Here is a 44,670-nt window from a genome sequence, read left to right as displayed (position 1 = left end):
AGCCCGAATCATTTTTGCCCTGTGAAACTGCTGGTCCAATACGGGGCGCCTACGTTCAGCAGCGAAGTTATTTTCATCAGGCAAGTATGGGGCCGCTGGCGCCGGTTCGGAAGGGCATTATCCTGTCGGCAGCGATGCTGGTCTGGTGATGATGAGCCGGAATAATCGATTCGAATCGCAAAATCGAACGTCTCCAGCGTGATTCTTTCGGCAAGCGCGATCGGCTCGGGGTCGCCATGGAGAGGCGAAATTAGCATCCAGGTTGCTTATTCTGTCCGTTCAAGCTCTTTGCACGAATTCCATGAACTCCCTCATTTTGTGGCGGGCTTCGCTTCGACGTCACTGGTTTGCCGCTTCATTTGCGTTTGCCGCCGTCATCGCGATCGCGGCGGCGGTGATCCTGTACGCACCGCGGCAATACCGGTCGGTTTCCAAGCTGTTGCTGCGCGTCGGATACGAAAGCGGATCGCTGGACCCGACCATGAAGGTCGTCGGTGACCCCAATGCGCCCCTGAATACGCGTCAGGACGAGATCGAAACGGCACTGGATGTGATGCACAGCCGCACGATCATGAACGACGTCGTCCAGCGGCTGGGGACGGATCTGATTCTCGAAGAACACGTTCCCCCATCAGGAAATGCCCCCGAGGACTCCCAGAGCCCGGTGGCGGCGTGGATCGGGGCACTGAAAACCTGGGCCAGCAACATCGACCCGATCGGAGACCGGGAGCGGGCCATCCGGGAACTGGAGCAATCCATCGACATTTCCGCATCAGAACGATCCAGTCTGGTGACGGTGCAGTTCAAATCCAAGAATCCCCAGGTCGCCCAGACGATCGTCTCGGCATGGGTGGACGCCTACCTGGACCACCACGCGCAGGTCAATCGCACGCGCGGCACGTATGCGTTCTTCGTGGCGCAGGATGCGGAGCTGAAAAAGCAGCTCGACGAGGTCCACGGCAAGATCCGTGACGCAAAGAACGCCGCCGGGTTCGCCACCCTGGACGGTCACCAGAAACTGCTGGAATCGCAATTGGAAAAGGTCTCCGGCGAACTGTTCAAGGTCGAAGCGGACTTGGTCGAATCGTCGATGCGCGCCGAAGCCTACGCCGATCTGTTGACCACCACCGTCCAACCCACCGTCAAGGAGGAAACCACGGGGATCGAACGCAGTTCACACGATGAAATGCGGAGCACGTTGTTCCAATTGGAGGTGCTCGAAAACGAGTACGCGGCCAAATACAAACCCGGGCACCCTAAGCTGACGTCCATTCGTGAACAGTTGGAACAGGCGCGGAAGATTGTCGAAGCCCAGGAGTCCGATCGCACCGAATCGCGCGAATTGATCAATCCGACCCACCAACAATTGTTCGCCAACCAGGTCGTCGACCTCGCCACCGAGAAATCGCTCCGCGAGCGGCAAAAGAAACTCCGCGAGCAGCAACGTTACTTGATCGGTGAAATCAACTCGATCAACGAACACGAGCAACAGCTTTCCAGACTGCAACGCAACGCACTGGTGCTGGAAGAGCGATACAAGGTGCATTCGGTGATGTTGGAACAGGCCAGGCTGAACGAGGAATTGGAAGCCAACCGGATCACCAGCATCAACGTTTCCCAACCGGCGACGTTGGAGGAGCGACCGGTTTCGCCGAACAAGCCGCTTTGTGCGTTGGCCGGGCTAGTCGCCGCATTCGCTTTGGCGATGGGCGTTCCGGTCCTGCTGGATGTCCGTTCTTACTTGCCGACCGATGATTCTTCCCGATCGGTCGACGTCGATTCGGCGGATGAATCATGGGACGAATCATCGCCTGAAACTGCCGAGGAGCCGGATCGCGTCCGAACATCGGTCCCGATTCGGATCGACAAGGCCGTCGTCTCACATGAAGCCCAACCTGAATCTTCCGCGGCGACGCGTCCACGCTGATCCCGTCTCTTTCGGATTCTCATGTTTCGCTCTGACGCCACTTTGCGACGCCTGACGACCTTCGGGATCTGTGCGTTACCGATTCTGACGTTCACCCTTCCATCGCGCTGGGAAGCGGTCACGATCGCATCGCTTGATCCACTGGCGTTGGTCAAACTGGTGATCTTGCTGGTCGTCTTCTTCGGCGGCACGGCGGTGATCCTGGCCCGGATCGGGGACCGCGACTCCCGCGCGGTCCTGCGTCCCCTGGTCCCGTTCTACGTATTTTTTGCCTGGACGATTTTCAGCCTGCTGTGGACGCCGCGACCGGGCATCTCGATCGGCCAGGCGGGCGGATTGGCAAGCTTGCTGGTGCTCGCCTCGCTGGTTGCATTGCTGACCCGCGACCGGGATCGGATCGAATCGATGATGCGGTTGCTGGTGCGGATGTTGTTTGCGTGCAGCGTGTTTGTGCTGTTGGTGCATTTGGCTTTTCCAGACCTGTCCGGTTTGAACCGTCGTCTGATGATGGGCGGCAATACGGGCGTCGTTCACCCCACGGCGGCAGGCGCCAACGCGTCCCTGGGATTGCTCGCCTGTGTCCTGTGCCTGTTTGTCGGCAAGTACACGTGGTCGCTGCGGGCGGCCATCCTGGGCGGTTTGATTCATGGTGCGGTGTTGTACTTCGCCAACAGCCGAATGGCGTTGTTGATGGCCGCCGTGACGGTCGGGTTGGTGTTGTTCGTGTACGCCGGAAACGTGGTCCGCGCCGCGGCGATCAGCGTATTCTCGCTGGCGCTGATCACCCTCGTGCTGATCGACCCGTCGTTCGCATCCGTCCTGGATCCCAGAAGCTCGACGGTCCAATACCTGACCCGCGGCCAGTCCGCCCGCCAAATCAGCCAAGTCTCCGGCCGCGAAGAGATGTGGACCAAGGTGTGGAAAGAATTCACCAAATCCAAATGGATCGGACACGGATACTTCATCACCAGCGAAACCGGCGAACTGGAAGTCTGGTCAATGAAGACCAACCATCCGGCTCACAACATCCAACTTCAGATTCTGGTCTCAACGGGCGTGATCGGCATGGCGCTATTTAGCGCCGCGATTGCAAATCTGTTCTTCCATCTCGTTCGATTGACGCGTGGCGGCCCACACCAGAAAGCCTTCGCCGCCTCACTCGCGGTATTCGCCCTCTGGTACCTCGGCTGGTCGTTGTTGTGCACGTCGTTCATGGGCCCCGTGCGATCCGAATCGGTCCTGTTTTTCGCTTTGATCGGGATCGGATTGGGGACGTTAAAGGGCGGTCTGTCACGACATCGTCCGGTAGCGGTCGGCGGTGTCGGCGGAACGCGATGAGGAACTAGAATGCCCCCTTCGACCGTAACATTTGCTCCGCGACGCTGGCGGTGTCCTGCGACGCAGCCTTATCGCCCTGGGCATACTTCAGAAGAAACGGGCGGACGAATCGCGTGTCTCCGATCACCAATTCTTCCTCCTGGTGGACTTGAATCTCTTCGGCGGCGCGGTGGTCATACACCATCAAATAGTCCAAAAGATTCAGCACGCGAATGCCTTGTCCATCACGATCGTAGATGCAAAGGTAGGCGTATCCGTTTTCGCGGAGGTGCGCCGTCTTGATATCTCGGCCCAGCGTGTAGGGGACGATTTGCAGGATTCCACGTTGGACCGCATCGACGAACCGCTGGCTGGGGATGCCGTCCCGCATCAGGTTGATCGCGCCGGTCGTCGTGAAGAGGGCTCGTGGATAGTTGAGTTCCTGGTGATCGGTGACGGCTCCGTACAGCAATTCGTACATCTCCAGATCGCGAAACTCTGGCGCCACTTGCAACTTGTCGATGTAGAACAGCAGTCGATAGACCGCCCCGGATTGATCTCGGATCGCGTTGACCCAGCCTTGTTTCCCGTCTTTCGACTCGCCCTCGGCGTAGAGCGCGGCCAAGAGCGGATCGGGAAGAATCATCCGTCGGACTGCGTCGCGGCGATTTTCGGCCTTCACATAACTGAGTGAAGGTGTCTTCAAAACCGGTTTGTCAGACATGACCTGGTCAACGAAAGCGAGTTCACGGGAGCCCTGGAGACCAATCTATCGTCATCTCAACTTTCGGGCAATTCTTTGAAACAAATCTCGATCAGCTCCGCTTGAAAGGGTGTTAGCAAACAATTCACCGCACCATTTCAATCACGGGATTCGGATCGATGTTACGAAAATTCGCGTTTTGCCTCGCTTTGGCTTGTCTGTCCAGTATCGCAAACGCCGGTGTCACGGCGTTCGACGACGGCCCCGTCCGACTTGTCATCATCGACGGCACGTCGGCCAACGATGTGTGTGAAATCAAATTCACCGACGATGAGCACGACGATGCCATTGAAGCTGGCCAGGTCGAAGTCGAATTGAACGGTCAAGAGTACGAATTCGAAGCGGTCGCCGGGCAGCACACCCAACTGTTCGTCCTGTTTCGCGGCTGGAACGGTAGCGACACGCTGGTCGCAAAAGACGCCGCACTCGATTTCCCCGAGTTCTTCTACATCTACTTTGACGGCGGCAATCACCACGACGATTTCGACAACCAGACGGACATCGACAGCACCGCACGCGGCGGTGACGGTGAAGACGTCTTGATCGGCGGCGGCGGCGACGACGATCTTGCCGGCGGCGATGACTTTGACATCTTGATGGGAGGCGACGGAAATGACGACATGCGAGACTACGGCGACGGCATCCAGGATCACATGTACGGCGGCTCCGGCGCCGACTACTTCGGCCGAATCGTTTACAGCTGGAACGGATCACGCCGCTACACCCTGATCAGCGGAAACCGGTTCATGGATTACGAATCCTACGAAGGCGACAGCTACGACTTCCAGTGGCAGTGACCTGGAGGCCGCTACCCGCGAACTTGATGCTTGCAGAGCACTCGGATTTCACCACAGCTTGATCTTCGGGTAGCCGATGCGTTCGGAGAGTCGCCGTGTTCTCCGAACTCGGCACGTACGAAAAAGCGGAGCTCTGCTCCGCGCCGACCTCGGAGAGGACGGCGACTGCCCAGCCAAATCGAAAACGGAGCTGCGGCGGAATACTAGGCTTTGTCCCTAAACCCGTAGCGGAAGCCGCCAAGGCTTTCGTCTCGCAGCGGTTCACACGGGAAACGCCGAAATTCTTGGCGAATTCCGCTACCACATACACCCCTGCCGGGTTTAGGGACAAAGCCTAGCCCGCCCCGACAGGATCGATTCCCCACTGGCCGTTTTGATTCCTTTGCAAGAACCGCTCGACACGGGGCAGTTTTTCGGGACCGCGAAAGTGCAGGAAATGTGCCAGTTCGGCTCGGAAGTTTGGCACCTGGTCATGCTGGTTCCAACGCCAGGATAACGGGGTCGGCGTGACGCCGGTTCGCTTGACCATCACACAAAAGTAGACCTGGTCGGCGAATCGCGTCTGTTCGACATCGCGGCCGAGCGATCGGATCGAGTCGGCGATCCTCCGCAGGTAGTCTCTCGAAGCCAGGATCACGCCGCTGTTGTACATGTCGGCGACGACAAAATCGTCCGCGATCTTCTCGTGAATGCGGCGCAGGAATCGTGGTGAAACCCAACCGGACGGCTTCATCGCGATGTCCGCAAACGGGACCTCGAACAGACTGGGAGCCCCGCGTCGGACCAGGATGTCGCTGTCTAGGATCGCGATCCGATCATAGTCCGAATCGCACAGCTCGAGGATCGCTTCCCAGTAGGCGAACACCGGTCGACGGTATGTGTTGCACTGGTCCATGACACGAAAGTCCGCCCCATGAGCGTCTGCGTAGCGGCGCATTCGCTCAATCGTGTGCGTTGCGGCTTCATCCTCGCCGATGCTGACGGTCAACAGTAGATCGCGGGACACGGGATTCCAGACCAATGAGAGCACAACATGGAACGATCACGAAACCGTTCTCACCTTCAATTTAGAGTATATTCTCGGATCGATGTTTTCATCTCAAGACGTTTGACGTGGAGTTGCAGGTGGCCAAGCAGACGAACCTGAATCCCAAACGACAATACTCGTGGCGTGAAGTGCGTCGACAATTTCGGCTCGCTCCCAACGTCGCGCACCTGGCGCCGATGCTGTTCGCGTCGCATCCGCGTTGCGTGCGCCGCGCGATCGCGGGGCATCGTCGAATTCTGGATCGCAATCCCAAACGCGCTCACGACGATTTGGAAATCAACGAGGTTCGCGTCCTCTGTTCCGCCGCATCGTATTTTGGTTGCTCGCCGAATCAAATCGCATTGACCGACAGCACGACGATGGGCCTGGGATTGGTCCTGACGTCATTGAATATCAGTGCCGGCGATCAGATTTTGCAAAGCGAACACGGTCATTACTCTTCCGACGCGGCGATCGGGTACGCGGTTGATCGGTACGATGCCGTCCGCGTCAAGAAGACGCTTTATGACCCCGACAATCCGGCCGAAGCACGCCAAGATGAAATGGTCCATCAATTGATGTCCGGAATCACCGATGCAACGCGAGTCGTGGTGGTCACCTGGGTGCACTCGTCATCCGGCGTCAAACTGCCGTTGCAGCGGATCGCCGAGAATATTCGGCAACTCAATGAGAAACGTCCCGCCGAGCGAAAGATTTTGCTGGTCGTCGATGGAGTCCACGCATTGGGGGTGGAAGAGTTTGAATTGCAGGAGGGGTGTTGTGACTTTTTCATCGCCGGATGCCACAAAACGCTGTGCGGGCCACGGGGGACGGGCATCATCTGGGGAAGTGCCGCGGGTTGGAAACAAATGCGGCCCACGATTCCGCCCTTCGGTCGTGATCGCATCGAGTGCTGGCGTCAAGGCAAAGCGGACATCGGGGCGATCGGTCGACGGATGACGCCGGGCGGTTACCACAGCTATGAACACCGCTGGGCGCTCGCCGATGCGTTTCACTTTCAGCTGGAAATCGGGAAACAACGGATCCGCCGCCGAATCCATCGCCTGGCACGGTATTGCAAAAAGCGTTTGGCCGCCATGCCACACGTGCGTTTGTTGACCCCGATGTCACAGGACCTTTCCTCAGGGATTGTCTGTTTCAATGTCGATGGTTGGGATCCCGACGACCTAGAAACAGAATTGGCACGCAACGGCGTGATCGCCAGTGCGAACCCGTACAAAATTCCTTGCATGCGATTTTCCTTCGGCCTGTACACCAGCCGCCGCGACATCCGAAAGGGACTGTCCGTCATCGCAGCGTGCTGTCAATGATTAGGGCGGAGAGACTGCGTTGACGATTCAAGACATCGACGTCACTTACCGGCCGAATCTGGACGAGATCCTGCATGGGTTCGAAATCCATGAACCCCCGTCAGGCGGCGGATCGGATTCCAACAGCATTCGACTCGACGGATGGGCGTTGGCTCGCCGGGGCAAGGTTCGCCGATTGCAATTGATGCATGGCGGTGTGCCGTGGAAATCGATTCCGGTGACGCTACACAGCAGTGTCGCGGCGAAACGACACGCGGACGTTCGGGGCAGTTCGACGTGCGGATTTCGCGGCAGTTTCGGCACCCTGGGCCTGCCGCCGCAATTTCGCATCGACGTGTTTGCGGTGTTGCAAAACGGCAATCGTCTGCACTGTGCCGTCATCACGGGGACGCGTCACCGCGTGCCGACCAATTACAGCCCGCGACTGTGTCCGCTGACAATCACGTCGTTGGCCAGAACGGGGACGACGCGGATGATGCAGACCCTGCACCAGCATCCGTCGATCGTGCTGGACAACCAATATCCCTTCGAAGCCCGCCCGGCCGGGTATTGGTTTCACATGCTGAAGGTTCTCGCCGAGCCCTCCTCGGGAAAGAACACCTTCGAAGCGGACCTGACGACGTTACCACCGTGCCCCTTTCACAGCGAAGTCACCGCGAATCGGCCGCCGCTTCGAAACTGGTTTGAAACGACCTATGTCCATCGCACCGCGGAGTTTGCCCAACAAAATATCGACCAGCTATACCAGCAGATCGCGTTGACCCAGGGGAAAGCCGACGTCCGGTACTTTGCGGAAAAATCACTCCCCTGCCACCTGCAATGGATCGCCCGCGAGCTGTACCGGGACGCCCGAGAGATCATCTTGGTCCGCGATTTTCGCGACATGGTTTGCTCGATGATTTCATTCAATCACAAGCGCGGCTTCGCGACGTTCGGTCGCGAGAACGTCGAAAGCGACGCGGATTTCATCCGGATGAAGCGGCACGATGCCCAGCGTTTGATGGCGGTCGCACGGGCGCGACACCCGCAAAGCTTGTTGGTGCGGTACGAAGATCTGGTGCTGGACACCGAGACCACGTTGACGCGAATCTTTCAATACTTACAGATCGATGACGCTCCGACGTTGGTGGCGGACATCATCGATCAACACCGCCGCGAGTCCGGTGACCTGGACTTTCATCGCACGACCGCCGACGAAGGCGCCTCGGTAGGCCGATGGCAAACCGATCTTCCGCCGAAATTGCGGGTGCTGTGTAATGAAGTGTTTGGCGAATTATTGACCGAAGCCGGATACGACGTCTGAATCCGATCGCCGGAATCATGACTGGGCCAAATGATCTTCAATGGCGCCGATCAAGTGTGACGCGCGGTGTTGGTAAAGGTGCCCCTGGTAAACGATCTGTTGGGCCCGATCGACTTTTGGTTGTCTGTCGGCCGCTGAATCGATCGCTTCTTCAAACTGTTCGCCGAAGCCGTCGATGTCGTCAAACAGATAGATCGAATCGCCGAAGATCTGCTCGACCTCCTCGCGGCGGTTGCTGATCAATGCCGGCCGCCCGAGCGAGGCGACTTCATAGACCCGTGGACTGGCCGAACGAGCCGGTTGATCGCCGGCGTCTCGAAACAGATTCAGGACCAACTTGCTTTGGTTATAAAGACTCCACTTTTGTTCGGCGGAAACCGTCCCGGGGATCAATCGCACGAACTCCAAATCCTGTAACCCGTCGCACCTGGAGGGAAAATGACCGAAGATGTCGAAGCGATGCTCATTGATCTCGCAATACATGGCGATCTGGCGGAGCATTTCCCAGCGGTCTTCGAAAACGGTGCCGACGAAGACCAAGTCTCGCACCCACGGATCATCGTCCAGCGGCGGTGGCAGCACGGTTGCCGTCGGCAGATACTTTGCCTGGCCGTTGACGCAGGACAACTCATTTGAAAACCGCATGTTGTAGCCATCGTGCATACCGATCGGCTCGTACGGATCGTCGGTCGCGATCAGGACGGTCGGCATTCCGTGGTGTGTCAATGATTCGACGACCCAGCTGCGTGAATCGCGAAAATACATCCCGCTGATAAACACGATCGCCTGGACGCCGTTGCGAATGTCCATCGCTTTGCCGATCAGATCACTGCCCAACAGATTCGGGCTCAGCAGTTCCAGAATCGAAAAGGTCGGATAGGGCAAGACGTTCGCACCGATCTCGGTCAATCCTTCCAGATAACCTTCCCACACGTCGCGGGTCGAAAACGGCGCCGCATCGGCGACCAGCATGATCGTTCCGTCCTGGAAATTGATCTTGTCGCCGTCAGTCATTGCCACCAAAGTATCCTGCGTAAAGTGAAAACTCTTCGTTGGAACGGGCGATCTCCAGATACGTGAACTCGGCGCCCAGCAAACTCTGCACCTCGCGCTGCCTGGCGCGGCGGATTCGACCGATCCGACGCCGGTTCTCGCGCAATCGATCGGCCAAGCGATTGATCCGCGCGGTGAACTCGGTCGTGCTGAGCGCCGAACGTTCGCCCGGAATGGTCCGCACCCGTTCGCGTTTGTGCTGCAGTTCGGATCGACGAACACGGATCCGGGCGGAGTGCAATCGGGTCGTCCCCAATCGGTCCGACAATTCCACCAGGGGTTGGATCTCGCGTCGCAGCGCCCGTCGTCGCTTTTTCTTACTCATGGTGCACGCTCGTGGAGGGATGATTCGACCGACGTGGATATCTTACATCAAAGTCGCTTGTCGGTTGGTATTGGGGGCGTCAAAAATCGATCGCGGCATTGTCGAATTGCCTTGGCGGCGTCCGCTACGGGGCGATCTGATCGGGGGCGTGTTTTTGGAGCAGCCGCTCGGCGGTTCGGATTGCGCGGAGCTGTGCCTTATTTGGCTGATCGATTTGCTTCAGCGATTCGGTTAACTCGACCGCGTGCCGGACCAATTCGGACGCCGCACCTTCGTCTCCACTTTGGCGTCGCAACGCTGCCAGTTCCAGCGAGATCCGAATCGAAGCCAAGTCCACCGTAGGATCCTCGGGGGCCAGCTCGCCCAGTTGATTGTAGAACTGCAGGGCGGCCACGAAGTGTAGGATCGCCGCTTCATGATTCTTGATCTGCTGGGCCAACGATCCGGCCGTCTCGTGATGAGACGCAAACACTTTTAGCCGGCCATCACTGGGCGGATCCGCGGCGGCCTGGGACCAACTTTGCAAACCGATTTCACAGTGATAGAGCGCCTCCTCGCGTTTTCCCAACCGCATCAGGATTTGCGAGTAGCGGGTGTGCAATCCGCCCCGCGCGTTCCAATGGCTCTGACGATGGGGGTAATCGCGGACGACGTCATCCATCAGTTTCGTCGCGGCGCGAAAATGAACCGCGGCCGCCTCGTCGTCGTTCTCCGCCTCGCATATCTGCCCCAGCGTTCGGTGGGTCGCCGCCAAGTCGCGTCGGATCGAAAACGTCTGTTTGGGCGACGGATAATTGACCACCGTCGAAGGGTGAAACCGATAACCGTCGGGACGCACTTGTTGTAATTGAAGCCGCTGTTGCAATAGATCCTCATGAATTTGTCTGGCTTGCTCCAGTTTGTCTTGCCGTACATACATGTCGGCCAACTGATGACGATTCCAAATCAACGACAACTTGACCACGCCGGATGCGGAAGTGTCTGCCTTTAAGTCCTCCAACAGCTTGATCGTCCGAAAATACTCTTGTTCGGCACGCTCATAATCGCCGCGGGACACGCACATCCGCGCACAAAGATTGTGTGATTTCACCAGCGAAAAACGGCGCTCGGGTTCGATAGGGGCCGCCGCCGCGTCGATTTCGATGGCACGCCGGATCGCAGTTTCAAACGCGTCCCAGTCGGACTGCCCCTGGGTCGACATTTCCAGCAGCATCCGTGCCTCACTGCGAAAGCATTCGGCAAGCTCTTCGCTCGTGTCGGCCTGTTTTGTCCCGGCCAGCGCGGTTTCAAACTGATCGGCCGACGAGCGAAACGCGTGCAGTGCGTCGGCCGGTTGCTCCAGCGCGTCGTACAGGTATCCCATCCGCGTCTTAATGCGGGCGTTTTCGATCAGACTGTCCGCGTCGTCGCCGTTGGTGTCGACCAGTTGTTCGTACAGGTTCAACGCTTCGTTCAACAATTCGCGTTGGATGCCGACAAACTCGGGCTCCTCGCGTTCGATCACACGACTGAGCATGACCTCGACCGCCTGGATCGTCTTTTCAAAGTTTGCGGTGCGACGTTTCAGGTGCCTGAGCGCCGCCTTTTCGTTTCGATCGGCATGGAAGTACAAGCTCGTGATCACGACCAGACTGACCGAGACCAGCAAGACGATTGCCATTGCCAACGAGGAAACGAGCGGATAGCGGGCACACAAACGCAGGCCCCGCTCCAACCGCGTGACCGGACGCGCGTGGATCGGTTTCCTGTCGAGCCAAAGCTCCAGATCGGTTGCCAACTCTTTGGCACTCTGGTAGCGCCGCGCGGGCGATTTCTGAAGACACTTCAGACAGATCGTTTCCAAGTCGCGCGGGATATCCGGCTTTAACGATCGGGGGCTCGGCGGATCGACATAAATGACCTTTTGAATCACCGCCTGGCGGTCACCACGAAACGGCAACTCGGAGGTCAACATTTGGAACAGAATCACACCCAGGGAATAAATATCGCTGCGGGAATCGGCGGAGTGCGAATCGCCGCGGGCCTGCTCGGGCGGCATGTACGTGGGGGTGCCCAAAACACTGCCCTCGGCCGAAAGCGTCGTGTGCGCCAGTTCCCGCTTGGCCAAGCCGAAATCGGTCACGTGGGGCTCCCCCGCGTGGTCGACCAAAATATTGGACGGTTTCAGGTCGCGGTGTATGACGCCGCGACAATGAGCGTAGTGGATCGCATCGGCCAGCTTGGCACAGATTTCCGCCGTTTGTTTGATCGCAAGCGATGACGCGGCGATCGATTTGGATAGCGTCACGCCCTCGATCAACTCGCTGGCAATCAGCGCGCGATCTCCATAAAAAATGACCTCGTGAATGGTGACGATGTTCGGGTGCTGAAACTGAGCCGCTGCACGCGCCTCCCGTTCGACCATCTTGCGATTGAATCGATAACTGACGTCATCGCGAGGGATCTTGAGCGCGACGAACCGATCCAAGACGGTGTCATAGGCCTTCCAAACCTGGCCGTAACCGCCGACACCGAGCAATTGCAGCAGGCGGAATTTTCCGATCGAACTGGGCCGGCCGGCCGACTCCATCGAATCCGGCGTGCCGGCCGATGGCGTCTCCAGATTGTCCGTCAGGGTGGCGCCGGCCGGGTTCTGGCTCGAAATCGAAAACTCATCTGTTTCAGGGCCATCCGCCTCGGCGCCGGCGATTGCTTGGGTCTGGTCCGGATCCCTCCGCCGCTCCGATTCCATCTGTCGCTCCGCCTGCAACAACATTTCGATCTCGCGGCGGACGTCGTCGGGAACATTGGACGATTCCAACAAGTCCTCCTGGCCTTTGCGGTCCAGCCGGATCGCCTCGTTGAACAGTTCAGCAATCGTCTCGTTGCGTTGCTCTGGCGTCATCGTTTTCCATCCAAGGTCGACGTTGCAAATCAGCAGGTGACAGTCGCCGGCAAATCACGCGTTCGCTACAAATCCTCTTTTGGCCCATTGTATCCAATTGGATGACGCATGGCGCGTTGCCGAATCCGCGAACGTCCGGCCCATCGCCACGTCCGGCCCATCGCCATGCGATTGTGGCGACGTCCACTACTTTCGGTTGGCGACCAGTTGGTCCAGCCGTGGGCCGATCGCGTCGAGGGGCAACACGGTGTCGACGGCTCCGGCATCGACGGCCGCGCGCGGCATTCCGAACACGACACACGAGGCTTCATCTTGGGCGATGGTCACCCCCCCGGCCTCGTGCACCTTTTTCAATCCCCGGACCCCGTCGTCGCCCATCCCGGTCAGAATCACGCCTGCAGCGTCACCGCCGAACGCATCGGCGACCGTTTCAAATAGGTGCGTGCCGGCGGGGCGAAATCCCGCAATCGGCGGCGCATCGGAGAGTCGAATTCGCGTCCGGGTGACGCCCAGGTGCAGGTCTTGGGGGGCGAAATAGACCGTCGCCGCCCGCAGCGTCTCGTTGTCGGTTGCGATCTTGACCTTCAGCGCGATCACTTCATCCAGCCAGCTTGCGAAACCGTTCATGAACCCGGCGGCGATGTGTTGGACGACCAGGATCGGGACGGCGATGTCGGTCGGCAGGGCGCCGAGAACCTTGACCAACGCCGGCGGTCCACCGGTCGATGCGGCGATCGCAATCACGCGGATCTGATGCGGTTGGCTCAGGCAATCCGGGGGCGAAACCGCATTGACTTGGTCGCTCTGATGCGACATCAAATGCCGCCGGCGGCGGATGACAAACACACCCGCCATCGCCTTGACCGCTCGGACGACCTCCTTCGCGCGGGCTTCATATTCCGGTGACGATGGCCCGACCGGCTTGAGCAACAAATTCACCGCCCCCAAACGCAACGTTTCCATCGCCGTTTCTACTTCGCCGGCCCGGCTGGCTGCGGACACAATCACGATCGGCGTGGGATGTTCGATCATGATTTCCCGCGTCGCGGCAAACCCGTCCATCACCGGCATGTCCAAATCCATGGTGACAACATCGGGGTTCAGTTTTTTGACCTGCGCGACAGCTTCCAGTCCATTGCGGGCAAATCCGACGACCTCCAGGTCCGGGTCGGCTCCCAGGATGTTCGCCAGAACATCACGCGCCGTCGGCGAGTCGTCGACGATTAAGACCCTCGGCATGCTGTGCGGTTTCCTAAATGAGTTGGGCGACGGTTTCCAGCAGGTTTCGCTGCTCGAAATTACCTTTTTCGATGTACGCGTTGGCGCCCACTTGAACGCCCCGCTGTTTGTCGGCATCGGATCCGCGGGCGGTGACCAACACGACGGGCAAATCCGCTGATGCCTCGTGGCCACGCAGTGCGGCGGTCAAGTCGAATCCGTTCATCCGCGGCATGTCGATGTCGGTGACAAGAATGTCGAACGCGCGTTCCTGGATCAACTCCCACGCCTGCTGGCCATCGGCGGCCGTTGTGACTTCATAACCGGCCGATTCCAGGATATTGCGCAACAACACCCGCGTGGTCACCGAATCTTCGGCCAGCAACAACGTGCGGCCGGCCGTGTCGGGACCGGCCGTCGCGCGGCCGGTTGACTTGGCGGGTGTGCGAGATGTCGGCTCCTTGTCGACCTTCATTCCCAACGCCGTCCGGACCACGCCGGCCGCATTGATGACCAACGCGATCTTGCCCGTCGGCAGCAACGTACAACCGGAGAAATGTCGCAGGCGCCGGACGCGAGAGCCGAGGTTTTTGACCAACACCTCCTGCTCGGCCAACACTTCGTCGACGACGACGGCCACCGATTGGTCTCCCACGTTCAACACGATCGCCAGCCCCTTGGCCGATTTGCCCGCCAACAATCCCTTCGATGGCAATCGCAACGTCTGGGCCAAGGACGCGACCACCATCGGTGCCTCGCCCAACAGCAACGAATCTCGGCCCGCAGAGGATTTCAGGTCGTCGCGGCCGAATCGAACCAGACGCTGAATCGCGGAGGTGGGAATCGCATACGTCTGGTCGGCGACCACGACCATCATCGATCGGATCGTCGTCAGGGTCAGCGGCACGTTTAGCGTGAATCGGGTTCCCCGCCCCGGCGTGAAGGTCACGTCGACCGAACCGTGCAACGATTCGACCTGGCTTTGAACCACGTCCAGCCCGACGCCGCGGCCGGAGATGTCGGTGATCAGTTTGGCGGTGGAGAATCCGGGGGCAAAGATCAATCGCGCCTGTTCGCGGGGATCGTCGGGGATCTCGATGTCTCGCTTTCGCGCGATATCACAGATGCGGCGCAAGTCCAATCCGCCGCCATCATCTTCCACCCGCACTTGGACCAGCCCGCCCCGCAACTCCGCCGAAACCGTAACCGTCGCCCGCTCCGGTTTTCCCAACTCCTTGCGGCGGCCGGGAACTTCGACGCCGTGATCGGCAGAGTTTCGCACCAGATGCAGCAACGGGTCCTTCAAGCCCTCCAATACCGAACGGTCGACTTCGACGTCCGCGCCGACGATCTTCAATTCGATCTTCTTGTTGCCACCGGTCGCGATGTCACGCACCGCGCGTTGCAGTCCGCCGCAGGCATCCGAAAACGGCAACATCCGCACGTTGTAGACTTCATCATCCAGCAACCCACAGGTTTGCTGGAGCATCCGGTTGTCGGAATCCATGGCGCTGGCCAGCGCATCGAGTCGTGACGACAGAGCGGTCAAGCGGCTGGCGGTTTGCTCGATCACCGCCGCGATCCGACGCGGGTTGGCGGCGTCGCGCTCGTCCGAGGCACGCTGGCCCAAATCTCGCATCGCCTGTTCGTTCTCGCGCCATGTTCCTCGCAGTTCCGCCGCCAGATCGCGTACCGCCGCGGCGTCCTTGGCGCGAAACGCCAATCGGCCGCGGGCGACCAGCAATTCGCCGCTGTGCGAAAGCAACGCGTCCAGCTTCTGTGCCGGAACGCGAATCGAAGCCCCCGGATCGGTTTTCACTCGTTTCGCGGCCGGACTTTCCGCCACACGTTTCGGTGCCGGTTGATGCCTGCCGGAGTGCTCTGACGCGGTCGCTCCGGGTTCCTTCGATGTCGACTCACTCGGCGACTCTCCCTCGTTATTGTCCATCGCGACCGTTGCCGGAGCTTCGGTTGGCGTCGCAACTGGACGTGTCGCGAAGACGTCCGCGTCGGCTTGGGAGGGAGTCGCCGCGGCGGACCGGGCCTTGGACAGGAACGCGTCGATCCGTGACGTCTGGGATTCCAATTGTTCCAGATCCAATTCGCCGCCATCGCGGAGCTGATTTCCGGTCTCGCGGATCACGTCGACGGCTTCCAGCATGGCGGTGGCCGTCTGCGTCGTGAAGCAGCACGCTCCCGAGCGGATCGATTCCAATTCGTCTTCCAGCCGATGACACAGGGCCTGGACCGGACCGAGTTTGACGACTCCGGCGGCGCCCTTGAGACTGTGCGCCGAACGAAACAGATTGCCGAGCAACGTTTCGCGCTGCTGGTCGTCGGTGACGTTTTCCATCGCGATCGCGTCCTTGGTCAGACTCGCGCAACGGTCTTCCAACTCCTCCAGAAAGACGGGAAGCAGCGCCTCGTTGATCGGCGGCATCTTGGGCGTCGCATTGGCGGCCGGCTGCGCTGCCGCGGTGTCGGCGTCGGCGTCGGCGTCGGCGACGGTGTCGGTGTCGGCGACGGCGGGATTTTCGTCGAACTCAAAGTCGTCTTCATCGTCCTGTCCATCGGCACTGGCGTTTTCGGCGTCACCCGGTTGGCCGGGCGAAAAGGCCGGCGGGTCGCCGGCGACGATTTGTTCGGCCAATCGTTCCAATTGCGGCAACATCTGGGTCAACGGCGCGTCGTCGAGTTTTTGTTCGGCTCGAATCCGCATGCCGATTTCTTCGATCGCGTCGACGGCTTTCAGCAACACCGATGTCATTTCCGGGCACAGCGATTGATCGGAATCGCGATAGTGTTCGAAGATGTCTTCCAAACGGTGGCAGGCGACGTGGATCGGGTTGATGTGCACGACGGCCGAAGCGCCCTTGAGACTGTGGGCGGCGCGAAAGATCGACGTCCATGCCTCGGCCCGCTCATGGTCGGAGAGCTTGTTTTCGAGCGCCAACAGATCGCGGCCGAGCGTGTTGACGTGCACATGCAGCTCATCCAGAAAGGTCGCCATCAGCTGCTCAGCGAGTTGCTCGCGATTCATCGAACCAAGTTCACGTTGGGGTTAGCGGTCGGTTAACGATGCCAGTTCGTTGCTCAATCCGGCCAGGTTTTGAGCGGCGTCTTCGATGTGGCGGATCGCTTCGACACTTTGTTTGGTCACCGTATCGATGTTACGAATGCCGTGATTCAACTGGGTCACCGCGGCGGCCTGTTGGTTGGCGGTGGCGGAGATCTGGGATGCCGTTTGCGCGGACTCGGCCAACGTCGTCGCCAGGGAATTGATCGTGCCGCCGGCCTGGGCGATGACGTCGTTGGCTTCATGGACGGTCCTGGTTCCCTGTTCGGTGGACATGACCGCGGCATTGGTCGCTTGCTGGATTTCGCTCAGGATCACGCGCACCTGGGCGGTCGCCCGTTTGGATTCCTGGGCCAGCGACTTGACCTCGGCGGCGACGACGGCAAATCCTTTGCCGTGTTCACCGGCTCGAGACGCTTCGACGGAGGCGTTGAGGGCCAGCACGTTGGTTTGTTCGGCGATCTCGCTGACCGTTGCCGTGATTTCGCCGATCGCGTTGGCGCGTTCGGCCAACGACAACATGCTGTCGGCGATCGATTCGACCTGCTGTTGCACCTTGTCCATCGCCTGGACCGAATCCTCGATCGCGCGAAGCCCGACGTTTCCGATTTCGTCGGTGTGGCGAGCCGATTTCGCGACCTCATCGGCACGCAATGCGGCCTGGGCCGCTGATTGTGCGATCTGGTCGGCCGTCGCGACCACCTCGGCCACCGTCGCCGCCTGTTCCTGGGTGCCGGTGGATTGCTGGCTGGTCGTGGCAAGGATCTGCTGGGTCGCCACGGCCAGCCGATGCACCGCGTCCTGGATGGCTTGGAACAACTGCATCCGCTCGACTTCGGCGCTTTTCCGGGCCGTGATGTCCTGAACCAGTCCGATGAAGACGATCTCGCCGTTGCGTTTCAGTTCCGAGACGCGAAGTGAAATGGCAAACGTCGATCCGTCTTTGCGAACCGCCTCGAGTTCACGATCATGGCCGATGATGCGAGCCTCGCCGGTCTCCAGGTAGCGACGCAGGTAATCGTCGTGCTGTTCACGGTGGGGCGAAGGCGTCAACATCGAGACGTTGTTGCCGATCACTTCGTCGGCGCGATAGCCGAACAACGTTTCGGCGGCCAGATTGAACGAGGTGACGATGCCTGCGGAGTTGATCGTCACCAAACCATCGGCCGCCGCGTTGAAGAGCGCTTTGGTTCGCGCCTGTTGATCGGACGCTTCGCGGATCATCGTGTTCAGTTTTTCAGTCATCGAGCGAAACGATGCTTCCAACTTGCCCGCTTCTCCGACGCCGTAAGACATCGGAATTTCGGTGTCCAGGTTGCCTTCGGCGATCTTGTCCGCAGAATCCAACAGGGTGGAGAGGGACGAGGTCAGTTTTCTGGCGACAAAGAAGACCACCAACAGGGCGATGACACAGACGACTGAGCCGATCACTACGTACGTCGTCGCCAGCTCATTGACGCTGGCCAGCGACGTCTCGCTGTACTCGCTCAAGGCAACAAACCAAAACCGGTTTGGGTCTTCCGGGGCGCTGTAGAACATGCGTCGATACGTGGCAACCATGCCGCGGTTGTCGGGGCGATCGGCGGCATCGACCGATTCGGCGTAGGTGTCAAATTGCCGGTCATAGCGCCCCGCAGCATCGCGACGTAGAAGAAGCTCCGCACGGACGGGACGCACGTCGGCAAACACGTTCGGGCTGAACAACGGCAGTTCGTCGACGTCGCTGCGATACAACAATTGCATCGACTCATCGGCAAGCTCCACCTGCAAATCATCCTTCTGGCGTTCGACATCGCTGATCGACGGGTTGAACGCCACGGCACGCTGAAACAATTGACGCCCATCGACGGCGATCACAAACACGCCCTTGAGTGTCTGGGAATCGCGTCCGGTGCCGGTACCAAAAAACGGCGTGCAAAAATACACCGCGACGTTGCCCATCCGGTCCTGCATCATGGGGGAAATATGGACTTGCCCGTCGGTCAACTCGGCCGTCGAAAGAAAGTACGGTTCGCTGCCGATCCAGTCCAGGTTCTCGGTCCGCAACACCGTCGACGCGCCCTGCTTTTCGACGGCCATCACCCCCGCACCCTCGGCGTCATACACCGCGCATCCGATCCGTTCGGGATAAAACGGCATTTGCGCCGACACGATCTGGCCCAATCGGGCAATCCAAAGCTCCGTCGTGGAACCCTGCTGGACCGGATCTTGGCCCGGATTGAGTGCGTTGTCCCAGCAACGAACGATTCCGGGGATCGGCGGGAACGTGGGAATCGTTAACGTGTCGGCACGGGTTTGGGCGACGACACTCATGACCTGATTGGCGACCGCGTCGGTTTCCGCCTGCATCTTGTCCAGCGTCATGTCGGTCACCACGTCACGGCTGCGATCGAACGCGATGCGCCCCATCGCCGCCATCGAGATGACGATCGCGATGGCCGTTAACGCAGTGAATTGCCACCGCAGTGAAATCGATTGGATTCGCTGGGACAGGTTCATGCGGTGACCTTCAGGTCGAAACTGGATGCTCAATCACGGTTGATCGTTCTGGTCGATATAGATCCGATCGCAGCGCAGCAGTGCGTCGCCGTCGAAGATCATGATCGCGTCGGCGGTGCACCCGACCAGCAGGTCGACGACGCTGCCCAACCCGCCACTGGGTTGGCGGATGTCTTGCTTGCGGATCGTGGTCACGTGTTGCAGATCGTTGACCAAAATCGCGCACTCGGGTTTTTCGGTTCCCAAGACCAACACCTGGGCGTCGCGCCGGGTTTCGCCCGACAGTCCCAGGAAACATCCCAGATCGATGATGGCGGTGATCTCGCCGCGCAGATTGGTCAGACCCACGAAAAAGTCATCGGTCTCGGGGATCGGCGTGATCGATTGCGGTTGCATCAGCGCCAACACGAACCGCGTCTCGATCGCAGCTTCTTCGCTGCCGAGCCGAAACCGCACGACCTCGATCAACTCGCTCGTGTCGATCGCCCGATCGGGAATCCGTGCCAGCTGCCGAGCCCGCTCCGCCATCAAGGCTTTGATCTGCGTTTCATTCAAGTTTTCGGCACTGCGGAGCGATTCCTGGGCGCGGGCCAGACGCGTTTTGACCCCGGCCCAGTCGAAGGTTTCCTTGCGTGTTCCGTCGCTCATCATCATGGATCTGGCCTCAACATGAATCTGGCCTCAACTCGATGCGTGAGAGTTGTGACTGGGCGGCCACCGCGATCTCGGAAACCGTTTCACCATTGGACAGGGGCAAAACATCGTCCGGATCTCCGTGGGCGCACAATTCACAGACCCGACGGAAGTGTTTGCGTGCCGAGTCATATTGTCCTCGCCGCAGTTGGATCGACGCAAACAGAAAATGACTCATCACCGAAGATCGATTCAGAAAAATCGCCTTTCGGATCGATTCCAGGGCCATCAGCGGCTGGTCGGCATCGGAAAGCAACACGCCGTACAAGTAGTGCAATTCCTCCACCAACGGATGACGCACGGTCGCCGCGCGACAGATCTCCGTGGCGCGACGCGGGTCGATCGCCGCGACGGCTTTGATTCGTACCAGACAGGCTTCGGAATGATCGACCAAATCCTCCGTCAGACGATCGGCCCGCGCGAAGTCGCCGGCATCTGACGCCGCAACCGCCGCGGCGATCTTCCCGGCAGCCGTCACCGGAACCGTCTCGCCCGGCATGTGCCTTCTCAAGGGTCGGGCCGATTGCGGCGGCATCGATGCGACTGCCGACACCGTCACGTGCGGTGCGATCCTGGGACGCTTGTCACCGGCATTCGACTCCTCGGTCGTCGCATCTCCGCTCCGCGGAACATGCGCCGCGCCGCGGACCGGTTGAAGCGGCTGTGGTTGGACCTTTAAATGACGGCGATAGAACACGCCCTGATCGCTGGACACGACTTCAAAGTCCGCGTGCCCGGCAAGCTGGGGATCTCCCGAAGCCGTGATCAGCCATCCGCCGGGCGCCAGGCACTGATACAACCGACGACTGATCTCGCCGACGGTCTCAGACCCGAAATAGATCAACACATTGCGACAGAGGATCAGATCCATGTCGCGGGTTCCACTGGCGGGCGACGGATACGTGTTGGCCGCCAAATTCAAACGCTGAAATCGTACACGTCGTGTGATGCGTTCGTTCAAGCGGTAGTGATCTCCGGAAACGCTTGCGAACGATCGCACCACATCGGAGGCTTGCCCGCGAAACGACCAGGGGCGAAACTCGGCCCGGCGAGCCTTCTCCAGCGCCGTGTTGGAAAGATCGGTGGCCAAGATGGTGGAAGCCGGTGAAACATGTTCCTGCGTGAACACGATCGCCAACGAATACGCCTCTTCACCCGACGCACAGCCGGCCGACCACGCCCGAATCGGTTCCAGTGGGCCGCGACGCAATCGCAACTCGGGCAGTACCCTGTGACGGATGAACTCGAAATGCCGAGGCTCGCGAAAGAAATACGTTTCCCCGACTGTCAGCTGATCGATACAGTCCGAAAGCAAATTCGAATGCTTGGCCAAGGACAATCGAAACTCCGCGTACCGGTCGACCCCGGCACGCTTCATCAGCTGCCGCACGGTGTTCATGGTGTACCGAAGTTGATCCTCACGGAACTTGATCCCGGTGTGTTTTGTCAACCAGTTCAACAGGTTGCGAAACTCGGGATCCTTTTCCGCCGCGTCCATCAGTCCTGCTTCTCACTTGTCGGCGACGACGTCACGATGGATGCCAGCACCACACGGTCCTCGGCATCCAACAGGTCCGACGGGGTGAGCAATTGGACAAAGCCCAACGTGGTTTTGACCAGTTTTCCGTTCGGCCCGGATGACTCGTCCTCGTCATCGGTCCCATCCGACTGCAGCGTCGCCAGATCGACCGCGCGATCGGCGTGCAACGCATAACGCAAGCCGTCGTCGCGGATGATCACCAAATGATCCGTGTGGCGAACCGGCATGACGGACAGCCGCAGGCACCTTCGCGTATCCAGAACCGGAACCACCTCGCCGCGCAGATTGATGATCCCCATCACGGTTTCCGGGACCCGGGGCAGGGAGAGCGGTGTGACCGCGCGGACGACTTCGACGACTAGATCCGCGGCGATGCCCAGCGGGCGCTCGTCGATTTCGAATACAAGGATGTTCTTCGCCACGATGACCTCGCCTCGGGCACACCGGTCCCAGAACCGAAGGAGCGGAAGGATGTGATTCCTATTCTAGCGAGAACCGCCGCGGATTGCCCGGAGCGGGCGCGGGGCCGCCGTTCCAGCGAATCGATCGATCCGAGGCGCAACTCAGCAGGGCGCAGGCAAGAACCGTGAGCCGTCGCCGCTATTCTTGCGGATTCAATCGAAACCGAACTTTCGTCGCGCTATCGTTCTTCATCTCCAACACCTCCGCGACCGCGCCTTCGAGCTCGATGCGGTCGCCCTGGGTCAGGATCTTTTGGTGAAAGTCCATCAGCATGCCGCTGATCGTGTCGGCCTCTTCGGATTCATTCAGCGGGATTGCCAATCGACGTCGCGCTTCATCGATCGGCGTCGTGCCGTTGACCAGGAACTGATCCTTGCCCTCAGGCACGATGTTCGGATCGGCATTGTCGAATTCGTCATCGACTTCACCGACGATGCGTTCCAATACGTTTTCTAACGTGACGATGCCGGTGATCGTGCCATATTCGTCGATCACAAACGCCAGCAGTTGATGCGTCGCTTGGAAATGCCGCAGCACCTTGCTGATCGGCATCGTCTCGTGAACCTTTTTAGGAGGACGAATGATGCTCCGGACGTCAAATTCCTCATCCGCCTCCGGGACGGTCAACAGGTCCTTGATGTGCACGACCCCCAAAACCTTGTCCAGCGATCGATCACAGACCGGATAACGCGTGTGCATGGTGGTCCGCACTAGTTCACGAAGTACCGAAATCGGCTCGTTGATGTCGAAAAAGACAACGTCACCTCGTGGCAACATCACCCGCCGAACGATCAAGTCGTCGAACTCAAACACGGCGTTGATCAAACGGTGCTCGCTGCGTGTCAGATTTCCGTGCACATGCGCCTCGGTCAGCAACGCGCGGATTTCCTCTTCCGTGCTGACCGATCCGTGGTCCGAGGCACCCCGAATCCCCACCAGCTGCAATAGAAACGTGGTGACGAAGTTCAGAACCGTCAAAAACGGGTACAGCACGACGTAAGAAACCTTCAACGGAATCGCACACCACAACAAAACCTGTTCGGGGCGACGGATCGCGAAGATCTTGGGGAATTGCTCGCCGGTGACCAGGTGCAGCCCCGTGATCACCGAAAATGCAACCGCAAATCCGATCACCTTAATCGCCGCTTCATCGGTCACCCCCACCCATCCCAGCAGCGGTTCGACCAACTTGGAAAAGGCGGGCTCGCCGACCCATCCGAGCGCCAGCGAGGCCATCGTGATGCCCAGCTGACAGGCCGACAGCGATTCGTCCAACCGCTCGGCAAGCCACCGCGCGGTCGTGGCAAACAGCTTCCCCTCGCGGGCCAGTTGGTCGATCCGCGACACACGCACTTTGACCAACGCGAACTCGGCGGCCACGAAGAATCCATTCAACACGATCAGAAAAACCGCGATCGCAAGGAACAGCCACGTCCGGCCGCTGCCACCCGCCTCCGCGTCCCCCACGTGGGAACCCACCTCGCCATACAACGCCAATCCATAGAAAAAGAAACCGAGTGATCCGATCATGCGATTTGACGAGTGGAAAAGGGAAGGGGGAGACGAGACGCAGCGGCGGGTTCCAAGCCCCGGCATTATACGCTTCGCCTGGGCTGCGCAACATCGCCGTCGCGTGCATCCCCAATTCTCGACCGAATCGATTCCCCGATCGACCCCAGACGAACATGCGCCGCTCGGGCAGGGACGCTCCGCCGGCATCCGCCGGTTTGCGGGAACGCGAGCGGCCGCGGTTCGAGTAGCCTGCTGCGGAGATCGGGTAAGAAGATTTTAGGGGGGAAGAAAATAATGAACCGCACCATCCATTCCATTTCGCCATTCCCCCTACCTTAAAAATTCCCCTCCCTGCCATCCCAGCGGGGACAGACCCCGGGACGTTTGGGACAGACTCGAGACCGCTGACTCTAGACCGCTGACTCTAGACCGCTGACTCTAGACCGCTGACTCTAGACCGCTGCCCCCAGGCAGATTTGGGATCCTTCGGCCAAAGGCCGTGCACACCCATAGCCTTGGGCATCGCCCAAGGTCCAGATGCAGATCGAGATCAATTGGCCAACGGCCATTCACAAATTGACGATCGGGGTGCACGTCGCTGGGAGGCGAAAACACGCCTGCTTAGAAAAATGGCAATTCAGAGTTTTCTGCTTATGCACTAAGCACGATCCGCAGGCACTGTCCAAGTTGAGCCGTTTCTGGTTTTTTTCTGAAGTTTTTAATCCTTTTCCAGGTAACAGCTTGCGCTAGTCAGGTGGGGATCTTCCGGATCATTGGCCCAACACTTGCCAACGTCTTGCCACCGATGTGGATGCCACACCATTAAGCCCGCTTTCGACTCTTGAGCATCGTGAAAGATGGCCCAGGTAGGAGTTCTCGGCGGCTTGGTCGCTGGCCAATCGAGCGAGTGAACGTTTCGGCGTCGCCGGGACCACTCAACCTATTTCCCAATTTCGAGAAGGTTTGGAATCGAATGTCTAAGTTAATGCGAGCACCATTGCTCACAGGTTTGGTTTTTGCGGGGGCATTATGTATGGGAGCGGTCTTCACCCCGGAGGTGATGGCCCAAGCCGAAGAGGCGGTTGCGGAAAGCGCCTATTCGTCGGAAGAGTACATCGCATCGGACGGCTACGCCGTGTTTGCGGTCAACAACTTGTGGATTTGCATTTCCGCGGCCCTGGTGTTCATCATGCACCTCGGCTTTACGACGTTGGAAGCCGGTCTGACGCAGAAGAAGAACGCGGTCAACATCATCTTCAAAAACGTCTGGATCGTCTGCACGGGTCTGTTGCTGTACGCGATGTGGGGTTTCAACGCGATGTACCCCGGCGACTTCAACGGCTACTTCGCGATGGGCAGCTGGTTCGGCGCGTCGCTCAATGACGTGTCGATGACGACGGCCGATTACAACGCCGGTTACACCTGGTGGGGTGACTTCATCTTCCAAGCGATGTTCGCCGCCACCGCCGCGACGATCGTTTCCGGTGCCGTCGCCGAACGCGTCAAGTTGCCGACGTTCATGTTGTTCTCGACCCTGTTGGTCGGTTTCGCCTACCCGATCATCGGCAGCTGGAAGTGGGGCGGCGGCTGGTTGGATCAAATGGGATTCTATGACTTCGCCGGATCCAGCATCGTGCACGCGTTCGGCGGCTTCGCGGCTTTGGCCTGCGTGTTGCTGCTCGGCCCGCGTACCGGCAAGTACACCGAAAGCGGCATCAAGCCGATCGTCGGTCACAGCATGCCGTTGGCCGTCATCGGCGTGTTCCTGCTGTGGTTGGGATGGTTCGGATTCAACGGCGGATCGGCTCTGTCGGCTGACCCCAAAGCCGTCTCGTATGTTTTCGCAACGACCAGTCTTGCCGCCGCAGCCGGTGCCGTTTCGTCGATCATCGGATCGTACGTGTTGTTGAAGAAACCGGACGTGTCGATGGCTCTCAACGGGATCCTGGCCGGTTTGGTCGGAATCACCGCCGGAGCGGACACGGTCGGCGAAGAATCTTCGATCGTGATCGGTGCGATCGCCGGACTGTTGGTCGTCGTCGCGATCCTCGGATTCGACAAGATCAAGATCGACGATCCGGTCGGGGCAATTTCGGTTCACGGCGTGTGCGGCATCTGGGGCACGATCGCCGTCGGCATTTTCTCCATGGACGCCAGCCACAGCTTTGTCACCCAACTGATCGGCACCTTGGCCATCGGCGGTTTCGCGTTCGCATTCTCCGCGATCGTCTTCGGAATCCTGAAGGTCACCCTGGGTGTCCGAGTCAGTCTGGAAGAGGAAACGCTTGGATTGGACATCAGTGAACACGGCATGGCGGCCTACAACGGTTTCGAAACCGCTTGAAACTGAAATGTGACGACATCGTCGTGAACGATTGAACCTTCTCGGCTCTTGCCTGGGCCAGAAGATCCCAGTAACCCGGGCGTGTTTTACATGCCCGGGTCTGGGTATTTTTGGAGCACCGATGGACCGCCCAGCGGTCAAGCATGCGTGGCTTGTCCGCCGCGGTTCTCTTCTCTTTTCGCGCCGGTGCCGCGTCAAATCCGGCGGCGACGCAGGACGATGCCGGCGACGGCGAATGAAAGTGCCAGGGCGGCCGTCGGCTCGGGGATCGCCGTCACCGTCCCGCGGGCCACCATCGTGCCCGTGATCGCCAGATCCCCGCCGGCGAGAGTTTCGGTATCGCTGATGCCCATGCTGAAGAACAGGTCGTACAGATCGCCGCTCTTCGTCGCCGTTAACGTTCCCGTTCCGCTGCCGCTGATTTCGGTTCCAGCCAGTGTGACATTGACAGGGGAAACCGTCCCACCGGTCAACAGGATCAGGTGTTCTGTCCCAGAAAACGCCCCTCCGTTGACGGCGCTTGAGGCGGGAGTCGTATCCGCGGTTGCGGTCGTCCCCACCGCATTCAAGGTCATTGTTTCGGTCGGATCGTTGGGATTGCCCGTGGGCACGTTCTCCATCGTCCAATCGCTGCTGATCAGATCGCCCCCGGTCAAATTCAACGACGAGATCACGCCGGTTTCAAAATCGATCTCGATCTCGGCATTGATCGTTCCCGACAACTCGGTCACCGACGAACCGATTGGAAACCCGCCGGCCGACAACGCCAAATCGAGTGTGTTGACCGTCGGGGTCGATGGATCGAGTGTCAAGATCGTCCTGACCGTCGCCCCATGCAGCGGCGATCCCTGCATCATCACCATCAACAACAAGCCGGCCACAAATGTAAGTTTTTTCATCGATGTCTTCCCTCGGTAGGACCAATTAATGGTGGCCCAGTATAAACGCCGCCAATTGCCCGAGGCAGCTTTTCCCCAAAAATCACTCCCTCACAGCGGCGGCAACACAACCTCCACGCGGGGTGGTCGATGTTTCGTTCACTTTCCCGCCGACTCCAATCACAACGCCTTGAAATTGAGCTTGCGCCGCTTCGCTTAGTCCGCCAACGCCCACACATGCACGGCGCCGTCGTAGGATCCACAAGCCAGATGGCTGCCATCGGGCGACTGGTTGACCGAGAGAATCGTCTCTTGCGGCCCGTAACGCTGGTCGACTTGCGCCAATCCGGGAACGCTCCACGTCCGGATCACCCGTTCCCGTCCGGCGGACAATCAACCGCATGTTTCGTACCGTTGACGCGTTAACCAGAGTTTGCCAGGCGCCGCAAGCGAGTTTCCAAAACCGCCTGTCCACTCGATCGCAATCTGTGCGGGTTTGCACATCCAACGCGACGATTCATCACACTCCAGTTCGCCGCGCATCAGATTTGGCGCGCTGGTGAATTCTCGCGATCCGGCATGATCGACAGCCGAACACCGCTGCGGCGGTCGATTCGGCTTCGGTTCGACGGCAAACGTCTGCTCGTCCACAAACACGCACGCCGTCCCGCATCGATCCTGGCGTGGAATTTGCATACCGGGATGCGATGAAACGACGGTGCAATGCACATCGATCGCAACTCGCATCGCGTTTCCCATCCCCAGGTAACCGACAACTTGATGCTGGCACACGAACAAGAGACGAGCGTTGTGGGAGCGATTGGCAACCCGAATCTGCCGACCAGTTGGTTTTCGATCGAGGGCAGCCCGCATCCGTTGGGCGTGATTTGGCTGGAAGAGGAACGGGCGTTTAATTTCGCGCTCTATTCCAATCATGCGACCGGCGTCTCGCTGCTGTTGTTTACACCCGATCAGCTGGCCCAACCCTGTCGACGAATCGATCTGAACCATCTGACCAACAAATCCGGCCGGATTTGGCATTGCCGCGTGCCGGAGTCGGATCTTGGCGGCGCGATCTATTACGGCTATCAGGTCCAAGGGCCTCAGGGAGGACGGAAGTTTGATCTTCACGCCTTCGATGATCAGAAACTGTTGATCGATCCGTACGCGACGGAGATCCATTTTCCCGACAGCTTTGATCGTTCGGCGGCGATTCGGCCGGGTTCGAATATCGGCAAGGCGCCGTTGGGCGTCCTGCCCAGCGTCAAAGAACAGGAAGCCTGTCCCCGGAAAGCCGACCGCGTTCGATTCCATGAACACGACTTGGTGATCTATGAATTGCATGTCCGTGGATTCACGCGAAACCCCAACAGCGGCGTCGATTCCCAGCGACGAGGGACTTATTTGGGCGCGATCGACAAAATTCCCTACCTGGTCGAATTGGGAATCACGGCCGTCGAATTAATGCCGGTCTTTCAATTTGATCCCCAAGAAAACAATTTCTGGGGCTACATGCCGCTGAATTTTTTCGCGCCCCATTCTCAATACGCCACACATCAGCGGAACGCCGCTCGCGAGTTTCGGCAAATGGTCAGCGCGTTTCATCAAGCGGGCATCGAAGTCTTGTTGGATGTCGTGTTCAACCACACGACCGAGGGTGACGAGCACGGTCCCTGTTACAGTTTCAAAGGGATCGACAACAGCAGTTATTACATCACCACCGGCGACCCCGAACATCCCTTTGCCAACTTTTCGGGGACGGGCAACACGTTGCACACCAAGAACCGCCATTGCGTGCGAATGATCTTGGACAGCATGCGCAGTTGGGTCCACCACTACCACGTCGACGGATTCCGGTTTGACCTGGCGTCGGTCTTCAACCGACGCGGTGACGGATCGGTTTCGTCCAGCCAGTCGCGATTGGTGGCCGCCATCCGCGCCGACCCGGTGTTGGGGAAGGTGCGTCTGATCGCCGAACCCTGGGACGCCGCCGGCTTGAATCAACTCGGGCAAGGGTTTCCCGGAAAACGCTGGATGCAGTGGAACGGACGGTTTCGCGATGATGTCCGCCGCTTCGTGAAAGGTGATCCGGGGTTGTTGCCGGAGATGGTCCGGCGGATGTACGGCAGCGACGATCTGTTTCCCGATTCGCTGCACGAAGCCTGTCATCCCTACCAAAGCGTCAACTACATCAATTCACACGACGGATTCACCTTGTACGACCAAGTGTCGTACAACCAACGTCACAACTGGGTCAACGGGGAACAGAATCGCGACGGGCACCGCGACAACCATAGTTGGAATTGTGGTGTCGAAGGCGATGCGGGGGCGGACGAGGAAATCGTCAAGCTGCGAATTCAGCAAGCAAAGAATTTCTGTTGCCTGTTGATGCTTGCCAACGGCACCCCGATGTTTCGCGCCGGCGATGAGTTTTTGCAAACGCAATATGGCAACAACAACCCCTTTAACCAAGACAACAAGTTCAGCTGGCTGGACTGGGACCGGCTCCAAGAGCACGACGCGTTCCATCGTTTCTTTCGCATGATGATCGCGTTTCGCAAGTCGCACCCGACGATCGCACGCAGTCGTTTTTGGCGCGACGATGTGCGTTGGTACGGCACGGGAGCGGAAGTCGATTGGTCGTATGAGGCCCGACAATTCGCCTACTTCCTGAACGGGGCATCCCAACGTGACAACAATCTTTACGTGATGGTCAACGCCGATTGGAGGCCGCACACGTTCTCGATCCAGCACTACGAGTCGTTCGCTTGGGAAGTCGCCGTCAATACCGCCGCAACATCACCCGAGGACATCTGCGACAGCGGGCAAGGTCCGCGCGTCCGGTCACGACAATTCCCCGTCGCCGCACGATCGGTCGTCGTTCTCCGTTCGTGCCGAGCGACCGATGCGGTCATCGAGAAACCCGAGACCGCCGGGCCGCCGAACAAACCGCGATGACGGCAACTGGTACGTCTCGTATGCGCTTTGGGTAAACGGTTGTGGACGACGCGAGGTGTCTTCACAGCCGGCAATTCGAAGGAACTCGTCCCCTCGTCTACTACCCGAAAACCCAGCTGCGATGGAAAACTAGTCGTCGGCCAACAGCCAGTTGTAATTCCAAATCGGATTGCCGCAATCGACGCAGGTTTCGCCGTTGTCCAACACGCCCCCTTTGCAACTGGCACAGTCCGAGATGCCCGGCAGCAAGAACGCTTGATGGTCACGCTGTTTGGCCGCCTGGGCCGTCGCACCGAACGCGACGGCGACCACGATTCGAACCGCCGACGGCATCAACTGATACAGCACCAAGGGGCATTTGCGGGCCTCGGGATACACGCGTTCAAGACAACTGGCGAAATAACGACGCCGGCTGTCATCGTCTTGCTGGGCGTATTCGTTGACCCGTTGGCTGATCGGGCCGTTGGCGAAACTGCCACCCAAACGCAGTTCCCCCAGCCAATTGCGTATCCAGATCGGATCGGCGTTCAGCCCCGCACTGCCGGCGAACTCGGCCGCTTCGATGATCTGCCAAATATCGATCTCGGCCTTGGCGTTGTATTCGCTTTGGTCCAACGAAATCGGAATGCTCATCGAGTCCATCCCGAAGTACCGCTCGACGTCCAAGTGAATCCGGTGGAACACCAGGTCGCGGACCGTGTTCAGTCCGACCGACAGACTTTCGACAATCCCGATCCCCTGGCCCGGACCGAACACCTGATCAAGAACGGCGGCGGCTTGAGAATGCCTGGATGAATGATGTGTGCTGGCCATGTTCACAAATCCCCCTCTCGTGATCCGTTCAGTATACCGGTCGCCCCGCGGTCGGCGCCGCGATTTGCAAAACAAATCTGCCGCCACCGCAGCCCGCCACGCAGGACACCCGTGCAGTGACTGCACATCGCTGCAAACGGCAAGCCAAACGGCGAGCAATGGATCGATGTGACGCAGCCCGGACGTCACCCTGGCGGCAACCAAGCAGGGGGAACAGCGTCAACGTCGGATCATTTCGGTTCGGCCGTTACGGTTTGTCGATCACGGCGTGGGCGGGTCGGTCGCCGACGACGAAGTATCCCAGCGGGGTGTCGTTTTTGTCGGTGATCAACCAGACCGCGCCGGGGCGTGTTTGCAGCGGCTTTCGCCAGCCGGATTCCAGCGTCCCAAATGACTTGGGGGTTCCCCGGCGATCCATCCAAAACAGTTTCACCGGTTGGTCGCGACGGTTGGTAAACACGACGTCGAATCGATTGCCGTCCGGCTGGGACGGGGGGGCGTCCGATTCGGTTGCCGCGTGCCACCGTAACTTCGGCAGCGCCGCGTCACTCGGTGGCACATACGCCGCGAACTTTGTGGGCGCCGATGCACGCATCCGCGCGATTCGCGCAGCATGCTCGGGCTCCGTCGCCAAGTTGTCCCACTCGTAACGATCGTTTTGGGTATCGTACAACTCGTGATCCCCGTTGTCGTATTGAACCAAGCGCCATCTCCGCTCGCTCAGTCCATAGTTTCCCGGTCGATTCAAACAGGTGATCGAGACGTGCGGCCACTCCGCTGCGGCGTTTTCCAATAGCGGCACCAGCGAGGGACCATCGTTGGACTCCTTGGGTGGCAACCCGGCCAATTCGGCGAGCGTCGGATACAGCGACAGCAGGTTGACCGGCGCATCGCAGATCGTGTTGGCGTCGGTTCCGCCCGTCAGCCCAGGCGTCCCCTGGGGAACGCGGATCATCAGCGGGACGCGCGTGCAGACGCGCCACGCCGTGTACTTTTGCCAATGCTGTTTTTCGCCCAAATGCCAGCCGTGGTCACTCCATAACACCACAATCGTGTTGTCCCGGTTCGGTCCACGCTCAAGTGCATCGATCACGCGGCCGACCATTGCATCGGCAAAGGCGATCGAGGCGAGGTAACCTTGGACGGCCTGTTTCCATTGGCCGTGATTCAAGATGTGCTCGAAGTAGCGGTTCGGCCCACGCCGTTTTCCTGCCGGGGGCAAATCATCCAGGTCGTCTTCGCGATAGCCCGGCGGCAACTGAATGTCGTCGAGCGGAAATTGATCAAAGTACTTCTTGGGGACGAACCACGGCTCGTGAGGACGATAGATGCCGCATGCCAGAAAAAACGGCTTGTCGTGTTGTTTGCCCAGTTGCTCGCCGATCCACTGTGACACCAAATAGTCGCCGCCGAATTCCTGGTCCGTGACATCCAACGGCCCCCAGTCGGTTTCGCGGTATTGCCAAGGACCACCAACCGGCAGACTGACGGGACGCTTTTCCGGATACAGCGTTCGCGGAAACGGATCTTCGGTTTCCTTGGGCGGGTAATATTGATCCCAGGATTGCTGATCGATGAAATAGTGCAGTAACTTGCCCGATCCGGCGGACCAATATCCATGCCGCGAGAAGTATTTGGGCAGCAGTTCGGCATCGGGCAACAACGTGCGCATCTTTTGGCCGTTGTCGTACAGTCCTGAAATGTAGGGCGAAACCCCTGTCATGATCGCGGTCCGCGACGGGTTGCACGCCGGCGCCGGACAATGGGCATTGGTAAACAACACGCCGCTTTCGGCTAGCCGATCCAGATTCGGTGTCGCCGCTTGTGGATGTCCCCCCATGCAGCCGATCCAGTCATTCAGATCGTCGACGGCGATGAACAAAACGTTGGGCGCCGCGGCCTTGACCGGGACCGGTCCCCCGAGAAGCGAAACAGAAACCAGACAGAGGGTATGGATCAGCAAGCGATGCGGCATGACGTGGTGTTTCCAATCGGTCAGTGATCGTCCCACAGTTCTTTCAGCAACGTCGCCATCCTGGGATCGTGCATTTCAAGCTCGCTGCGGTCGAACGGGTAAAAATCATTGCGTCCAAAATACGCCTCCGATGTCTCCGCAAAGTACTCGCGGTCGTTCGTCATCGCGTAGGCCCGCTCCGTTTTGCCGTTGCCGCGTTCAACGGCGTCGTAACGGCCGCTGTGCTTGGCAACCTCAAACGTCGCGCGGATTTCCGCGTTGTCGAACCCGAGTACCTGGTCGTGATAGGCGTGCGCGAGTTCGTGGATCACCAGCACGGGCATCCGCTCAACTTCGTGTTCGAATTTCGGGATATTCGTGAACTCGACACAGCGGTGCAGTTTGGGGTGCCGCCCCTGTCTGGCCAACCAGTCCGCCCCCGGGTGATACTCGCCGGTCGGACCAAACCCGTCGTACTTTGGTGAGAACCAAATCGGCACGTCGATCAACCGAGACACCGCGGATTCCGGCAGCAATCGTTTGACCGTCCGCAGTTGTTCGCCCAACAATTCGAGCGCACGCTCAGTTGCCTCGGGGTGCGATTTCACGAGTGCTTCGCTGACGCGGACCGGCCAGCCTTCGACGGCGCGTGACAAGTATCCGGGAACCGCGGCGCGAGGATCGTCGCTACGAATCCGCTGGGCTTCCCGCTTCTGGGCTTCCCGCTTCTGGGCTTCCCGCTTCTGGGCTTCCCGCATCGGCGATTGATCCGACGCACGATCTTCGGTGACCTGTGCCCGCTGGTCGGATGCGTTCTGTCCCCGAAGGCAATGGGGAAGGAGGATGAAGCCGACCATCAAGCCCAGGACTCTCGGCGGCAGGTTGCAGCATCCGGCCTTCATCAAACACCCTCTTGCGTTGGTACGTTGCGGTCCAGGCCAACTGTATTCCGCAGGTCCGATTCGCGCAAGCCCCATCGCATCAATTCGTCTTGCATTTACTTGGGGGGCTGACGCCCCGAAAGCCTTGGCGGCTTCCGCGAGGGGAGGAATCGAATGCTTGATCGCGACAACGAACTATTTCACCGCCTTCATGTCGGCGCGGAAACTGTTGCTCGGCTGAGGCGGTTTGCCGGTCACCTTTCCCCGTTGCTTTGCCGGCAGATGGTCCACGTTCTCGGCGACATCGTGCCACAGCGCGATCAGCTCCTTCGCCTTTTCTGGATAGTTGGTGCTCAGATCGTTCAGCTCCGAGCGGTCGTTGCGGATGTCATACAATTCCCACTTGCCGCCGTTGGCCGAGACGATCTTCCAATCGCCTTGCCGGATCGCGCGGTTCTTGGAAAACATGAAGTACATCCAAGGGTGCGGTGTCCGCTGTTGCCCCTGCAAAATGGGCAGCAGCGACCTCCCTTGCATCGGCGTGATCCGGCGGCCTTCGAATTCGGTCGGGTACGTTGCGCCGGCGATGTCGACCAGCGTCGGCATGAAATCGATCAGGTGGCCGGGCTGGTCGGTCAACGATCCCGGCTCGGTTTTCAATCCGGCCGGCCAGTGCACGATCAGCGGAGACGAGATCCCGCCTTCGTGTTGATTCTGTTTGTACCAGCGGAACGGGGTGTTCCCCACGTGGGCCCATCCGGTGTCGTAGCACCAGTACGAATCTGGGTCCCAGGGACGCAGCTGCTTGCCGCGCGTCCGCTCGAACGGACAGGCCCCGTTGTCGCTGCAAAACATGAACAGCGTGTTTTCGAATTCTCCGGCGGCTTTCAGGTGATCGACCAAGCGACCGATGTTCTGGTCCAGGCAATCCACCATGCCCGCGAACGCCGCCATCCGTTCCTGTTCCCACAACTTGTCGGCGTCATCGAGTTCATCCCACGCGGGAATGTAGTCGGGGCGTTCACTGAGGCCGAATTTCGGGTCGATCAATCCACTTTCGATCTGTCGCGCGTAGCGTTGTCGGCGAATCGCGTCCCAACCGTCGCGGTAGCGCGTCCGATACTTTTCAAAATCCTTGCGTTTGACGTGCAGCGGATAATGCGGCGCGTTGTAGGCCACATACAGAAAGAATGGTTTGTCGCTGGCGGTCGCTTCATCGACAAATTTGATCGCGTAATCCGTGTCCACATCGGTGGTGTAAAAGTCTTTGCCGAAATCGTCGAACGGTTCACCGTTGATCCGAAACGTCTGATCGCCGGTGAAAAAATTCGTCGCGCCGCTGAGGTGTCCGAAATAGCGTTGAAATCCGCGGTCGGTCGGCTCCTTTTTCAAGTGCCATTTGCCGGACATGGCCGTGAAGTAGCCGGCTTGGTTCAGGACTTCCGCCAAGGTGACGGCGTTGTCCAGGCCGGCGTTCCCGGCTTGCTGGCAGTACAGCCCCGACAGCAGACAGATCCGCGAGGAGTGGCATTTGGCGGTGTTGTAAAACTGACGAAACCGCAGCCCGTTTTGGGCCAATCCGTCAAGCGTCGGCGTTTCGATCTCACTTCCGTAACAACCCAGATCCGAAAACCCCAGGTCATCGGCCATGATCAAGACGATGTTGGGCCGACTGGCCGACGGCGGGGCGGCACTGGCCGACGGCGGGGCGGCACTGGCCGACGGCGGGGCGGCACTGGCCGACGGCGGGGCGGCACTGGCCGACGGCGGGGCGACACTGGCCGAATCCCAAAACGGAATTGTCGAGCACAGGGTGAGGATCGCGCCGACGGTAAACCGTTGCAACGTGGAATGCTTGAACATCGCCATGGATCTCTTTGAAATGAAAATGGATGCGTCGGTCTCGCTTTCTCCGGAGTCGACGACGCTTCCTACTTGGCCCGCTTCTTCTTTCCGGGTTTGTCCGCCACATCCATGTACTCTTTCATCCGGCCGACGTAGCCGCCGTGATCGAAATTGCACTGTTTCATCGCTTCGGTGTAGGGCTCGATCCCGTCTCCGATCCAATCAATGATGTTGAACACCTTCAACGACGCATAAGAACTCTCTCGCAACAACTGGTTCCAGCATGCTTGGGCGGCCGCTTGGTCCCCGCCGCGATACAGGATCCAGGCCGCCATCGCACGGACATGATGGGATTCGTCTTGCAACGCCGCCCGGATCTCCTGCATGTCCAGGGGGGCCGATTCCTGCAAGTTGAAACAACCGACGATGGCCCAGTAGCGGACGCCGGAGTCTTTCGCACGCAGGTCTTCGTACAAGCGTCCCAGGTTGTCGGGGTTTTGTTCCAACGCCCGCGCGGAAGCCTGCTGCAGTGCGGCAACATCGTACAGGGACGGCGTCCGCACCATGTCAAAGATCGTTTTGCCGCTGGCTTCACTGCGGCGGACGATTTCGCTTTCGGGCAACAAGCCGGCGTCAAAGTGTTCTCGTTGCCAGCGGTCCAAGGCCTTGCTCAATCGTTTGACGTCCGCGGCATAGCGGGGATCGTCGATCAGGTTGTGGACGTTGTCCGGGTCGACGGACGTGTCATAAAGTTCTTCCATCGGCTTGGTGCCGAAAAAACGTCCCGTCACCGCATCGGTCTTGCCGGCGAGATGATGTTCCTCCCACGCCTGGGTCGCCCGCATGATCCACAGGTAATTCAGGTGTTGTCCCCAGGGGGCATAGGGCATGTAGTTGCGGATGTACAAGAACCGACGGTCGCGGATCGCCCTGACGTTGTCACAGCGTTCGTCCATCCGCGTGCGGAAACTGACGTGGTACTCCCGCGATTCCTTGTTCGGCCCCAGGAACACCTTGCCTTGCAAATAGTCCGGTTTTTCTGCCCCACACACGTCCAGCCACGTTTTGGTCATGTCGATGAAGCTGACCAGATCGTCGATCTTGGTGCCGGGCTGGGCGGGACGCAGGTGTTTGAATTTCTCCGGGATACGGATGATCAGCGGGCAATGCGTTCCGCTGTTGAACAAGAATCGTTTGCTGCGGGCAATCACTCCGCCGTGGTCCGAGTTGTGGATCACGATGGTGTTTTCGGCCAACCCGGACTCCTCCAGCCGTTGCAGCGCCAGCCCGATGTCGGCGTCCATCTTCTTCATCTGGTCATGGTAGTGCGCATAATTCTTGCGGATGTCCGGAATGTCCGGATGGTACTTAGCCAACCGCACGTCATCGGGGCTGTGCGTGGTGTGGTTGACGTCGCCGAATGCCTTGGACTCGTGCGATTTGGTGCTGTTGATGACCATGAAGAACGGTTGTCGTTGCTTCAGTTGGTCCCAGTCGGTCTTGTCCGTGTCCCAAGCACTTTTGTCGTCGCGGCCGCCGATGTTGTAGTCCGTCTTCCTGTCATTGCCGACGTAGTACCCGGCGTCCTTCAATAGGTCGGGGTAGTAGCGGATTCGATCGTGCGGGATCGGATAGCGGCTTCGCATCGGATGCGTCCCCATCGACAACGCATGAACTCCGGTGATCCAGGTGCTGCGTGACGGGGCACACACCGGCGCGTTGGCGTAGCAATGCATGTACTGAAACCCTTCGGCCGCCAGGGCGTCGATATTGGGCGTGTCGGCATGGGGGTTGCCGTAGCATCCGACCCAATTGACGTTGTTGTCTTCGCAGGTCAACCAAAGGATGTTGGGACGCTCGTCGGCGACGGCGATGCCGCCGGACAGGAAGGCAACGAAAAGGAAAAGCAACCGAATGAGGCGACGAGGCATGGCGCGACCGGTGGGAGCGAATGGAAAGGCGGGGAACAACAGCGGGGCAATCACGGTAGATCCGTCACAGCCATCGCCTGACATTTCAGCGAGCGATTCTAACTCGACGCGGTGGCTGGGTGGGCCGCCACAGAGAAAAGTGGAATTCGATTTACGCGAAAACCGCGGTTTTGATTCCACCGCATGCTTCGTCGCGATGCGGACGCGAATGCTCTAGAATACCGACTCGTTGCACCGGCAGAGCTGATCGCCTGAACCGGCTGGTGCGCAAGCGACATCGTTTTTGCCTAAAAACGACCGGATCACGAAACGACGGGATCACGAAACGACGGGAGGCCAGAGATGCCCAGGGTCGAGGAGACTCGCAGTGAGTTGTTGGCTCAACTTGCTGAAATACAGGCGAAACTCGCGCGACTGAACCAGTCCGAATCGGTCGAGCGAGCAGCGCCGGCGGAACAGCATCGAGCGAACGCCGCGGGATCGATTGACGTCGCCCCGCGTGATCCCGGCCGCGCCGACGTGGGCTTGATTGAGTGGGATGCAAACGACGCGATCAGCCGCTGGAGCCCACAGGCCGAACAGATCTTTGGCTGGAAGGCCGAGGAGGTGTTGGGGAAATGCTGGGACGAGTTCCGGCTGGTACATGAGCAGGACATCGCCCTGGTCCAACAGGCCAACCGCGAATTGCTGGAAGGCCATGTCGATTTCAACACCAGCTTTAATCGTAATTATCGCAAAGACGGAACGGTGTTGAATTGCGAGTGGTTCAACGCCGTCCGCCGCAATGACCAGGGAGAGATCGTCGCAGTCGTCTCGCTGCCCCACGATGTGACCGGGCGTGTGCGTGCCGAAAGCCACATGCATCACTTTCAAAACGCGATGCGGATGATCACGATCGGCACGTCGCGCTCGACCGGGCTGGCGTTTTTCCAAGCGCTGGTCCGCTACATCTCCCAGTCGCTCGGTTTTCGATCTGTGTTCGTCGCCCGCATCGATCAAGAACATCCACATCAGGCCCGGACCATCGCGTTCTGGTCCGATGGGCAATTGGCCGAAAACTTCACCTACCCACTGGCCGGGTCGCCGACCCAAAACACCGTGATCAATCGGTCGATGGAGTTTAGTGCCGATGGCGTTCAGCGGCGGTTTCCCAACGACGCCACGTTGGCCCGGTTTCATGCGGAAGGCTATCTGGCGACACCACTGGTCGGTTCGGACGGAGACGTGCTCGGAGTGTTGGCGGTGATGGATGACAAACCGATGGAAGATCGTGGAGACATCCGCGAAATGATCGCGCTGTTCGGCGATCGGACCGCGATCGAAATCGAACGCTCGATCGCCGAGGCGTCTCAGCATGCCAGCAGAACTCGGTTGCGGGTGCTGACTGAACAATTGCCGGCGGTCCTGTGGACCACCGATTTGGAACTTCGCTTCACACATTCCACCGGCGCGGGCCTGAAGAGTCTGAATCAAAAGCCGGGCCAATCCGTCGGGCAAACGCTGTTCGAATACTTTCAGACCGATGACGAGACGTATGGGCCGATCGCGATCCATTTTCGCGCCCTGCAAGGGATCTCCGGGACGTCGGTCGTCGAGTGGGCTGGCCTCGTTTTCCAGGTCTACGTGGAGCCACTTCGCGATCCCTCCGGGCAGATCATCGGCACGATCGGATTGGCCCAGGACATCAGCGAATTGAAACGGGTCGAACACTCTCTGATTCAAAGCGAGGAGAGGTTCCGCCGGCTGATTCAACATGCCCCCGAGGCGGTTGTCTTGCTGGACACCAAAACCGGACGCTTCGTGATGGTCAATGAGGCGGCGGAAAAGTTGTACAAGTATCCCGCCGAACAGCTGCTGCAAATGGGGCCGCTGGATATCAGCCCCGTCGTTCAAGCCGATGGGCAACTGTCGGCCGAAAAGAGCCGCGAAGTCATTTCGAAAGCCTGCGCCGGCGAGACACCGATCTTTGAATGGACCCACCGCGATGCCCTGGGCAGTGAGATCCCCTGCGAAATCCGGTTGCTTTCGCTCGCAGAAGGCGGACGCACCATCATCCGCGGAAGCGTCACCGACGTGACCGAAAAGAAACGTGCCGAAGAATCGCTCAAGCGGTTGGAATCCGAATTGGCACACGTCGCCCGGGTTTCCACGATGGGCGAGATGGTCGGCGGGCTGGCACACGAACTGAATCAACCCCTGTACGCGATCCAAAACTTCGGCAAAGCCTGCGGGAATCTGGTCGCCGCCGAGGGAGTCATCGACCGCGATCGGTTGCACCAGTGGCTCGACAAGATCACGTCCACCGCGCAATTCGCCGGCGAAATCCTGACCCGATTGCGGAGTTTTGTGTCGCGTGAACCGATCAACAAGACGACCATCGACCTGGACGAAATCATCCAGTCGGCACTGATGCTGACCAAACACGATGCTCAAGTCGCCGGCATCCGTGTGGAATACGCTCCCGCCTCGCTGCTGCCACCGGTCAAAGCCGACAACGTGCACATCCAACAGGTGCTGGTCAATCTGATTAAAAACGCCTTCGACGCAGTCCAGAACCAGTCGGTCGGCGAACCCGTGGTGCGGATCTCGACGGAAAAACTAGGTGACTTGGTGGCCGTGACCGTCGCCGACAATGGCCCCGGATTGCCGCCCGGCAACGTCCCGATCTTTGAAGCGTTTTGTTCCACCAAAACCAACGCCCTGGGACTCGGACTGGCCATCAGCACCACCATCGTCAAAGCCCATGGCGGAACCCTGCAAGCGAACAACGGGGCGGAATTCGGCGCCGTCTTTCGCTTCACACTCGCGACCGCTCCGGAAAACGATTGACCGCGGTCGAAACGCGATTCTCCACGCGGCCGCCACGCGCGGCCGATGGGACTTACAATCGATCAGCTGCACCTCGGTTGCCCCAACAATTCCTCCAGGATTCTGTGATGCAATTGTTGTCGGCTCTCGTCACTTCAGCGTGAAATGCCTGCGTCAGATCTACCACGCTTCAATGCTCCTTCGACGCCTGGCAACATTGTTTGCTGGCGAGGATATTGGTCAGCAATACATTTCACGTCCCATCAAGTAGAATCTGGGTCTGCGTTTTTCGCCCCCGCCAACGTTGCAGGAGATTCTGATGAAAATATTGGCCGCGACAAAGTACATCGTCATCCCTTTGATTTACCTGGTGGCGTGTTTACAGGCGTGTTCAATCGCAAGGGCCGAAGTGCGTTTGCCGGGTTTCATCGGCGACCACATGGTGCTGCAACAACAGATGCCGATCCGCCTGTGGGGCTGGGCCGATGCGGGGGAAACCGTCGAAGTCTCGTTGGGCGGGAACAAGACGACCGCAACGCCTGGCGAAACGGGACGCTGGCAGGTTGAATTGCCCGCGATGCAGGCCAGTGACTCGCCCCTGGCCTTGGTCGTCAAGGGGAACAACACGATCCAGGTGGACGATGTCCTGGTCGGCGAAGTGTGGCTGTGCTCGGGCCAGTCCAACATGGAGTGGTCGGTTGCGGCCAGTGCCAACGCCAAGGCTGAAATCGCTGCGGCCGACTACCCGCTGATTCGACACATCAAAATCCCCCGCAATCCGTCCACCACGCCGCTCGATGACGTCAGCGCCCCGTGGAACGTCTGCTCGCCCGAAACCGCAGGCAGTTTCACCGCCTGTGGCTACTACATGGCGCGGCGGCTGCATCAGGATCTCGGCGTGCCGATCGGATTGATCAATTCTTCCTGGGGCGGCACGCGAGTCGAACCCTGGACGCCTCCGGTCGGGTTTCGCAGCGTCGACGCGTTGGACGGCATCTACAAGTCGGTCGTCCAGCGGACACCCGGCTCGGAATCCTATCAGGCCACGCTCGAAAAACACATCGCCGCAACGCGACAATGGCTCGACGGTGCCTCCGAAGCGTTGCAATCGAAAACCGCTGCTGAACCCAGCCCCGCCTTTCCTAAGGACCTGCTGCCGTTTCAAAGCCATCAAGACCCGACCATGCTCTACAACGGCATGATCCATGCCTTGGTCGGATATCCGATCCGCGGGGCGATCTGGTACCAGGGCGAATCCAATCACGCCGAGGGCATGCTGTATTTCGAAAAGAAAAAGGCACTGATCGGCGGCTGGCGAACACTATGGAACCAGGGCGACTTTCCTTTCTACTACGTCCAAATCGCACCGTTCCAATACGGCAGCGAAGACCCTACGATTCTGCCCCGTTTTTGGGAAGCTCAAGCCGCGGTTGAGCAACTTCCCAACAGCGGCATGGTCGTCATCAACGACATCGCCACGCTGAACAATATCCATCCGCCGAACAAGCAAGACGTCGGGAATCGGTTGGCGCTGCTGGCCTTGAAAAATGACTATGGGAAGGAGGACTTGGTCGCCCACAGTCCCGAGATGGAGTCGATGGAAATCTTGGACGGCCGGCTGAAGATCACGTTTGCAAAGACCGGCGGCGGACTGAAGACGCGCGATGCCAATCCGCCCAGCCACTTTGAAGTCATCGGCGCCGGTTCGGGCGGCTACCAACCGGCCGACGCCACCATCGAAGGCGACGCCGTGATCCTGACCTCCGACGCCGTCGAAAAACCGGTCGCGTTCCGATTCGCCTGGGATAAGTTGGCAGAACCCAACTTGACCGGCGGCACCGGACTGCCGGTCGGAGCGTTCCGCGGCGGTGAGGAACCGGACTTCTTGAGCTCGCTTCCAATCCATCGCGACTACCAATTGGTCTATGACATCGACCTCGGCAAACTGAATCAACGCGTTCAATACGATGTGGATCACAGCGACGACGTTTCCGCGTTTGACCGCATCGGATATCTGTTGGAACTCCGCTCAAGTAGCGGGCAAGATCAGGCCGTCTTTGTCTCGATGAAGGCGTTCACCGATGATGCGACCAAGATCGGCATCCCGACCGTTTCCTCCGCTGCCGTCTTTCAACAGTCGGTCGAAGACATGGACGTGTTTTCGTCCACCGACCGCGTGACCCAAGGCCGCGCGATCGCGACCGGCAACATTGAATTCTGGCCCGGCAACTACGGCCCGGCCAATCAAGCCGGCGTCCAAAACGCGTCCGGATCCCAATTCGACTTCGGCGACGAACCCTCGCCCCCGACCGCGGGCTACGGATCGATGCAGGTGCACAACTTCGGCAAGCGACAAACCGTATTCGCCATCAACCACTGGAAGGCCGCGGCGGCTGCCGACATCGGGATCGGCAACAGTTCCAGTGGCAACCCCGACTGGACCTTCACCGCAAACGCCGGTTCCTACGCCAAGAAACGACTGCGAATCTACGTCCGCCCGTCTCGATAGAACACGCTCTTCTCCCCACCCTGGCAGAAAGGTTTTATTGCTGGTGGTCCGCCTCACGCTCATGGGCGGGCCAATAGAATTTGCTGTTCGATTTCAAGTACGTGAACAACGCAGCGGCGTCGTGGCCCACGTCGGGGACTTCGTAATACTCGTGCCTGATTCCCAAGTGTTCGAGATGCTGGTGGAAGCTTTTTGTGAGCGCTGCCGTGTTGTCGTTGGCACCGACCGCAACTCGCACCGATGGGTTGTCCTTCGCCAACTGCGCCGCGCGACGTTCGGCGACCGATCGAGGATGAGTCCGACGAAAGTGTTCCATGTCTCCGCTGCAAACCTTTTGTAGGACCTCCGCCCGCAGTGGATTTCCTCGCGCACGAGGACCTCGAAACTCCAAATCTAAGGGGCCCGCGGCGAGTATCGAAACGCTTCCAAAAAGATCGGAGCACTTCAACCCGATTCGTGCCGCCCCGTATCCGCCCATGCTGAATCCCTCAAGGATTCGTCCCCGCCGATCAGGAATGGTCCGCAGGGTCTTGTCGATCCGAGGAATCAGTTCCTCGACAAACACACTCTCCACCGGTCGTGCGCCGTCCTTCGAGTCGGTCCAGAGATGTCCCGGCAACCCGTTTACAAACACGACAATCATCGGTGGAATCTCATCCTTGGTCATCGCCAGATGAAACATCCGACCCACGGGACGGATCCCGCCGACGCCTCCAGCCGTCCCATGAAGCCAATAGAGGACTGGATATCGACTCCCTGCGTTCCGCGTGTACTGCGGCGGCGTGTAGACGTGGTAGCTCACATCACACCCGGCAAGTTTGCTGGGAAAGACATGGAACGAGAGTTGCGGCGCTCGCACCTCGCGGGTCTTCCAAGCGATCTTTGTACCTGGCAAAGCGCCGCCGTTCTCGCCCAGCGCCTGCGTTTGCAAATCCTGCTGGAAAATCACGAGCAACAGGATGACTGAAATGAAGGACGGCATGGTCATGAAAATTGCTTCAGGCCAACGGCACGAATCACACGGTTGTCGCCAACGGCCCACCACCCTGCTGGCGTGCATTGCCGGGTTCGTGGCGTCGGTCGGAACGCCAGTTGGAACATCGTCGCGGTCTGCCAATGTACCTGATTCGAATCGCCACCGGAAATTCCGGCAACGCAATCTCCAGTCGACATGGCAGGCGTCGGTTTTCAGCACTGGTCTTTTCGTGATCGTAATCGATTGTCAGGCGTCGCATTGTCTGCCTCAGCCGAGTCGACCGCGCACCAATCAGACGATGACATCAAATGCGATTGCCAGACAACAGAGGTTAGATGAAACCAAGTGGGCCAAGTCCACTTCTATTTTCGGACCGGGATTCGAGTAGGAGTACGAGTACCGGCTGACGCCTGAGTACGAGTACGAGTACGATCTGTCATCCGACGAACGATAAATTCTTGGCAGTCGGACTGCCGTGATCTACGCATTTTATCAGCAGTCGGACTGCCGATAATGGAAACCACGCGATTGTACGGTTCCCGGGCGGGGGCGCGACACCGCCACCATCGATCATGATCGAAACGTCACTCGAATCACACGAGGGAGAAATCGATCATCACACTTTAACGGTGCGACACTTGCCTGGGATTCTTGAATTTGCCAACGAATGAACGGGAATGGTTTCGTCACTGGATGAAAGCCTATGCCGACTTCCCCTCTGTCGTCGCCGACGAGCCGGCGGCGCCCCATCGCACCGTCAAACGTGCGCTGGTGATCGCGTTTCTGCAGAGCCTCCGAGACGGCAAGATCGAGGCTTGGGGCCGTGCAGAAATTGCTCGGGCACAAGGATGTCAAAACGACAATGAACTACACCCATGTCATGAACCGTCTCGGCCTGGCCGTGACCAGCCCCTCGGATCCGTTGGGGTTGGTTTGATTCACCGGGGTACTGATTGTAGAACCATTGTCCTCCATTTTTCTCCTCTCAGCCGCCTGGCTGAGAGGATTGGACGGGTGACCGCGGGGCGGTCAGGGGGAACAGTTGA

30 protein-coding genes are annotated in these 44,670 nt (G+C 59.2%); 10 read left to right on the top strand and 20 right to left on the bottom strand.

Going from position 1 to position 44,670, the window contains the following annotated elements:
- The first annotated feature begins 301 nt into the window (after positions 1-301).
- Positions 302-1,927, top strand: a complete 1,626-nt coding sequence (locus H1B37_RS28665) for a GumC family protein (RefSeq protein WP_182870716.1) — start codon at positions 302-304, stop codon at positions 1,925-1,927.
- Positions 1,928-1,948: 21 nt separating this feature from the next.
- A complete protein-coding gene (locus tag H1B37_RS28660) occupies positions 1,949-3,265 on the top strand; it encodes an O-antigen ligase family protein (RefSeq protein WP_182870715.1) in 1,317 nt (438 codons plus the stop codon).
- Between the two features lie 4 nt (positions 3,266-3,269).
- Here H1B37_RS28660 and H1B37_RS28655 read toward each other — a convergent pair whose 3' ends face one another.
- Positions 3,270-3,968 carry a hypothetical protein gene (locus H1B37_RS28655; RefSeq protein ID WP_182870714.1) on the bottom strand — a complete coding sequence of 233 codons (699 nt, stop codon included), beginning with the start codon at positions 3,966-3,968 and terminating at the stop codon, positions 3,270-3,272.
- A 158-nt stretch (positions 3,969-4,126) separates the two neighbouring features.
- Here H1B37_RS28655 and H1B37_RS28650 point away from each other — a divergent pair, with 158 nt between their 5' ends.
- Positions 4,127-4,804, top strand: a complete 678-nt coding sequence (locus tag H1B37_RS28650) for a calcium-binding protein (RefSeq protein ID WP_182870713.1) — start codon at positions 4,127-4,129, stop codon at positions 4,802-4,804.
- 334 nt (positions 4,805-5,138) lie between these two features.
- On the opposite strand, the gene H1B37_RS28645 is transcribed toward H1B37_RS28650, so the two are convergent.
- Complete coding sequence (locus H1B37_RS28645; RefSeq protein WP_182870712.1) at positions 5,139-5,810, bottom strand: glycosyltransferase family protein; 672 nt, start codon at positions 5,808-5,810, stop codon at positions 5,139-5,141.
- A 119-nt stretch (positions 5,811-5,929) separates the two neighbouring features.
- Here H1B37_RS28645 and H1B37_RS28640 point away from each other — a divergent pair, with 119 nt between their 5' ends.
- Both H1B37_RS28640 and H1B37_RS28635 read left to right on the top strand, forming a co-directional pair.
- Positions 5,930-7,162, top strand: coding sequence for an aminotransferase class V-fold PLP-dependent enzyme (locus H1B37_RS28640; RefSeq protein WP_182870711.1), 1,233 nt, complete (start codon positions 5,930-5,932; stop codon positions 7,160-7,162).
- A 19-nt stretch (positions 7,163-7,181) separates the two neighbouring features.
- Positions 7,182-8,465: a sulfotransferase family protein gene (locus H1B37_RS28635; RefSeq protein WP_182870710.1), complete on the top strand. Its 1,284-nt coding sequence runs from the start codon at positions 7,182-7,184 to the stop codon at positions 8,463-8,465.
- Between the two features lie 15 nt (positions 8,466-8,480).
- On the opposite strand, the gene H1B37_RS28630 is transcribed toward H1B37_RS28635, so the two are convergent.
- The 10 genes from H1B37_RS28630 to H1B37_RS28585 all read right to left on the bottom strand — a co-directional run bounded on the left by H1B37_RS28630 (position 8,481) and on the right by H1B37_RS28585 (position 23,745).
- Positions 8,481-9,479: a glycosyltransferase family protein gene (locus tag H1B37_RS28630; protein ID WP_286178309.1), complete on the bottom strand. Its 999-nt coding sequence runs from the start codon at positions 9,477-9,479 to the stop codon at positions 8,481-8,483.
- Positions 9,472-9,843 (bottom strand): hypothetical protein, encoded by a 372-nt coding sequence (locus tag H1B37_RS28625; RefSeq protein ID WP_182870708.1) that lies wholly within the window; start codon positions 9,841-9,843, stop codon positions 9,472-9,474. The genes H1B37_RS28630 and H1B37_RS28625 overlap by 8 nt, the downstream gene beginning before the upstream one ends.
- Before the next feature lie 124 nt (positions 9,844-9,967).
- Entirely contained in the window at positions 9,968-12,727 is a 2,760-nt protein-coding gene (locus tag H1B37_RS28620; protein ID WP_182870707.1) for a serine/threonine-protein kinase, read from the bottom strand.
- A gap of 186 nt (positions 12,728-12,913) precedes the next feature.
- On the bottom strand, positions 12,914-13,966 hold the full coding sequence (cheB, locus tag H1B37_RS28615) for a chemotaxis-specific protein-glutamate methyltransferase CheB (protein WP_182870706.1): 1,053 nt from the start codon (positions 13,964-13,966) through the stop codon (positions 12,914-12,916).
- Between the two features lie 13 nt (positions 13,967-13,979).
- Positions 13,980-16,985 (bottom strand): hybrid sensor histidine kinase/response regulator, encoded by a 3,006-nt coding sequence (locus tag H1B37_RS28610; protein ID WP_182870705.1) that lies wholly within the window; start codon positions 16,983-16,985, stop codon positions 13,980-13,982.
- 21 nt (positions 16,986-17,006) lie between these two features.
- Positions 17,007-19,520, bottom strand: coding sequence for a methyl-accepting chemotaxis protein (locus H1B37_RS28605; protein ID WP_220498417.1), 2,514 nt, complete (start codon positions 19,518-19,520; stop codon positions 17,007-17,009).
- 33 nt (positions 19,521-19,553) lie between these two features.
- Positions 19,554-20,174, bottom strand: coding sequence for a chemotaxis protein CheW (locus H1B37_RS28600; protein WP_182870703.1), 621 nt, complete (start codon positions 20,172-20,174; stop codon positions 19,554-19,556).
- Positions 20,175-20,184: 10 nt separating this feature from the next.
- On the bottom strand, positions 20,185-21,711 hold the full coding sequence (locus tag H1B37_RS28595) for a CheR family methyltransferase (RefSeq protein WP_182870702.1): 1,527 nt from the start codon (positions 21,709-21,711) through the stop codon (positions 20,185-20,187).
- Positions 21,711-22,175, bottom strand: a complete 465-nt coding sequence (locus H1B37_RS28590) for a chemotaxis protein CheW (protein WP_182870701.1) — start codon at positions 22,173-22,175, stop codon at positions 21,711-21,713. Before H1B37_RS28590 ends, H1B37_RS28595 begins: the two co-directional genes overlap by 1 nt.
- Before the next feature lie 178 nt (positions 22,176-22,353).
- Positions 22,354-23,745 carry a hemolysin family protein gene (locus H1B37_RS28585; RefSeq protein WP_182870700.1) on the bottom strand — a complete coding sequence of 464 codons (1,392 nt, stop codon included), beginning with the start codon at positions 23,743-23,745 and terminating at the stop codon, positions 22,354-22,356.
- 955 nt (positions 23,746-24,700) lie between these two features.
- On the opposite strand from H1B37_RS28585, the gene H1B37_RS28580 reads away from it, so the two are divergent.
- Complete coding sequence (locus tag H1B37_RS28580; protein WP_220498416.1) at positions 24,701-26,071, top strand: ammonium transporter; 1,371 nt, start codon at positions 24,701-24,703, stop codon at positions 26,069-26,071.
- Positions 26,072-26,265: 194 nt separating this feature from the next.
- On the opposite strand, the gene H1B37_RS28575 is transcribed toward H1B37_RS28580, so the two are convergent.
- Positions 26,266-26,970 (bottom strand): PEP-CTERM sorting domain-containing protein, encoded by a 705-nt coding sequence (locus H1B37_RS28575; protein ID WP_182870699.1) that lies wholly within the window; start codon positions 26,968-26,970, stop codon positions 26,266-26,268.
- 195 nt (positions 26,971-27,165) lie between these two features.
- A complete protein-coding gene (locus H1B37_RS28570) occupies positions 27,166-27,342 on the bottom strand; it encodes a WD40 repeat domain-containing protein (RefSeq protein WP_182870698.1) in 177 nt (58 codons plus the stop codon).
- Positions 27,343-27,528: 186 nt separating this feature from the next.
- Between H1B37_RS28570 and H1B37_RS34130 the strand changes: the two genes are divergently transcribed.
- Positions 27,529-27,660 carry a hypothetical protein gene (locus H1B37_RS34130; RefSeq protein WP_286178307.1) on the top strand — a complete coding sequence of 44 codons (132 nt, stop codon included), beginning with the start codon at positions 27,529-27,531 and terminating at the stop codon, positions 27,658-27,660.
- 12 nt (positions 27,661-27,672) lie between these two features.
- Entirely contained in the window at positions 27,673-29,907 is a 2,235-nt protein-coding gene (locus H1B37_RS28565) for a glycogen debranching protein (RefSeq protein WP_220498415.1), read from the top strand.
- A 129-nt stretch (positions 29,908-30,036) separates the two neighbouring features.
- Here H1B37_RS28565 and H1B37_RS28560 read toward each other — a convergent pair whose 3' ends face one another.
- From H1B37_RS28560 to H1B37_RS28540, 5 genes are all read right to left on the bottom strand, one after another.
- Positions 30,037-30,720, bottom strand: a complete 684-nt coding sequence (locus H1B37_RS28560; RefSeq protein WP_182870697.1) for a hypothetical protein — start codon at positions 30,718-30,720, stop codon at positions 30,037-30,039.
- Positions 30,721-30,967: 247 nt separating this feature from the next.
- Complete coding sequence (locus tag H1B37_RS28555) at positions 30,968-32,731, bottom strand: sulfatase-like hydrolase/transferase (RefSeq protein ID WP_494546293.1); 1,764 nt, start codon at positions 32,729-32,731, stop codon at positions 30,968-30,970.
- Positions 32,716-33,576, bottom strand: a complete 861-nt coding sequence (locus tag H1B37_RS28550) for a hypothetical protein (protein WP_182870696.1) — start codon at positions 33,574-33,576, stop codon at positions 32,716-32,718. The genes H1B37_RS28555 and H1B37_RS28550 overlap by 16 nt, the downstream gene beginning before the upstream one ends.
- Before the next feature lie 174 nt (positions 33,577-33,750).
- Positions 33,751-35,418 (bottom strand): arylsulfatase, encoded by a 1,668-nt coding sequence (locus tag H1B37_RS28545; protein WP_220498414.1) that lies wholly within the window; start codon positions 35,416-35,418, stop codon positions 33,751-33,753.
- Between the two features lie 68 nt (positions 35,419-35,486).
- Complete coding sequence (locus H1B37_RS28540) at positions 35,487-37,331, bottom strand: sulfatase-like hydrolase/transferase (protein ID WP_182870695.1); 1,845 nt, start codon at positions 37,329-37,331, stop codon at positions 35,487-35,489.
- Positions 37,332-37,673: 342 nt separating this feature from the next.
- Here H1B37_RS28540 and H1B37_RS28535 point away from each other — a divergent pair, with 342 nt between their 5' ends.
- Together H1B37_RS28535 and H1B37_RS28530 are read left to right on the top strand one after the other, a co-directional pair.
- Entirely contained in the window at positions 37,674-40,160 is a 2,487-nt protein-coding gene (locus tag H1B37_RS28535) for a PAS domain S-box protein (RefSeq protein ID WP_182870694.1), read from the top strand.
- A 298-nt stretch (positions 40,161-40,458) separates the two neighbouring features.
- Positions 40,459-42,648, top strand: a complete 2,190-nt coding sequence (locus tag H1B37_RS28530) for a sialate O-acetylesterase (protein ID WP_182870693.1) — start codon at positions 40,459-40,461, stop codon at positions 42,646-42,648.
- Between the two features lie 34 nt (positions 42,649-42,682).
- Here the strand turns inward: H1B37_RS28530 and H1B37_RS28525 are convergent, their stop codons facing one another.
- Positions 42,683-43,636: an alpha/beta hydrolase gene (locus H1B37_RS28525; protein WP_182870692.1), complete on the bottom strand. Its 954-nt coding sequence runs from the start codon at positions 43,634-43,636 to the stop codon at positions 42,683-42,685.
- Between the last annotated feature and the right edge of the window lie 1,034 nt (positions 43,637-44,670).

This window comes from Stieleria mannarensis (assembly GCF_014154935.1).
Classification (GTDB): Bacteria; Planctomycetota; Planctomycetia; order Pirellulales; family Pirellulaceae; genus Stieleria; species Stieleria mannarensis.
The sequence above is the reverse complement of the archived record's forward strand: the minus strand, read 5'-3'. Positions and strand labels throughout refer to the sequence as shown.

Excerpts from the sequence above, each read along its gene's own strand:
- H1B37_RS28605 (WP_220498417.1), bottom strand. The coding sequence starts at position 19,520 with ATGAACCTGTCCCAGCGAATCCAATCGATTTCACTGCGGTGGCAATTC.
- H1B37_RS28575 (WP_182870699.1), bottom strand. The coding sequence starts at position 26,970 with ATGAAAAAACTTACATTTGTGGCCGGCTTGTTGTTGATGGTGATGATG.
- H1B37_RS28535 (WP_182870694.1), top strand. The coding sequence starts at position 37,674 with ATGCCCAGGGTCGAGGAGACTCGCAGTGAGTTGTTGGCTCAACTTGCT.
- H1B37_RS28540 (WP_182870695.1), bottom strand. The coding sequence starts at position 37,331 with ATGCCTCGTCGCCTCATTCGGTTGCTTTTCCTTTTCGTTGCCTTCCTG.
- H1B37_RS28595 (WP_182870702.1), bottom strand. The coding sequence starts at position 21,711 with ATGGACGCGGCGGAAAAGGATCCCGAGTTTCGCAACCTGTTGAACTGG.
- H1B37_RS28525 (WP_182870692.1), bottom strand. The coding sequence starts at position 43,636 with ATGACCATGCCGTCCTTCATTTCAGTCATCCTGTTGCTCGTGATTTTC.
- H1B37_RS28610 (WP_182870705.1), bottom strand. The coding sequence starts at position 16,985 with ATGAATCGCGAGCAACTCGCTGAGCAGCTGATGGCGACCTTTCTGGAT.
- H1B37_RS28620 (WP_182870707.1), bottom strand. The coding sequence starts at position 12,727 with ATGACGCCAGAGCAACGCAACGAGACGATTGCTGAACTGTTCAACGAG.
- H1B37_RS28565 (WP_220498415.1), top strand. The coding sequence starts at position 27,673 with ATGCACATCGATCGCAACTCGCATCGCGTTTCCCATCCCCAGGTAACC.
- H1B37_RS28630 (WP_286178309.1), bottom strand. The coding sequence starts at position 9,479 with ATGACTGACGGCGACAAGATCAATTTCCAGGACGGAACGATCATGCTG.
- H1B37_RS28655 (WP_182870714.1), bottom strand. The coding sequence starts at position 3,968 with ATGTCTGACAAACCGGTTTTGAAGACACCTTCACTCAGTTATGTGAAG.
- H1B37_RS28530 (WP_182870693.1), top strand. The coding sequence starts at position 40,459 with ATGAAAATATTGGCCGCGACAAAGTACATCGTCATCCCTTTGATTTAC.
- H1B37_RS28560 (WP_182870697.1), bottom strand. The coding sequence starts at position 30,720 with ATGGCCAGCACACATCATTCATCCAGGCATTCTCAAGCCGCCGCCGTT.
- H1B37_RS28550 (WP_182870696.1), bottom strand. The coding sequence starts at position 33,576 with ATGAAGGCCGGATGCTGCAACCTGCCGCCGAGAGTCCTGGGCTTGATG.
- H1B37_RS28650 (WP_182870713.1), top strand. The coding sequence starts at position 4,127 with ATGTTACGAAAATTCGCGTTTTGCCTCGCTTTGGCTTGTCTGTCCAGT.
- H1B37_RS28545 (WP_220498414.1), bottom strand. The coding sequence starts at position 35,418 with ATGTTCAAGCATTCCACGTTGCAACGGTTTACCGTCGGCGCGATCCTC.
- H1B37_RS28600 (WP_182870703.1), bottom strand. The coding sequence starts at position 20,174 with ATGATGATGAGCGACGGAACACGCAAGGAAACCTTCGACTGGGCCGGG.
- H1B37_RS28580 (WP_220498416.1), top strand. The coding sequence starts at position 24,701 with ATGTCTAAGTTAATGCGAGCACCATTGCTCACAGGTTTGGTTTTTGCG.
- H1B37_RS28625 (WP_182870708.1), bottom strand. The coding sequence starts at position 9,843 with ATGAGTAAGAAAAAGCGACGACGGGCGCTGCGACGCGAGATCCAACCC.
- H1B37_RS34130 (WP_286178307.1), top strand. The coding sequence starts at position 27,529 with ATGATCGACAGCCGAACACCGCTGCGGCGGTCGATTCGGCTTCGGTTC.
- H1B37_RS28585 (WP_182870700.1), bottom strand. The coding sequence starts at position 23,745 with ATGATCGGATCACTCGGTTTCTTTTTCTATGGATTGGCGTTGTATGGC.
- cheB (WP_182870706.1), bottom strand. The coding sequence starts at position 13,966 with ATGCCGAGGGTCTTAATCGTCGACGACTCGCCGACGGCGCGTGATGTT.
- H1B37_RS28665 (WP_182870716.1), top strand. The coding sequence starts at position 302 with ATGAACTCCCTCATTTTGTGGCGGGCTTCGCTTCGACGTCACTGGTTT.
- H1B37_RS28660 (WP_182870715.1), top strand. The coding sequence starts at position 1,949 with ATGTTTCGCTCTGACGCCACTTTGCGACGCCTGACGACCTTCGGGATC.